We start from the raw sequence: 41,949 nt of genomic DNA on the forward strand, positions 1-41,949 counted from the left end.
AAGCTTGGCTCCAGACGGCGATGGCGGCTGGCCGCGCGCCGGCCATCATCTAATGCGCGAGCGGGGCGATGAAAAGGCAGGAGCGCGATTCGTCGCGCTCCGCGCTGACGGCGCCGTGCCGCTATTCCGCCGCCTGACGGCGGACGCCGCGCACCGCTTCGGAAAGCTGGCTGACGAGGCGGGTGACGGCGGGGACCGTCGCCGGTGTCGCCCGGTCCTCGGCATCGAGGGTGGCGCGCAGCGCGTCGATCAGCGCCGAGCCGACCACGACGCCGTCCGCGCCGGCGGCGATGGCGGCGGCCTGCTCGGGCGTCTTCACGCCGAAGCCGACCGCGACCGGCAGCGCGGTGTGGCGCTTGATGCGCGACACCGCCTGTCCGACGAGGTTCGGATCGGGCGTCGCCGAGCCGGTGATGCCGGTGATGGAGACGTAGTAGACGAAGCCCGCCGTGTTCGCGAGCACCGCCGGCAGGCGCTTGTCGTCGGTGGTCGGCGTGGCGAGGCGGATGAAGTCGAGCCCGGCCAGCAGGGCCGGCAGGCACAGTTCGTTGTCCTCTTCCGGCGGCAGGTCGACGACGATGAGGCCGTCGACGCCGGCGCTCTTCGCGTCGACGAGGAAGCGGTCCACCCCGTAGATGTAGATCGGGTTGTAGTAGCCCATCAGGACGATCGGCGTGGCGGCGTCGCCCTCGCGGAAGGCGCGGACCATGTCCAGCGTCTTCCTCAGCGTCTGGCCGGCCTTGAGCGCGCGCAGCCCCGCCGCCTGGATCGCCGGGCCGTCGGCCATCGGGTCGGTGAAGGGCACGCCGAGCTCGATCACGTCGGCGCCCGCGGCCGGCAGGGCCTTCAGCAGCGCCAGCGAGGTCTCGAAATCGGGATCGCCGGCGGTGACGAAGGTCACCAGCGCCGCGCGCCCCTCGGTGGCGCAGGCGGCGAAGCGGGTTTCGATGCGGGTGCTCATATGCGGGTCCCCAGAATCTCGGCCACCTGCGGAATGTCCTTGTCGCCGCGGCCGGACAGGTTGACCACCATCAGGTGATCCTGCGGGAAGGTCGGCGCGAGCTCGGCGACCTTGGCCAGCGCGTGGGCCGGCTCCAGTGCCGGGATGATGCCTTCGAGCTTCGCCACCAGCTGGAAGGCTTCGAGCGCCTCCGCGTCGGTGGCGGAGATGTAGGTGGCGCGGCCGATGTCGTGCAGCCACGAATGCTCCGGCCCAATGCCGGGATAGTCGAGCCCGGCGGAGATGGAGTGCGCCTCGGCGATCTGGCCGTCGTCGTCCATCAGAAGATAGGTCCGGTTGCCGTGCAGCACGCCCGGCCGGCCGCCGGTGAGCGAGGCGGCATGCTCGCCGGTCGGTATGCCGTGGCCGGCGGCCTCGACGCCGTAGATCTTCACGCTGGGATCGTCGAGGAAGGGATGGAACAGGCCCATGGCGTTGGAGCCGCCGCCGATGCAGGCGACGAGGCTGTCCGGCAGGCGGCCCTCCGCCTCCAGCATCTGCGCGCGGGTCTCGACGCCGATCACGCTCTGGAAGTCGCGGACCATGGCCGGGTAGGGATGCGGGCCGGCGACCGTGCCGATGCAGTAGAAGGTGTCGTGCACGTTGGTCACCCAGTCGCGCAGCGCCTCGTTCATGGCGTCCTTGAGCGTCCTGGCGCCGGACTGCACCGGCACCACGGTGGCGCCGAGCATTTTCATGCGGAACACGTTGGGCGCCTGGCGGGCGACGTCGACGGCGCCCATGTAGACGACGCATTCCAGCCCGTAGCGCGCGCACAGCGTGGCGGTGGCGACGCCGTGCTGGCCGGCGCCGGTCTCGGCGATGATCCGCTTCTTGCCCATGCGGCGGGCGAGCAGGATCTGGCCGAGCACGTTGTTCACCTTGTGCGAGCCGGTGTGGTTCAGCTCCTCGCGCTTGAAATAGATCTTCGCGCCCAGCTTTTCGCCATTCTTGCCGGCCCCCGCGCCCTCGCGCAGGTGCTCCGTCAGCCGCTCGGCGAAATAGAGCGGGCTCGGCCGGCCGACATAGTGCTTCAGGCCGGCGTCCATTTCCGCCTTGTAGGCCGGGTCGGCCTTGGCCTCGTTATAGGCCGCCTCCAGATCGAGGATCAGCGGCATGAGCGTTTCGGCAACGAAACGACCGCCGAATATGCCGAAATGCCCGTTCTCGTCGGGGCCGGTGCGGAAGGAATTGGGAGCGTTCACGAGGGGCTCGTCTCTCTGGCGGATGATGTGTGCGCCGGCTTGTCGCCGGTCGAATGCTCGGACTCCGTCGCATCGGCCGCCCGCGCGGCACGCAGGAAGGCGGCGATGCGCGCGGGGTCCTTGATGCCGGGGGCGCGCTCGACCCCGGAGGATACGTCGATGCCGGGCGGGCGGACCCGCCGCACGGCCTCGCCGACATTGTCGGGATCGAGGCCGCCTGACAGCATGAAGGGGCGCGTCAGGTCAAGGCCGGCGAGGAGGTTCCAGTCGAAGGGCACGCCGTTGCCGCCGGGCAGGAGCGCGCCTTTCGGCGGCTTGGCGTCGAGCAGCAGCCGGTCGGCGACGTCGGCATAGGCGGAGAGTCGGGCGAGGTCGGCGGCGGTGGCGATGCCGATGGCCTTCATCACTGGCAGGCCGAACCGCGCGCGGACGGCGGCGACGCGCTCCGGGCTTTCCTTGCCGTGCAGCTGGAGCATGTCGGGACGAGCGGCGTCGACGATGGCTGCGAGCGTGGCGTCGTCCGCGTCGACGGTCAGGGCGACGATCTGCGCGCGCCCGCGCGCACGCGCCGCGAGCGCGGCGGCGGTGGCGGTGGCGAGATCGACATGGCGCGGGCTGGGGGTAAAGAACACCATGCCCACCATGTCGGCCCCCGCGCCGAGCGCCGCATCCAGCGTCTCGGGGGTGCTGAGCCCGCAGATTTTGATCTCAAGCGACAAGGCCGTCTCCTCGAACAGAGCCAACTAGCACGGAACGGTCCGCAGAGGCGAGTGGCGGCGCCTGCGGGGCCGCGGGCCGGGCGGGCAACCCGCGGCGGCGATCCGTGCGGCCCGGTAGGCGCTATCCCGTCACCTATTCGTGGAATGCGTGCGGCAACGGATGAATTTACCCCTTCCGTGACGACATTTCGCATGCTACTCACATTCATCTGTGAAATTATAGATTTCACGTCAGATTTACGAATATGGCATGGCGGCACCGACAGGCGCGCCGTGCCGCCACCCTGGAGAGTGTTTCATGCGCTTCTCGCGCCGCCTTTTCCTTGCTGCCGCCCTGGCGCCGTTCCTCGTCTCGGCCGCCGTGCCCGGCGCGCGCGCCGAGGAGCCGAACCAGATCCTCAACGCGTCCTACGACATCGCCCGCGAGCTGTTCGAGGCGGTGAACAAGACGTTCGAGCCGGCCGAGAAGGCCAAGATCGGCAAGGAGATCAAGGTCAACCAGAGCCACGCCGGCACGTCCAAGCAGGCGCGCTCGATCGTCGAGGGCCTCGAGGCCGACGTCGTGACCTTCAACCAGATCACCGACATCCAGTTCCTGGTCGACAAGGGCTTCGTCGCCAAGGACTGGCAGACCCGGCTGCCCAACGCCTCCTCGCCCTGGTACTCGTTCCCCGCCTTCCTCGTGCGCGAGGGCAACCCGAAGAACGTGAAGAACTGGGACGATCTCGTCCGCGATGACGTGAAGCTGGTCTTCCCGAACCCGAAGACCTCCGGCAATGCCCGCTACACCTACCTCGCCGCCTATGCCTTCGCGCTGGAGAAGTTCAACGGCGATGCGGCCAAGGCCGACGCCTTCGCCAAGAAGCTGCTCTCCAACGTCGTGGTGTTCGACACCGGCGGGCGCGGCGCCACCACCTCCTTCGTGGAGCGCGAGCAGGGTGACGTGCTGATCACCTTCGAGGCCGAGGTCATCAGCGTGAAGGACGCCTACAAGGACAAGAAATTCGAGGTCGTGGTGCCGCCGGTGAGCCTGCTCGCCGAGTTCCCCGTCGCGGTGGTCGACAAGGTGGTCGACAAGCGGGGCTCGCGCCAGATCGCCACCGACTACCTGACCTTCCTCTATTCGCCGGAAGGCCAGAAGGTCGCCGCCGAGGCCAACAACCGCGTCGTCGATCCCAAGGTCTCCGAGGAGTTCAAGGCCAAGTTCGCCCCCGTCCGCCTCGTGAAGGTCGAGGACGTGTTCGGCGGCTGGGCCAACGCCCAGAAGACCCACTTCGCCTCGGGCGGCAAGCTGGACGAACTGTTCGTCGCGCCGTGAGGCCGACGGTAGCCATCATCCCGGCCGCTCCTCTGGATCGACGTCATGCCCGGCCTTGAGCCGGGCATGCATGACTTCACCGCGCAAAGACGTGGATGGCCGGGCCAAGCCCGGCCATGACGGTCGGAACAGGCGAACCGTCGTCCGCTCTGGACATATCGGACATATTGCGCCATGGCCGGGTACCCCCGGCCATTTGCCTTTGCAGGAGCCGTCCGTTGAACCGAGTCATACCGGGCTTTCCCCTCTCGCTCGGCATCACCCTGTTCTATCTCAGCCTGATCGTGCTGCTGCCGCTCGGCGCCCTCATGTGGCAGGCGGTGGACGTCGGCTGGGAGCGCTATCTCGCCATCATGAGCGGGGTGCGCACACTGGCCGCCTTCCGCGTCACGCTGTCGACCGCCGCGCTCGCCACCCTGTTCAACGCCGTCTACGGACTGGCGCTGGCCTGGGTGCTGGTGCGCTACGAGTTTCCCGGCAAGCGGCTGCTGGACGCGCTGGTGGACGTGCCCTTCGCCCTGCCCACCGCCGTGGCCGGCCTCGCGCTGTCGGCGCTGTTCGTGAAGAACGGCTGGTTCGGCGCCCCGCTCGCCGCCATCGGCATCGATGTCGCCTACACGCCGCTCGGCATCGCCATCGCCATGGCCTTCACCTCCATCCCCTTCGTCGTGCGCACGGTGCAGCCGGTGCTGGAGGACCTCGCCACCGATGTGGAGGAGGCCGCGGCGACGCTCGGCGCCTCGGACCTGCGCATCTTCGCGCGCATCATCTTCCCGGCGATCTTCCCGGCCTTCCTGACCGGCGCGGCGATCGGCTTCGCGCGCTCGCTGGGCGAGTTCGGCGCCATCATCTTCATCGCCGGCAACCTGCCGCTTAAGACCGAGGTGGTCTCGCTGCTGACCTTCATCCGCATCGAGGAATATGACTACCCCGCCGCCGCCGCCATCGCGGCGACGCTGCTGGCGCTGGCCTTCACCATGCTGTTCATCGTCAACATGATCCAGCTCTGGCAGCAGCGGCGCATCGGGACGGGGGATTGAGCATGGCGCGCGAACCGCTTCCCCCGCCGAAAGCCCACCCGCCCCGGCGCATCCGCGTCGGCGACGGGCCGCTGGCGCGCACGCTGCTGATCGGCGGCGTGCTGCTGGTGACGCTGCTGGTGCTGGTGGCGCCGCTGGTGGCGATCTTCACCGAGGCGTTCCGGCAGGGCGCGGCGGCCTACGCTGCCGCCTTCGCCGCGCCGGACACGCGCTACGCCATCGGCCTGACCGTCTTCACCGCGCTGATCGTGGTGCCGATCAACATCGCCTTCGGCATCGCCGCGGCCTGGTGCATCGCCAAGTTCCGCTTCCCCGGCCGCAACCTGCTGGTGGCGCTGGTGGAGCTGCCCTTCTCCATCTCGCCGATCATCGCCGGCGTCGCCTATCTGTTCGTCTACGGCGCGCAGGGCCTGCTCGGGCCGTGGCTGGCCGAGCACGACATCAAGATCATGTTCGCGGTGCCGGCGATCATTCTGGCGAGCCTGTTCGTCACCGCCCCCTTCGTGGCGCGCGAACTGATCCCGCTGATGATCACGCAGGGCTCGGAGGAGGAGGAGGCGGCGGTGACGCTGGGGGCCGGTGGCTGGCGCATCCTGCGCCTCGTCACCCTGCCGAATGTGCGCTTCGCCCTGCTCTACGGCGCGGCGTTGTGCAATGCGCGGGTGATGGGCGAGTTCGGTGCGGTGTCGGTGGTCTCCGGCAACATACGCGGCCAGACCAACACGCTGCCGCTGCAGATCGAGCTGCTCTACCAGGACAACAACGCCGTCGCCGCCTTCGCGGTGGCGACCATCCTGACCGGCGTGGCGCTGGTCACCCTGATCGCCAAGGCGATCATCGAGCGGCTGGATGCGGCGCGGGTGAAGACGCAGGGCCGCCCGGGGCATTGAGAAGAATCGCAAGAGCGCGATCGCTCTGCTTCCTCTCCCCAATGGGGAGAGGAATGGTTCAAGGTCGCGTGCTCCTCAGCGCCTTCCACACCAGCTCGGCGGCGGCGAGGTCCTCGATGGCGGTGCCCACCGACTTGAAGAGGGTGATCTCCGCGTCCGAGCCGCGGCCCTTCGCCGTGCCGGCGGCGAGCTCGAACAGGTCGCCCTGAATGTCCTCCGGCGCCAACACGCCGCTGGCGAGCGGCACCACGATGTCGCCCGCCTCCTTGCCGGCGCCGGCGCGCGTGTCGACATAGACCCGCGCCCGGCGGATCGCCTCGTCGTCCGCCTCGCGCATGGAGGGGGTGAAGCCGCCGACGAGGTCGACGTGCTGGCCGGGCGCGAGATAGCGACCCTCGACCAGCGGCTGCGGCGAGAGCGTGGCGGAAGAGACGATGTCGGCGCCGGCGATGGCGTTTCCACGGTCCGCCTCGGCGCGGGCGTCGAAGCCTTCCGCGCGCAGCGTCTCGGCCAGCGCCTCGGCCTTGGCGAGGGTGCGGTTCCAGACGGTGATCTCGCGGATCGGCCGCACGCTGGCATGGGCACGCGCGAGATAGGGCGCCAGCGCCCCGGCGCCGATGATGGCGAGGCGGCTGGCATCCGCGCGCGCCAGATAGCGCGCCGCGAGAGCGGAGGCGCAGGCGGTGCGCCAGACGGTGAGGGCGCGGCCGTCCATCACCGCGAGCGGCTCGCCCGTGGCGCCGGAATTCAGGATGTAGAGGCCGGTGACGCTCTCGATGCCGCGCGCGCCGTTGCCGGGGAACACCGTGACCAGCTTGGTGCCGAGCACATCGTCCTCGGTGCCGTCGGCGGTCCAGGCGGGCATGAGCAGCAGCGTCGCCTCGCCATCCGGCCGGGGAAGGGCGTGGTGATGGCGCACCGGCACCGTGATGCGCCGGCGGAACGCCGCTTCCAGCGCGTCGATCAGGGCGGGAAAGGTGAGCAGACCGGCGATCTCGCCGGCCGAGACGAAACGCAAGTCGCTCATGTCAGGCGGCGCGCTGGTCGGAAAGGGCCGGCCGCGCAGTGGGTGCGGTCGTGGCGGCGCGCAGGGCTTCCGCCTCGGCATGGGCGTGACGCGCCTCGCGCGCGGAGTGGCGGGCGAGGCGACGGTAGCGTCCCTGGCCGAACCACATGGCCACGCCGCCGAGCACCACGCCGAGGATCATCGCGCCGGAGACCACGAGGAACAGCGGCACGTCGAGTGCCCAGCCCGCCGCTCCGGCGAACGGGTCCAGCACCAGTTCCACCGGATGGCGATTAGCCACGGCGAGCATGACGAGGCCCACCGAAACCGGCAGGACGATGAGGATCAGCAGCAGGCGACGCAGCAGCACGATCAATCCCTCGAGCGGCTCATTCCAGATCGACGCCGTCGTTCAGGCGCTCTCGCATTTCCTTGCCCGTCTTGAAATAGGGCACGGCCTTGCCGTCGACCGCCACATGCGCCCCGGTGCGCGGATTGCGGCCGGTGCGGGCTGGACGCGACTTGACCGAGAAGGCGCCGAAGCCGCGCAGCTCCACCCGGTCGCCACGCCCCAGCGCCGCGACGATCTCATCGAGAATCGCGTTCACGATGTTCTCGACATCGCGCTGATAAAGATGCGGATTGGCTTCCGCAATCCGCTGTACCAGTTCAGACTTGATCATCGACGCCCCGCCCCCCTTTTCGTTCGGCTCGTCGGAAACTGCAAAAAGGTCATATTTTGGAAGCCCTTGGCCCCGCTAGCCTCCGCGAGGGTGCCAGAGGGCCAGAAGACCGTCAAGGCGGGCCTGCGTCGCGGCCTCGCCGGCGGCGCCGATCACGAGCCTTGCCAGATCATCGAGCCCGATCAAGGACATGATCCGGATCGACAGGCCGTGCAGCCAGCCGAATTCGTCGCCCGCACGCCCGGTATGCCAATCGCGCACGGGCAGATCTTTCGACACGTCGCGCTCGCGGGCCAGCCAGTCGCGGGCGGTGCGCTCGTCGCCGATCTCGTCGACGAGGCGCAGCGGCAGCGCCTGATGGCCGGTGAAGACGCGCCCATCCGAGGCCTCCGCGAGCTTGTCGCCGGTGATCAGGCGCCGCTCGGAGACGAGGCCCTTGAACCAGTCATAGCTGTCCGCGACCAGCGAGCGCACCGCGGCGCGGGCGTCCTCGGTCGGCGGGTCGAACATGTTCGGCGCGGCCTTGAGCGGGCTCGACTTGATCTCCTCATAGGAGATGCCGACCGTCTTCATCAGCTCCGCGAAATTGGGGAACTGGAAGATCACGCCGATCGAGCCGACCAGCGCGTTGCGCGGCGCGACGATGTGGTCGGCGCCGAGCGCGGCGATATAGGCGCCCGAGGCCGCCATGCCGTCGACCACGGCGACGATGGGCTTCTTCTCGGCGAGGCGGCGCAGCCCGTCATAGAGGGCGGCCGAGCCGACCACCGTGCCACCGGGGCTGTCGATTGAGAGGATCACCGCCCGCGCGCCGGAGCGCCCGATGGATTCGAGCAGCTCCAGCCGCTCGCGCTCGTTGCGGATGATGCCGCCGATGGTGACGCGCGCCACGTGCGGCGAGGAGCGCGGCAGCAGCGCGCCGTCGCTCCACCAGGCGAAGGCGGCGAGCCCACCCACGAGCACGACCAGCAGGGCGAGGACGCGCCAGAAGGCGAGCTTGCGCCGCAGCCGGCGGCGCGCAAGCACCTCGTCGACGTCCAGAGCGCTGGCGGCCATTCCGATCTCCCGTTTCGCAACAAGGGGTAGCCGCCGGGGGCGACAGGCGCAAGGGAGGCGAGGTTGTGGGCGGGAATGGAAGGGGTGGCGTGGCTAGCCGCCGTGTCTTTCCAGGAAGTCCTCGACCGACAGGGCGCGGAAGTCCTCCAGCGCGGTCCGCAGGCGCGCATGGTCCCAGTCCCACCAGCCGAGCGCCCGCAGGCGTTCGCCGATGGCGGGCGCGAATCGCGGCCTTATCGGGCGCGCCGGCACCCCGGCGACGATCGTGTAGGCCGGCACGTCCTTCGTCACCACGGTGCCGGCCGCCACCACCGCCCCGTCGCCGATGCTCCGGCCGGGCAGCACGATGGCGCCGTGGCCGATCCACACGTCGTGGCCGATGGTGACGCCATGCGAGCGGCGCCAGGCGAAGAACGCCGTCTCGTCCTGCGCGTCGTCGAAATAGGCGGAGGCGCGGTAGGTGAAGTGCGACTGGCTGGCGCGCTCCATCGGGTGGTTGCCCGGGTTGATGCGGGTCATCGCGGCGATGGAGGTGAACTTGCCGATGCGCGCATAGGCGATGTCGGAATCGTTGACCACGTAGGAATAGTCGCCGAGCTCGACCTCATGGAGCCTCGTGCGCGCCCCGACCTCGGTGTAGCGCCCGAGCGTCGCCTCTGTCACCTCGGCGGTGGGATCGACGGTCGGGGTGGGGCCGAGCCTCGTCATCGCTCAGCTCCCGAAGGGGAAGCGGGCGACGAGCCGGAACGGCCCGGCCTCCTGCCGGTAGAGCGCGATCTCGCGCACGATGAGCGGGCCGTCGGCGCCGCTCATGGCGAAATGCTCGGCGAGTTCGGCTTCGGCGAGCGTGCGCTCGTCATCGTCGAGCGAGCCCGTGAGCGTCATGTGGAAGCGGAAGTCTTCCAGCACATAGGGATAGCCCCAGCGCGCCAGATAGTCCTGCTGGCGCGGCGTGAGCGGCGCGCGCAGGCGCTTCTCCCGCTCGGTCTCGCTCATCGGCGCGCGGAAATCGTCGAAGGCGGCGACCGCGCCGGCCGCCAGCCGGTCCAGCGCCGCGCTCGGTACGGCGAGGCGCAGGGCGAGGAAACGGCCGATGGTGTTGAGCGTCACCCCGGCGCAGGCGAATCCCGCCCGGTCCTTGGCGAAGCGGGCACACACCGCGCGCAGCTCCGTCTCGGTGCGGCCGGCGGCGAGGCGGAAGGGGGCCTTCAGCGTGCCGTGGAAGCCATAGCGGCGCGGCTCGGCGGTGATCTCGTGCCAGCGCGTGGCGTCGAAGCGCTTGAGTTCGGGAAGCGGGGGAGCCTCGCCCGTCTCCGCGTCATAGCCGAGGACAGCGGAGCCGAAACGCCAGAGCGGGCTCTGCGCGGGCGGCGCGAAATAGATCGCGTAGCGGGGCTCGGCCGGCTTCGTGGCCGCCGCAGTGGCGGTGCCCGGGGACATGGCGGCGGACATCAGAAGACGCGCCGGCCGGCGAGGAGCACCTCGCCCACCACCGGCGTGTCCTCGGCGAGGCGGAAGGAGACGAGGTCGGCGCGCAGCCCCTCGGCCAGCCGGCCGCGATCGTCGAGGCCGGCGAGCCGGGCCGGGGCGGCAGTGACCAGGGCGAGCGCCGCGGGGATGGAGAGGCCCGCCGTGCGGGTCAGGGCGAGGGCGGCCTGCAGCAGGCTCGCCGGCACATAGTCCGAGGCGAGCGCGTCGAGCAGCCCTTCTGCCGCGAGGTCCCGCATGGACACGCCGCCCGAATGCGAGCCGCCGCGCACCACGTTGGGGGCGCCGCCGATGGTGGCGAGGTTCGATTGCCTCGCCGCGCGGGCGGCTTCGAGGGTGGTGGGGAACTCGGAGATGGTGCAGCCGGCCTCCACCGCCTCGCGCACATGGTCGGGCGTCGTGTCGTCGTGGCTCGCCAGCACGATGCCGGAGGAGGAGAACAGCGCGACCATCTTGTCGTAATTGCCGGCCACGGCGCCCCTGGCGCGTTCGATGCGGTCGGCGACCTCGGCGTCGATGTCCGCCCCGCCCTTGCCGATGCCGGTGAGATAGACCTTCAGGTGCTCGACATTGCGCCACTGGCGTGTGCCGGGCGTGTGGTCCATCAGCGAGGCGAGGGCGAGGTTCGGGCGGCCCAGCGCCGCGTCTACCAGTTCCGGCAGGGTCCGGTCGGTCAGCTCGCAGCGCAGGTGGATACGGTGGTCGACGCGGAACAGGCCGCGCGTCGTGCCTTCTTCCACCGCGTCGAGCATCACCTCGTAGAGCGCGCGGCGATCCGCCTTGGCCTGGTCGAAGCCGCCGGCGCAGATGGCGTCGTAGACGGTGGTGACGCCCGAGGCGGCCATCTGCCCGTCATGCGCCAGCGCGGCGGCGCGCGCGTCCGGCCAGATGACCTTGGGACGTGGAATGAAATGACCTTCCAGCGCGTCGGTGTGCAGGTCGATCAGGCCGGGCGCGAGATAGGCGCCCTCGCAATCGACCGCGCCAGGAGCGTGCGAGCGCCCCTCGTCGATGGCGCGGATCCGGCCGCTCTCGTGAACGAGCGTGCCGTCGATCACGCGGTCTTCGAGGATGAGCCGGGCATTGGTGAGAATCGCTTCCATGGCCGCGCGTCTCGCATGTTGATGTGACCTTTCCGTGAAGGCCGTCCGTGACGTTCGGGCCCCTGCGTCACACGCGGCGCCGATCTGCCGTCACACGCCGCGTGCACCGCCGTCCGAGCGCGGGTCGTGTGCGCCTTCCAGCCCCGCGCGGCCCGGATGCAGGATCACCGCGCCCGCATGGCCCATCATGTCGGAGAACGGTTCGGCGAGGATCTCGACATCGTGCCCGGCGCCGGCGAGCTGTTCGGCTAGGCCACCGTCGAAGGCGCCTTCCACGCGCAGGTTCACCGTGTCCGAGCCCCAGGTCCGCCCCAGCACCCAGCGCGGCCGGGCAATCGCCTCGCCGAGTGGCACGCCGAACATGGCGTAGCGGCTCATCACCGCCGCGTTGGTCTGCGGCTGGCCCTCGCCGCCCATGGTGCCGAAGGCGATGAAGCGCCCGTCGGGCAGCAGCGCCATGCCGGGGTTGAGCGTGTGGAACGGGCGGCGGCCGGGTTGCAGCGGGTTCCTGGCGCGCGGGTCGAGTGAGAAGGAGGTGCCGCGATTCTGCATCAGCACGCCCGTCGACGGCAGCACCAGCCCCGAGCCGAACTCCCAGTAGATCGACTGGATGTAGGAGACGCAGACGCCGTTTTTGTCGGCCGCGCCGAGCCAGACCGTGTCGCCGCGCGCCGCCTTGTGCGGCCAGGGCAGAGCGCGGCGCGGATCGATGGCCGCGGCCTCGCGGGCGAGGGCGGCCGGGGTGAGGAAGGCGGCGGGATCGTGGGTGAGATGGTCGAAATCCGTCACCACGCGGTCACGCACCAGAAAGGCGCGCTTGGTCGCCTCGATCAGCCCGTGAATGTGGGCGAAGCCTTCCGGCTGCGCCACGCCGAGCCGGTCGAAGAGAGAGAGGATCATCAGCGTCGCCAGGCCCTGGGTGGGCGGCGGCGAGGACCACAGCTCCATATTGGCGAGCTTCACCCGCAGGGGATCGCGCGTCACCGCGCGGTAGGATTCGAGATCGGCGCGCGTCACCGGGCTGCCGGCCCGCTCCAGGTCGGCGGCGATCTCGCGGCCGACATCGCCGCGATAGAAATCCTCGAGGCCGGCGCCGGCCAGATGCTCCAGCGTATCGGCGAGGCGCTCGTTGCGCTTCACCGTGCCGACAGCCGGCGCCGTGCCGTCGGGTTCCAGGAAGATGTCCCGGAAGCCGGGCACGTCCGCCAGCTCCGCGCGCTTCTCCACGGTCAGGCGATGCTGCGAGCCGGACACCGGGACGCCCGCCCTGGCATGGCCGATGGCGGGCTCCAGCAGCCGGCGGACCGGCATCCTGCCGCCGAAGGCACGGGCGGCCTCGTGCGCCAGCATCCAGCCGCCGACCTGTCCCGGCAGGGTGAGCGCGGCGAGCGGGCCGCGCGCGGGAATCACGTCGAAGCCCCGGTCGCGGTAGAAGGGAACGGTCGCCTTTGCGCCGGCGAAGCCCGCCGCCTCGATGTAGCTGACGCGCCCGGCCGGGTCGCGGATGAGCCAGAAGCCGTCGCCGCCCATATGCGTCATGTGCGGGTAGACCACGGCGATGGCCGCCGCCGCCGCGAGCGCCGCCTCGACCGCGTTGCCGCCTTCCTCCAGCACGGCGCGCCCGGCTTCGGTCGCCAGCCAATGGGGGGTTGCGACCATGCCGGAGCCGGCACGCGCGCTCTCATGAACGAAACCGTGAACCACCGTCGAACTCCGCCTGACGCCGGGCAACTTGACCCGCGCGGCCGGGCATAGCAGTTTGCGCCCCGCCAAATAAGACGGAAGAAAGAGATGACCACGGGCCGACGCATTCGCTGGGACCATGTCAGCACGGTGGTGAGCGCCGCCATCCTGCTGGGCGCCGAGCTCATTGGCGCCGGCCTCGCCGCCGGCTGGGCCATCGCCGCCCTGTTCGACGCGAACTGGGTGTGGGAGCTGATCTTCGAGGGCGCCTTCGGCCTGCTCGCCGTCTACGGCATCTATCGCTTCGTGGTGAAGGCGAAGTCGGTCGAGCCTTTCGTCGAGGGCTGAGCGCGCCGAATCGGCGCCGCCGCCGGCGCTTTCGTTGCCGTCATCATGGCCGGGCTCGCCCGGCCATTTTCACGTGGCGGGCGGATCACCCGAATTTCAACGCCGGTGCCGCTCCGGCGGGCCGTGGCCATGCAAACCGAAGCGTGGCAGGGCCTCTTAGTCGGCTTGACTTTCGCAGGCCGGAAATGCCGCATTTTCGCGCCCGCCGATTTTGCGGGCGCATACGAAAAATCCCGCAAAAGCCGCTTGCATATGACGGCGGAAATCCATACATCGCGTCTCGCCCAATTTCGCACGTGCCTGTGGTCGCGTGCCGATCGGCGGAAGTCCGGACAAGAGGCCGGAAAATCGCCAAGAAGATCGGTAGCCGGAGGCGAAACCGGCGCACTCCGCTCTCAGCGGGGAACGTGACTTGAAGCAACGACGTAGCGGGCTTTTTTGGTCTCGGTCGGCCCTCCAAAGGTCGGCGACACTGAAGAGGCACTACTTCTTGCCGGGCGTGCGGTAGGGGTCTCCCTCACCAAGCGAAGGCATCGAACGGACGCGGCGCTCTCCACATGCGCTCGGCGAACGATTTCGTGCCACGGCTCCATTCCATCCGGCCAATCGGCAACAACCGTGCGGTCGGCGAACGGATGCGCATTCTCGCCACGGGCGCGGCACACTGCTGCCGCGGGCGGGTGTTCGCATCTCCATGGGTCGAAGCTTTCGGGTCGATGGGGGATATGCCATGACCGACCGTATCCGCGAATTCCTGCGCAATCGACGTGAGGATGGTCCCTGCGTCGTGGTCGATCTCGACGTCGTGCGCGCCAATTATGCCGCCTTTGCCCGGGCGCTGCCGGACACCCGCGTCTTCTACGCGGTGAAGGCCAACCCGGACGCGGCGATCCTCAATGCGCTGGCCGAGATGGGCTCGTGCTTCGATTGCGCCTCGGTCGCCGAGATCATGATGGTGCTCGCCACCGGCGCGGGCGCCGAGCGCATCTCCTTCGGCAACACCATCAAGAAGGAGCGCGATGTGGCGCGCGCCTTCGAGCTGGGCGTGCGCCTGTTCGCCGTCGACAGCGCGGAAGAGGTCGAGAAGATCGCCCGCGTCGCCGCCGGCGCGAAGGTGTTCTGCCGCATCCTGTGCGACGGCGCCGGCGCCGAATGGCCGCTCTCGCGCAAGTTCGGCTGCGAGCCGGAAATGGCGGTCGACGTGCTTGAGCACGCGTACCGGCTGGGCCTGGAGCCGCACGGCGTCTCCTTCCATGTCGGCTCGCAGCAGAAGAACGTCGAGGCCTGGGATTCGGCGCTGGCTTCCGCGTCGGCGATCTTCCGCGCCTGCGCGGAGCGCGGCTTCACCCTGTCGCTGGTCAATCTGGGCGGCGGCTTCCCGGCGAAGTACCTGCAGGACGTGCCGGCCGCCGAGGCCTATGGCGAGGCGATCTTCCGCGCCCTGTCCCGTCACTTCGGCAACGCGATCCCGCAGACCATCATCGAGCCGGGCCGCGGCATGGTCGGCGCGGCCGGCCTGATCGAGGCCGAGGTCGTGCTGATCTCGAAGAAGTCCGAGGACGATCCGGTGCGCTGGGTCTATCTCGACATCGGCAAGTTCGGCGGCCTCGCCGAGACGATGGACGAGGCGATCCGCTACCCCATCCGCACGCCGCGCGACGGCGACGCGGTGGAGCCCTGCGTGCTGGCCGGCCCGACCTGCGATTCGGCCGACGTGCTCTACGAGAAGACCCCGGTCCTGCTGCCGGTGTCGCTCGCCATCGGCGACAAGGTGCTCATCGAAGCGACCGGCGCCTACACCACCACCTATTCGGCGGTGGCGTTCAACGGCTTCGACCCGCTCCGGTCCTATGTGATCTGAGCGAGCCGGACTCCGGCTTTCCGCCCGACAGACTGAACCGACGTTCCCTGTTCCTCTTTTTCCCGGCCGCGCCGGGTTTTTGAGGCTGCCAATGCTTGCCACCACCGCCCCCGTCATCTCGCTCGAGACCGACGCCGACATCGCCCAGCGCGAGGCTCTGCTCGACCTCGCCTTCGGCCGCGCCGCGCGCCTCGCCAAGACGTCCGAACGTCTGCGCGAGGGCCGCCGGCCGGCCGACGGGCTCGCCTTCGCCGCGCACGGCCCGGACGGGCGCGTGGTCGCGACCCTGCGCCTGTGGCACGTCGCGGCCGGTCCCGGCCGCCCGGCGCTGCTGCTCGGGCCGCTGGCGGTCCACCCCTGGTTCCGCGATCGCGGGCTCGGCGGCGCGATGATGACGACGGCGATCTGCGAGGCGACCCGGCTCGGCCACGGTGCCATCCTGCTCGTCGGCGACGCGCCCTATTACGCCCGCTTCGGCTTCGACGCCGCGCTGACCGAGGGACTGTGGCTGCCCGGCTCCTTCGACCGCAGCCGCTTCCTCGGGCTGGAGCTGGTTTCCGGTGCGCTTGCGGGCGCGCGCGGCCTCGTCAGCCCGACCGGCGCGCCGGTCGACCTGCCGAGCCTCGGCGAACTGGTGGCGCAGGCGGAGCCGGAGATGAAGCGCTCGGCGTGAGCGGGGCCATATCGCCGGCACCTGTCTGCTAGAACAACGTCATGGCCGGGCTTGACCCGGCCACCCATGTCTTTGGCGGTCGTTGAAGGCGTGGACGCCCGGGTTAGGCCCGGGCGTGACGTTCGCCTGTCGGGGGAGCGAGCCTCAGCCCACGCTCAATTCCACCGGTATATTGCCCCGCGTCGCCTTGGAGTAGGGGCACATCTGGTGCGCCGCCTCCAGTACCTCCTTGGTCTCCTGCGCGGTGAGCGCCGGCGCCTTGAGCGAGATCTTCGCGGCGAGGCTGTAGCCGCTGTCGCCCTTTACCAGCGAGACCGCGACGGTGACGGCGGCGCCGGTGACGTCGATCTTCTTCTGATGGGCGACCGCCTCGACGGCGGAGCCGAAGCACGCGGCGTAGCCGGTGGCGAACAGATGCTCCGGCGTCGTCTTGCCGGCGTCGAGCACGCCGTTCTTCGGCATGCCGAGATCGACGGAGACCGAGCCGTCGCTGGTCTGCGAGTGGCCGTTGCGGCCGCCGACCGCGGTGGCGGTGCCGGTGAAGAGGACGGTATCGGTCATGACATTCTCCTGGGAAGGATGGGGGGCTCCTAACATGGTGCGGCGGTCGCAGCGGGCAACCGGCGGAGCGGCCAGCGGTTGCGCAAGCGCATGCCGTTGTTCATGTTCCCGTTTCGTTTCTTTTCCCTTGCCCCGGATCGCCGCAGGGCTTACCTCTCGCTTCGACCCGCCCGGTGCTGCCGGGCCTTCTCCCGTTCAGGAGCGCGCCCATGCCGATCGCGATCCTTGAGGAACGCGCCGTCGTCCGCATCGCCGGTGCCGACGCGGCGCATTTCCTCGACAATCTGCTCACCTCCCGTACGCCCGCGCCAGGCGCAGCGCGCTACGCCGCGCTGCTCTCGCCGCAAGGCAAGATCGTCGCCGACATGATCGTGCTGGCGACCGAAGGCGGCTTCCGCCTGGACACGCCGCGCGCCGTCGTCGCCGATCTCCTCAAGCGGCTGCAGCTCTACCGGCTGCGGGCGAAGGTGGAGATCGGCGTGCTCGACGATCTCGCCGTCGCGGTGGCCTGGGGTGGAGCGAGACCGCTGGTCGACACGCTCGCCTATGACGATCCGCGCCTGCCGGCGCTGGGCCGGCGCTTCCTGCTGCCGGCCGCCGAGGCGGCGCAGATCAACATGGTGCCGGAAGCGCAATGGCACGCCCACCGCATCGCCCTCGGCGTGCCGGAAGGCGGGCAGGATTTCCTCTATGGCGACGCCTTCCCGCACGAGGCGGACATGGACCAGCTCGGCGGCATCGATTTCGACAAGGGCTGCTATGTCGGCCAGGAGATCGTCAGCCGCATGCAGCACCGTGGCACGGCGCGCACGCGCATCATCCCCTTCGTCCTGTGCGGCCCGGCGCCGGCGGAAGGCACGCCGGTCACCGCCGGCGGCAAGAGCATCGGCCGCATCGGTTCCGGCGTGAACGGGCGCGCCCTCGCGCTCGTCCGTCTCGACCGGCTGGAGGACGCCCGCGCCGGCGGGCATGTGGTCGAGGCGGACGGCGCCGCCCTGGTGCCGGAGCGCCCCGGCTGGGCGCGCTTCCCCATTCCCGGCACGGAGAGCGTGGCGTGAAGGAGAAGCGGGCGCGATGAAGGTGCACGAGCACGCCGACGGCATCACGCGCTGCGCGTGGTGCGGCACCGACCCGCTCTATGTCGCCTATCACGACACCGAGTGGGGCGTGCCCGAACATGACGACCGGGCGCTGTTCGAGAAGCTCATCCTCGACGGCTTCCAGGCCGGGCTCGCCTGGATCACCATCCTGCGCAAGCGCGAGGGATTCCGCGCCGCCTTCGACGGCTTCCGGCCGGAGATCGTTGCTCGTTACGGACCCGAAAAGATCGAGGCGCTGATGCAGGACGCCGGCATCGTGCGCAACCGCGCCAAGATCGAATCGACCGTGCGGTCGGCGCAGGTCTGGCTCGACATCATGGAGCGCGGGCCCGGCTTCTCGAAGCTGCTCTGGGACATCAACGGCCCGGTGCTGGACAATCGACGCCAGCCGGGGGAGCCGGCTCCCGTCACCTCGCCGGTGGCGGTGGCGATGTCGAAGGAGTTGAAGTCGCGCGGCTTCAACTTTGTCGGGCCGACCATCGTCTACGCGTTCATGCAGGCCGTGGGCATGGTGGACGACCACGCCGTCACCTGCCACCGCCACGGCAAGAGGTCATGAGGGCATCGTCATGACCTTCCGAGCCCGGCCGGAGCGCGCCTGGCAGCGGATGCTGTCCGGGCGGCGGCTCGACCTCATCAACCCCTCGCCGCTCGACGTCGAGATCGAGGACATCGCCCATGGCCTTGCGCGCGTCGCGCGCTGGAACGGCCAGACCGAGGGGGCGCACATCTTCTCGGTCGCCCAGCATTCCGTGCTGGTGGAGCTGATCGGCCGCCGGCAGGCCGCTGCGCGCGGCGTCGACCTCGATCGGCGCTGGCGGCTCGCTTTGCTGCTGCACGACGCGCCGGAATATGTGGTCGGCGACATGATCAGCCCGTTCAAGGCGGTGATTGGCGGCGACTACAAGGCGGTGGAGGCGCGCCTGCTGGCGGCGGTGAGCCTGCGCTTCGGCCTGCCGGCCGACTGGTCCGCGAGCCTCGTCAAGCTGGTCAAGGCGGCCGACCGCGCCAGCGCCTTTCTGGAGGCGACGCGCCTCGCCGGTTTCGAGCTTGCCGAGGCGAAGCGCTTCTTCGGCGCGCCGTTCCCGCTCGACATGGCGGCGGAGCGTGAATATCTCACGCCGTGGAGCGCCGCCGAGGCGAAGGCGCGGTTCCTCGCCCGCTTCCGGGAACTGACCGTCGAGCCGTCGTCGGCCCCCGTCGCGGCGTCTGCCGCCGGAGAAACGCAATGATCCATGTCTGTCCGCTTTCCCGTCTCTCGGAGACCGTCGAGCGCACCGGGGCGGCCCATGTGCTGAGCGTGATCAACCTCGGCACGCCGGTCGAGCTGCCGGCGCGCGTGGTGCGCGACAATCATCTCTTCGTCGGTTTCAACGACATCGTGGCCCCGCAGGAGGGGCTGATCCATCCGGCGGCCGAGCATGTGGAGGCGATCCTCGGCTTTGCCCGCCGCTGGCCGCGCTCGGCGCCGCTGGTGGTGCATTGCTTCGCCGGAATCAGCCGGTCGACCGCCTCGGCCTACATCGCCGCCTGCGCGCTCAACCCGGGGCGGGACGAGGGCGAGATCGCCCGGGCGCTGCGCGCCGCTTCGCCCATCGCCACGCCGAATGCCCTGCTGGTGGCGCTGGCCGACGAGGCGCTCGGCCGGCAGGGGCGCATGAGCGCCGCCGTCGCCGCCATCGGTCGCGGCCGCGAGGCGATGGAGAACGAACCCTTCGAGCTCGTGCTGGAATAGGGCGGATAGCCCGCCGGCTTGCGCCGGGCGCCCGCCGGACCGCCATCGCTTTCGTTGGATCGGAGAGTGCATCCCGGATGGCCGGCAGCCATCCGGGAGAGAAGCCGTCGTTGCGTCGAGCTCAGGCCACCGGGGTGGCGCGGGCCGGCAGCACGACCACGCGGGTGCCCACCGGGGCACGGCGGTAGAGGTCGATGATGTCCTGGTTGATGAAGCGCACGCAGCCGGACGACACCTGCGTACCGATGGTCCACGGCTCGGTGGTGCCGTGCAGGCGGTAGAGCGTGTCCTGCCCGTTCTTGTAGAGATAGAGCGCGCGCGGCCCCAGCGGGTTGGTCTCGCCGCCGGCCATGCCGCCGGCATAGGGACCGTAGCGCTCCGGCTCGCGGGCGATCATGTTCGGGGTCGGCGTCCAGCGCGGCCAGGATGCCTTGCGGCCGATGACGCCCTCGCCGCGGAAATTGAAGCCCTCTTCCTTGCCGACGCCGACGCCGTAGCGCAGCGCCCGGCCGTTCGCCATCACCAGATAGGCGAAGCGCTCGTTCGGATCGACCACGATGGTGCCCGGCTGGTAGCGGGTCTGGTACGCCACCTCCTGCCGCAGGAAGCGCGGATCGATCTTGCTGACGTCGACCGCCGGCACCGGGAACGGCTCGTCGGTGATCGCACCGTACATGCTCAGATATTGCGGATCGATCGCCGCCGGGAGGATGCGGGTGTTCTGGGTCGAGGAGCAGCCGGCGAGGGCGACGGGAGCGGCGAGCAGGAAGAGGCGACGATTGAGGGGCATGGAGCGTACGCACTGGTGAGAAGGGACAGTGACCCTCCCCTATAGGATTTCCGCGACGAATTTGGGTTCGCACGGCTTCACGGAGACGTTAGCCGGCATATTCGCTCCCGGATGTTGCAGATTCGCCTCACTCGCGGGCCACCCCGGCTTCCGGCCGGCACGGTGCCGCAGCGGCACGGTTGACGGCTGGTGCTTCTTCCATCAGCTTTCCTGATACTCATCCTGAAAATAATTCGTTTCTCCCCGCCGGGTTGGGGCGGCTAATTTCACCTCCCGCTCCCGGTAATTCGACGCAGTTCGTGAGGCTCCATGACCGCCGCCAACGATACGCCCCGCCCCAGCCTCGCGGCGCGCGCTCCTTTGCTGGTCGTGCTGTGCGGCTGCATGATCGCCATGCTCAGCTTCGGGCCGCGCGCCTCCTCCGGCATCTTCCTGCTGCCGATGACCAGCGAGTTCGGCTGGGGGCGCGACACGTTCGGTCTCGCCATCGCCATCCAGAACCTGCTCTGGGGCGTGGGCACGCCCTTCGCCGGAGCGATCGCCGACCGCTTCGGCGTGACACGGGTGCTGTGGGCCGGGGCGGTGCTCTATGCCGCCGGGCTGATGCTCATGGCCTATTCCGCGACGCCGGGCCTGCTGCACCTGTCGGCCGGCGTGATGGTCGGCTTCGGCCTGTCGGGCTGCTCGTTCAACATCGTGCTCGCCGCCTTCGGCAAGATGCTGCCGGAGCGCTGGCGGCCGCTTTCCTTCGGCGCCGGCACAGCGGCTGGTTCCTTCGGCCAGTTCCTGTTCCCGCCGCTGGCCGCCGGGCTGAACACCACCATCGGCTGGCAGGAGACACTCATTGTCTTCGGCTTCGCCATGCTGCTGATCATGCCGTTTTCGATCGCGCTCGCCAGCGCGCCTCCTGCGCCGAAGACGCAGGAGCGCCAGCAGTCGATCGGCGAGGCGCTCAGCGAGGCCTTGCGTCACCGCAGCTACGTGTTGCTGGTGCTCGGCTTCTTCACCTGTGGCTTCCAGCTCGCCTTCGTCACCACGCATCTGCCGGCCTATCTGATCGACCGCGGGCTTTCCATCCAGGTCGGCGGTTGGACGCTGGCGGCGATCGGCCTCGCCAACATGGTGGGCTCGCTGGGCTCGGGCTGGCTGTCCAGCCGCATGCCGCGACGTTACCTGCTGGCGGCGATCTACTTCGCGCGCGGCATCGCCATCGCCGTCTTCGTGCTGCTGCCGGCCTCGCCGGTCACCGCACTGGGCTTCGGCGTGGTGCTCGGCCTGCTGTGGCTCTCCACCGTGCCGCCGACCTCCGGGCTGGTGATGCTGATGTTCGGCACGCGCTACCTCGCCATGCTGTACGGCTTCGCCTTCTTCAGCCACCAGGTCGGCGGCTTCCTCGGCGTGTGGCTCGGCGGCCTGTTCTACGAGCAGATGGGCTCCTACGATTTCGTCTGGTGGCTGTCGGTGGCACTCAGCTTCGCTTCCGCCGTGATCAACCTGCCGATCGTGGAGCGGCCCGTCGCGCGCGAGCCTCAGCCGGCGGGCGCGTGACGCCGCCGCGGCGTTTGCACGACATTAACCATCGTCCTTCACCATAGGTGGCGTAGTGCCGGAAGCGTTGCCCCGGCGCCACAGTATGCGCCTCGTGTGTCCCGGTGAGAGGGGCTGATTCGCTGCGTTGCCTTGACAAGGCAGGGCTTTCGCAGCGCATCGTAGCCCCATCCCGAGCGATGGAACCTTCCATGCGTAACCGTTCCGCCCTTCTGGCCGCGTTTCTCGTCGCCCCCGTCCTGGCGCCGGCGCTGGCGTCGGCCGATACGCTGACGCCGCAGCAGGCGCAGCGTTTCGTGATGGGACGCACCTTCTCCTACACCTGCTACGAAGGTACGGCGGGCGCCGGCCGCATCATGCCGGACGGCTCGGTCGCCGGCACGATCCAGATGCGCGGCAAGGGCAATGCCCGCTATGTCACCCTGCCGGCCGGCACCATTCAGGTCCGCAACGAGTCAGTGTGCGCCAAGCTGAAGGGCATGGCGTTCCAGCCCTGCTTCGAGCTGGAGAAGACCAGCGCGGTCAGCTTCCGCGGGAATCTCGCCGGTGCGAACCGCCTGTGGTGCGAGTTCAAGCGCGGGGGCAGCGGGCGCACCCGCCTTGCCGAGCGGGCTTCCGGCAAGCGCACCGCCGGCCGCGCGCCGACCGCCGAGGTCGAGCGCAAGACCGCCGAGGCCGACGCGCCGCGCTAAAAGCCGGGGCTTCCGGGCTTTCACCGACGCGACATGCAAAAGACGGGTCCCTCACGGGAGCCCGCCTTTCTCATTGATCGAAGGACCGAGATCCTTGCGCGGCGGCGGTCAGCCGCCGCCGCCCGGCTTCTGGGGATCCTGGGTCTTGTCCACTGCCGCCTTCTGCGGCTCGGCGGCGGCCGGCGCCACTTCGGTCTTCTTCACTTCGTCCTTCTGCGCCTTGACGCGCTCCGCCTCGTCGAGGCCGACGGCGATCTTGCGCTCGATGTCGGCGAGTTCGTCCGGCTCCGGCTTGAGATCGCGCGCGTGGTTCCACTTGAAGCGGGCTTCGAGCTTGCGGCCGACCTTCCAGTAGGCGTCGCCGAGGTGGTCGTTGATCACCGCCTCGTTCGGCTTGAGCTCCACCGCGCGCTCCAGCTCGCGCACCGCCTCGTCGTAATGGCCGGTGCGGTAATAGGCCCAGCCGAGGCTGTCGATGAAGAAGCCGTCGTCGGGACGCAGCGCCACCGCCTTGCGGATCATCTCGGTGCCCTGGTCCAGGTTCACGCCCTGGTCGATCCAGCTGTAGCCGAGATAGTTCAGCACGTGCGGCTGGTCGGGCTTGAGCTCCAGCGCCTTCTTGAGATCGGCTTCCGACTTCTCCCACTGCTTGGTGCGCTCGAAGGCGGTGCCGCGGAAGTAGTAGAGCATCCAGTTATTGCCGGTCGGCGCCTGCAGCTGGTCGATGGCCTTGGTGTAGACCTCGGCCGCCTCGGGAAATTTCTCGTTCGAGCGCAGCACGTCGCCGAGCGCCATCAGCGCCCGCATGTCCTTGGGATTGGCCGCCACCACCTTGTCCAGGGCGGCGCGCGCGTCGTCGAACTTGCCGGCGGCGTCGAGATTGAGGGCGCGCTGCACCTCGGCATTGACCTTGAAGGGCGAGCTGGCCGGTACCTGCTGGTAGAGCGCGATGGCGTCCTCGTGCCGCTTCATCGATTCGAAGAGGTCGGCGAGGGTGATGTCGATCAGCGGATGCGACGGATCGAGCCAGCGGCCGAGCTGGAGATAGACGAGGGCGAGATCCTCGCCGCCCTGACGGCCCAGCGCCGAACCGAGGCCGTACAGAACCTCCGCGGCGCCGGCGGCCGGCGTGGTGATGAGCGCCGGCAGGGTGCGTCCCGCCTCGAGCTGCTCCAGCGAGCGGGCGACCAGCGGGTCGTTCGGCACCAGCTTGTCGAAGGCCTCGTAGGTCTCGATGGCGAGCTTCTTGTTGCCGTTGCGCGAGGCCCAGCGGCCATAGGCGTCGACCACGCGCAGGGTGCGCGGATCGACCTTCAGCGCGGCCTCGAGACGCTGGCCGGCTTCCTTCTTGACGCCGGCGGCGTCGAGGATCAGGCCGGCATGCAGGTCCTTGAAGGCGGCATACCATTCCGGGCCCTGCAGCGCGTCGATGGCGGCGACGCCGGCGCGGGCATTGCCGGAGCCGAACTGGCTCCACGCGCCCAGCAGCGTCGAGTTGAGCTCGGCGATGGCGCCCTGGCCGGCGCGGCGCAGATTGCTGCGGGCGGTAACGTACTGCTTGGTCTTGATCGCGCGCACGCCCAGCACGAGACGCGCCAGCGTGTGCTCGGGATCGATGCGGACGATGCGCTGGGCGAGGTCGACGGCCTCGTCGATCGAGCCTTCGGCGAGCTGGGTGAGGAAGGCGCGTTCCAGCAACTCGCCATTGCGCGGGAAGATGCGCACGAGCTCACGATAATAGGCGGAGGCGGCGGCCGTATCGCGCTCGGAAATGGCTAGGCGGGCGGCGAGATAATTGCCGGCCGGGGCCGAACGGGCGATGAAATCCGCCGGGGGCGCATCCGCGAGCGCCGGCGAGCCAGCGCCGAGCGACGTGGCGCCCAGGGCGGCAAGCGCGGCGAGGATGGCCGCTCCCGGCCGCAGCGACAAACGTCGGAACGTCAAGTGTGAACCTCCTGCGGCAAGCCGCACAGCGTCATGGCGCGCGGCTGCGGCCCCTCTTTGGCAGATTGGTCCTTTTTAGCCGCGCCTGCAATAACGAGAGGCTAATGCGGACCGGGCCCCGCAGGGCCCGGAATCACATTTTCAGACCCGTCGGCCAAGAATAAGGCCGACAAGCGCGGCGCCGGCCGCAATCGCCAGCACGGTGGAGACATCGGGCTCAGCCTTGCCGGACGGGGCCGGCCCGGGCGCCGCGGCGGCGGGTGCGGCGGCGGGCGAAGCCGGCGGCGGCGCGGCCGAGAGTCCCAGTCCCGCGCCATAGGAAGGACGCGCCGGCGGCCGGCGCGTGCGCAGCAGCGCGACGAGCACGAAGATCAGTCCCACGATCAGCATGAAGCCGGCGACGATGAGGGCGGCGGTGGCCGGATCGTAGCGTTCCGCCAGCAGGACGAAGCCCGCGACCAGGAAGGCGAAGAACGCGGCGACGAGCAGGACGCCGCCGATCACGAAGAGGGCCGCCGTGATGGCGGTCCGGCGCACGGCGACCCGCGCGGCCTGGCGCACTTCCGCGCCGGCGATGGCCAGCAGGAGGCGGAGCATCAACGGCTCCGCGACAGCAGGCCGAAGAGGAAGCCGACGCCCAGAGCGGTGAGCACCGCGCCATAGGGGTTGCGCTCGATGACGGCGCCGACATCGCCGGTGATCGCCTGCGCCCGCTCCTTGGCATCCTCATAGGCGGTGAGGCCCTCATCGACCAATCCGGCGGCGGCGGCTTCGGCGCGGGCCTTGCCGGCGCGCACGCGGCTGGCGACCGCATCGGCGGCGGCCTCGCCCTCGGTCCGGGCGATGGCCGCGAGCGTCTCGGTGAGCTTCGCGACGTCGGACCTCAGCGTGGCGAGGTCGGCGGACAGCTTGGCGAAGTCTTCCTGCGCGTTCGGTTGGGCCATGACGGTCTCCTGAATGCCGGTCGTGATGATTACGAGCGTCAACGCGGACGTCGTTACCCGGTTCCGCATCATCCTAGGCGGTAATCAGAGGCGCCGGAACTCGTAATATCCCGGGCGCCGCCCCTCGCGCAGCGCTTTCGCCTCGTAACGGGTGCCCGGCCAGCCTTCCCATGGCAGGCGCCAGTCGTCGGCGCGCGCCGCCGTCCACTCGAAGCGCGGATCGGCGAGGAAATGGCGCAGCGTCCAGCCGGCATAGTGCTCGATGTCGGTGGCGAAGCGGAAATGCCCGCCGGGCCGCAGCAGCCGGGCGATGCGGTCGATGTTGTCGGCCCGCACGAAGCGCCGCTTCCAGTGGCGGCGCTTGGGCCACGGATCGGGATAGAGCAGGTCGATCCGGTCCAGCGAGGCGTCCGGCAGCCGGTCGAGCAGCGGCACCACGTCGTCGCCGTGCAGGCGCACATTGGCGAGGCCGAGCTCGGCGACGGCGGTGGTGGCCTTGGCGATGCCGTTCAGGAACGCCTCGGCGCCGATATAGCCGATATCGGGATGACGCCGGGCTTCCGAGACGAGGTGTTCGCCGCCGCCGAAGCCGATCTCCAGCCGCACCGCCCGCACGTCGTGCGGGAACAGCGCGGCGAGTGGCCGCTCGGCGACATGTTCGGGATCGATGGCGAGCTGGGGCAGGTCCTGCGCCAGATGGGCGGCCTGCGCCGTGCGCAGCTTCTTGCCCTTGCGGCGGCCGTAGAAGGCGGCCTCGCGCGGGCCGGGCGCCGGCGTCTCGCCTCCGGGGGCATCCTTGTCGGTGGTCATGCGGCTACTCGAAAAGCGAACGGGGCGGACCGATGTCCGCCCCGCTTAATGCTGCCGGCGCGGGCGCGCAACGCCCCGTGCGCAACGGCGAGGAATCAGCCGACCGCCGCCTTGATGGCGTCGGCGAGGTCGGTGCGCTCCCAGGAGAAGCCGCCATCGGCTTCCGGCGCGCGGCCGAAATGGCCGTAGGCCGAGGTGCGCGCATAGATCGGCTTGTTGAGGCCGAGATGCTCGCGGATGCCGCGCGGACGCAGGTTCATCACCTCGCGCAGCGCCTTCTCCAGCTTGGCTTCCTCGACCTGCCCGGTGCCGTGCAGATCGACATAGATCGCCAGCGGGTCGGACACGCCGATGGCATAGGCGAGCTGAATGGTGGCCCGGTCGGCGAGGCCGGCGGCGACCACGTTCTTGGCGAGGTAGCGCGCGGCATAGGCAGCCGAGCGGTCGACCTTGGTCGGATCCTTGCCGGAGAAGGCACCGCCGCCATGCGGGGCCGCGCCGCCATAGGTGTCGACGATGATCTTGCGGCCGGTGAGGCCGCAGTCGCCATCCGGGCCGCCGATGACGAACTTGCCGGTCGGGTTGACGTGCCAGATGGTGGAGGGTGTGACCCAGCCTTCCGGCAGCGCCTTGCGGATATAGGGCTCGACGATGTTGCGCACGTCGTGCGACGACAGGTCGGCATCGAGGTGCTGCGTGGACAGCACGATCTGCGTCACCTCGACCGGCTTGCCACTGTCGTAGCGCACCGTCACCTGGCTCTTGGCGTCCGGGCCGAGCACGGTGCTCTCGCCGGAGTGGCGGGCGTCGGCCAGCAGCTTGAGGATCTTGTGCGCGTAGTAGATCGGCGCGGGCATCAGCTCGGGCGTCTCGCGGCAGGCATAGCCGAACATGATGCCCTGGTCGCCGGCACCTTCATCCTTGTTGCCCGCCGAATCGACGCCCTGGGCGATGTCGGCCGACTGAGCGTGCAGCAGCACCTCGATGTCGGCATTCTCCCAGTGGAAGCCTTCCTGCTCGTAGCCGATGTCCTTGATCGCGAGCCGGGCGATATGAGTGATGAAGTCCTTGGTGATCTGCGCCGGGCCGCGCGTCTCACCGGCGATCACCACGCGGTTGGTGGTGGCCAGCGTCTCGGCGGCGACACGCAGGTGGCTGGGATCCCAGCCGAATTCCGGGCCATATTTGAAGAAGGCGTCGACGATCTCGTCGGAGATACGGTCGCAGACCTTGTCCGGATGGCCTTCGGAAACGGATTCGCTGGTGAACAGATAGGCTTGGCGGGACACGCGTCGGCTCCTCGATATCTCGGCCGGCGCACAGGACGGCGTCAGGCGCCGCATCTTTCGCAAGCGCGGTCGGGCGGGTCAAGGATAGAACAGCGGAATCGTTCGGAAAAAAGAACGCTCCGGCGGGGCCGTGCCTTGCGTGTCGCGTCGGAACCGGTCGCGGAAGACGGCCTTCATCTCGTTGAGTCGAAACGCCTTCCGCCTTAGTTCGCCGGAGCCTCCTCCGCGAGCGCCTCGACGAGATCGACGATGCGGCGGCGGACCTTGCTGTCGGAGATCTTCAGAAAGGCGCGGGTGAGCGCCAGCCCTTCGGTGGTGGCCAGGAAATCCGAGACATAGGCGGGGGAGGCATCTTCCGCGAAACCGGTGGCGGTACCGCTCACATTGGGAGCGCCCTCGAAGAAGAACGCCACCGGAACCCCGAGCACGTTGGAAATATTCTGGAGTCGACTGGCGCCGATGCGGTTCGTGCCCTTCTCGTATTTCTGGATCTGTTGAAAAGTAATGCCGAGGTTTTCGCCCAGTTTCTCCTGACTCATGCCAATCATCATACGCCGCATGCGCACCCGGCTACCCACATGCTTATCGATTGGATTAGGAGATTTCTTGGTCATCGGCTTCCCCGACTGCAAACAAAAAAATACCTCCCTCCCCCGATCTGGCGGAGAGAAGCAATGCCCAGGCCCGGGCGCCAGTCTAGGCAAAGCTGATTGGACCGTCGATCAATCTAGGCTTGTATATCTCGCTGGCGCAGCATGAGCACCAGCAATAGGCCGGTTAGCAGTGAGATGAGCGGTATCCAACTGCTATAAGTAGCATAAATTGTCGCGGGAAGGGCTTGGGGAAGGGCCCCGTCGAGGACGCCGCGTACACCCAGAGGTAGTAATCCGGTGATTCGCCCGACCGGGTCGATGATGGCGGAAATGCCATTGTTCGTAACCCGGATCAGCGGAAGACCTTGCTCGATTGCCCGGAGCTGCGCTTGTTCGAAATGCTGGTAGGGGCCGGGGGTAATGCCGAACCAGGCGTCGTTCGAGGCGTTGAGCAGGAAGCCCGGCCGCTGCCCCGGCGCAGCCGCCGGCGGCATCACCTCGTCGGGAAAGATAGCCTCGTAGCAGATGAGCGGAACCGACGCCGGCAGGCCGGGAATGGCCAGCAGTTCGCGCTCGCGCGCCGCCGCGAAGCCGCCGCGCACCCGAGTCAGCTGCTGCAGGCCGATCGATTCGAGCGTTTCCTGAAACGGCAGATATTCGCCGAAAGGAACGAGATGCATCTTGTCGGCGTGGGCGAGCACGGCGCCATTGGTATCGATCACCCGCAGGCTGTTGAACACGTCCGGACGCTCGCGGCCCGGCACCGGCTCGAAGCGCGCGGCGCCGGTGACGAGCGTGGTACCCTCGGGCAGCATCGCCGCGATGCGCTCGACCGCCTCGGGCTCGCGCTCGAGAAAGAAGGGAAAGGCCGATTCCGGCCAGAAAAGGTGCGTCACGCCCTGAAGTCCGCCGGCGCTCTCGCTGGTGGAGACATAGAGGTCCATCACCGTGCGGCGGGCGTCGTAGCGGAATTTCTGGTCCTGCGGCAGGTCTGGCTGCATGAGCCGCAGCCGGACGTCCGGCACGGTATCCACCTCGGTGGTGGCAAGGCGCCATTGGCCGCCGGCCCAGACGAGGCCGAGCACCGCGACCGACAGGGCCAGCGGCGCATAGCGGTCACGGGGAGAGGCCTGCGGGCGGAAGCGGGCGTCGAACAGGGCCGCGGGGCTCGCCAGGGCGGCAAGGGCGAGAAGGCAAAGCCCCATCATCCCAACGGTGGAGGCGGCTTGGGCGAAGCGCAGATCGGTAGCAAGCGCGTAGCCGAAATTGTTCCAGGGGAAGCCGGTGAGCAGAATCCCGCGCAGCCACTCGGCGGCGGTGAGGGCCACCGCGAAGGCGAGGACGCGCCCCGGCCCCGGCATCCAGAGGAGACGGGCGAGCGCGCAGCCGAGCCCCGTATAGAGCGCAAGATAAGCCGGCAGGCCGATTACCGCGAACGGCATCAGCCACAGGAAGGCGTCGGCCTGCACGAGAAACGCCTCGCCGATCCACCACAGGCCGGCGACGAAGTAGCCGAGACCGAACAGCCAGCCGGCGAGAAAGGCGGCGCGCAGGGCGCGTCCCAGCGGCTGATCGACCGTAGCATCGATCAGGAAGACGAGTAGCGGAAGGGTGAGCGCGAGGACCGGCCACAGCCCGAAGGGTGGCATGGCGAGCGCCGAGCCCGCCCCGGCCAGCAGCGCGACGAGGGCGCGCCACCGGGCCGGCACGGCGCGCAGCCGCTCCAGCGCCATGGACCCGCCTCCCGCCGAGGCATCGGGCGGGCAGCCCTCAGGCGGCATCGGAGCTCCGCGTGCTGGCGGGCCGGGCGCCGTTCTGCGGCTGCTCGGCCGGCGGCGGCAGGCTGCCGCGCGCGGGAGGCTCCGCCGCGTCGCGCTCGTCGGCGTCCTTCCCGGAGCCGGCCGCGTCGCGCCCGCCGGTCGAGATGCGCAGCCGCTTCACGCGGCGCGGATCGGCATCGAGCACCTCGATCTCGAAATTGTCGGGGCCGAGCACGATCTCGCCGCGCACCGGCACGCGGCCGGCGAGGGTGACCAGCAGGCCGCCGAGCGTGTCGACTTCCTCCGCCTCCTCGCCGAGGGCGAAGGCCGGATCGATCATCTCGGCGACGTCCTCGAGGCTGGCGCGGGCATCGGCGATGAAGCTGCCGTCCGGCTGGCGGATGATGGCCGGGGTCTCGTCCTCGTCGTGCTCGTCCTCGATGTCGCCGACGATCTCCTCGACCAGATCCTCCATCGAGACGATGCCGTCCGTGCCGCCATATTCGTCGACCACCAGGGCGAGGTGGATGCGGCTCGCCTGCATGCTCGCCAGCAGCTCGATGGAGGGCATCGAGGGCGGCACGAACAGGAGGCGGCGGATCAGCTTGGCGGCGCTGAGCGGGGTGCCGAGATCGATGGCCTTGAGATTGAAGGCCGGCAGCGACTTGCCGCCCTGTCCGCCGGTGGCGGGGGCGCTCTCAGCCGGCGTCCCGGCGCCGCCATCCGCGGCGCGCGTCCCGGCAGGACCGGCGGCCCGCGCGGCGCCGGGGCGCGGGGTCATGGCGCGCTGGGTGAGATAGGTGACGAGATCGCGGATGTGGACCATGCCGACGGGATCGTCGAGCGTGTCGTCATAGACGACGAGGCGCGAATGGCCGGCATCGGCGAAGACGGTGAGCAGCTCGCCGAGCGAAATGTCCTTCTGCACGGCGATGATGTCCGCGCGGGGGACCATCAGGTCGCCGATGCGCAGCTCGCGCAGTTCGAGGATGCTCTTGAGCATCGTCCGCTCGGTAGCGGTCAGGTCGGTTCCGGCCTCGACGCTGCTGGAGGACAGCACCTCGGCGAGGTCGCTGCGCAGGGAGCCGGAAGAGCGCCAGCCGCCGAGCAGGTGGCGCAGACGGTCGAGTATGCCGGCGCGGGGCTCCGAGGAGCGGGCGTCGGCCGTGCTTCGCTGCCCGGCGCTCGCCGGGCTGCTACTCGACGAGCTGCTACTCGAGGAGTTGCTACTTGGGCCCTCGCTGCTCGACTTGGGGGAGGAGGGGCTGGAAACGGGGTCGGACATTGATCTCAGTCGGGTTGATGAACGGGTTCGGTTTCGGAATAGGGGTCTGGCACGCCCAGACCGGCAAGGACGCGACGCTCCATCGCCTCCATCTCCTCGGCCTCATCCGCGACCTCGTGGTCGTAGCCGAGCAGATGCAGGGTACCATGGACGGCGAGATGCGCGAGATGGTCGGCGAAGGATTTGCCCTCCGCCTCGGCCTCGCGCCGGAGCGTCTCGAAGGCGATGGCGATGTCCCCGAGATGGGGATCGCCGCCGGCGCGCGCCATCTCCGGGGTCGGAAAGGACAGCACGTTGGTCGCGGTGTCCTTGCCGCGCCAGTCGCGGTTCAGCGTGCGGATGCTCGCGTCGTCGGTGAGCTTCACCGCGATCTCGGCGCCGTCGATGTCGAGCTCGTACTCGCTCGACGCACCCTCGACGGCGGCGACGACCGCCCGGGCGACGAGGTCGGCCGCGCCGGGGAGGACCGACCAGGCGTCGGTCTCGACCAGCACGTCGACCTCGATGGGACTGCCGTCGCTCATCGCGGCGGCGCCCCGGGCTCGCCGGAACGGGCGGAGGCCGCCTTCGCGTCATAGGCGGCGACGATGCGGCCGACCAGCTCGTGGCGCACCACGTCGGCGGCGTGGAAATGGCAGACCTCGACGCCCTCGACATTGCCGAGGAGCGAGACGGCCTCGGCAAGGCCCGACGTCTGGCCGGGCGGCAGGTCGATCTGGCTCGGGTCGCCGGTGATGATCATGTGCGAGTTCTCGCCCAGGCGGGTGAGGAACATCTTCATCTGCATCGAGGTGGTGTTCTGCGCCTCGTCGAGGATGACGCAGGCGTTGGCCAGCGTGCGCCCGCGCATGAAGGCGAGCGGCGCGATCTCGATCTCGCCGGAGGTCATGGCCCGTTCCACGAAGTTGCGGTCCATCAGGTCGTGCAGCGCGTCGTAGATGGGGCGCAGATAGGGATCGACCTTCTCCTTCATGTCGCCGGGCAGGAAACCGAGGCGCTCGCCCGCTTCCACCGCCGGGCGGGAGAGGATGAGCCGGTCCACCACGCGCCGCTCCAGCAGGTGCACGGCATAGGCGACCGCCAGCCAGGTCTTGCCGGTGCCGGCGGGCCCGACGCCGAACACCAGCGTCTGGCGCTTCAAGGCGCGGATATAGGCGTCCTGCGCGGCGGTGCGGGCGCGCACCGGGCGGCGGCGGAGCTGGATCTCGTCGAAGCTCTGCTTCTTGGTCGCCGGATCGAACTCGAACAGGAAGCCCTGCGCGGCGGCCTCGCGCAGCACGCCCTCGACATCGCCCGGAATGAGCTCGCCGCCCTTCTTCAGCCGGGCGTAGAGCGTCTCCAGCACATGGCGCGCCTGCTCGCAGGCCTCGCGCGGGCCTTCCAGCGTGACATGGTTGCCGCGCTGCTCGGCCACGATCTCGAGCCGGCGCTCGATCAAGGCGAGGTTCTGGCCGTAATGGCCGAAGAGCAGGCTGGCGAGGCGGTTGTCGTCGAAGGCGAGCACGATCTGGCTCGTCGCGTCCTCGGGCGACTCGATCCAGCGGGGGGATGTCTGCGTCGATCCGGCGGGCGTGCCCGCACGGGCGGCAACCAAGGCACGTTCCGTATCCGATCCAGATCGACGCACGCTCACGCCTCCAGCTTCTCGCTCTGCCCGATGAAACGCGTTTCCCCGATCGGGCGCCCGGCGAAGAACTCGCCGCCGAGTATGTCACCCGAAAGACTCTTGGTGCTGACCTCGCGAACCTCAACCCGCGCGAGGGTGCCGATCGCCTCGCGCGGCGCCTCGACGACCACCGACTGCAGATAGGGCGAACGGCCGATGAGCTGGCCCGGGAAGCGTCCGGGCTTTTCAAGAAGGATGTCGAAACGCCGGCCGCGGCAGGCTTCGTCGAACGCCGCCTTCTGCCGGTCGAGCAGGGCCTGGAGCGCGTAGATGCGCGCGGACTTCACATCCTCGGGAAGCTGCCCCTCCATGCCGGCGGCCGGCGTGCCGGGGCGCGGCGAGTACTTGAACGAGAAGGCCGAGGCGAAGCCGACTCGTCCGACGAGATCCATGGTGTCGGCGAAGTCCTCGTCGCTCTCCCCGGGGAAGCCGACGATGAAGTCGGAGGAGAAGGCGATGTCGGGACGCGCCTCGCGCACGCGGGCGACGATCTCGAAGAACAGCTCGCGGTCGTGCTTGCGGTTCATCGCCGCGAGGATGCGGTTCGAGCCGGACTGCACCGGCAGGTGCAGATAGGGCATGAGCGCGGGCATGTCGCGATGGGCGGCGATCAGCTCCTCGTCCATGTCGCGCGGGTGGCTGGTGGTGTAGCGCACGCGGGCGATGCCGGGCACCTCGGCGACCCGGCGCACCAGCTCGGCGAGGTTGGCCGGGCGGCCGGCGGCATCGAGGCCGTGATAGGCGTTGACGTTCTGGCCGATCAGCGTGATCTCGCGCACCCCGCCGTCGGCGAGGCGGATCACCTCGTCGAGGATCTTGGCCAGCGGGCGCGACACCTCGGCGCCGCGCGTATAGGGCACGACGCAGAAGGTGCAGAACTTGTCGCAGCCTTCCTGCACGGTGACGAAGGCGGTGGGGCCGCGCTTGCCGATGGCCTCGCGCGTCGGCGGGGCGAGGAAGTCGAACTTGTCCTCGACCGGGAACTCGGTCTCCACCAGCTTGGCGCGCGCCCCGGCCTTGCCGCTGCGCCGGGCCTCGGCCTCGGCGAGGAGTTCGGGCAGCTTGTGGTAGCTCTGCGGGCCGACCACGAGATCGACCGCGCGGGCGCGCTTGATGATCTCCGCACCTTCCGCCTGCGCCACGCAGCCGGCGACCGCCACCATCTGCTGGCGGCCGGCCTCCTCCTGCGCCTTGCGCAGCCGGCCGAGCTCCGAATAGACCTTCTCGGCGGCCTTCTCGCGGATGTGGCAGGTGTTGAGGATGACGAGATCGGCGTCGTCCGGGCTGTCGGTCTCGACATAGCCCTCCCTGGCCAGCGTGTCCGTCATGCGCTGGGCGTCATAGACGTTCATCTGGCAGCCGAAGGAGCGGACGTAAAGCTTGCGCTGTTCACTCATTGCGTGTCGATCGACCCGTGCCGTCCGGCGCTGAGGCGCGGAACGGCGCATTCCGTTGGAAACCCGAAGGTGCGGCGGGCACACCCTCGCCGGGCGTCCTCGTCAATCGCCGCTCGCTCCCAGCTCGATATCGCGCAGGTCGAGATCGTGTACGTCTCCACGGATGACACCCAGACCCCTTGTGTAGCGGGATTCCCGGAAAAAGGGAATGCGCCGGCAAGGGCCGGGACCGCATGAAGGCGTGATCTTCCGCCGGAATTTCGAGGCGGATCGCCTCAGGCGGAACGGCCGGTCAGCGCGCCCGCCAGCATGACGCGCGCCGCGCGCTCGGCCCGCAGCGTCGCCGCCTTGCGGTCGCCGGCCGGCAGCGGCTCGCCGAAATGCAGCTCGACGTCGACCGCGCCGCGCCGGAGCACCTCCATCAGATGGGGGGCGAGATCCATGTCGCCGTACCAGGCGAGCCTCGGCCGGCGGGCCCGCCCGAGCGAGACGCCGCCCTGCCCGACATAGGCGATGGCGAGCGGCTGGATGGTGGCGCCGGCGCCTTCCGCCCCCATCCCCTGCCGGGCGGCGCCGATCAGCGCCGAGCGGAAGGGCAGCACGCGGTTGCCGTCGCTCGACGTGCCCTCGGCGAACAGCACCACCGGGTCGCCGCCGCCCATGCGCTCGGCCATCTCGCCGGCGACCCTGGCCGTCGCGCTGCGCGCGGAGCGGTCGACGAAGACGGTGCGCTGGAGCTTCGCCAGCAGGCCGATGCCGGGCCAGCCGGCGACCTCGCTCTTGGCCACGAAGCACAGCGGCAGGCGCGAGCCGAGCACCGGGATGTCCAGCCAGGACACATGGTTGGAGACGATGAGCAGCGGCCGCGCCGGGGAGGGCGCGCCGACCACCCTCACCCGCACGCCGACGAGCGCCAGCACGATGCGGTGGTAGAGCACGGGAAGGCTGCGCCGGGTCGGCAGCTTCAGCGCCACCGAGAGCCACTGGAGGGGAATCCCGACGAGCGTGACCAGCAGGACCGGCACGATCACCAGCCACGCCCGCACGGTTCAGTCCTTCTGGGATTTCGGCTTGTCGAGCGGCACGCCGTAGAGCTCCAGCCGGTGGCCGACCAGCCGGTAGCCGAGCTTGCGGGCGATCTCTTCCTGCAGCTGCTCGATCTCCTCGGAGCGGAACTCCACCACCAGGCCGGTGCGCAGGTCGATGAGGTGGTCGTGGTGCTCGTCCGGCACCGGCTCGTAGCGGGAGCGGCCATCGCGGAAATCGTGGCGCTCGATGATGCCGGCGTCCTCGAACAGCTTCACCGTGCGGTAGACGGTGGAGATGGAGATGCGGTCGTCCACCGCCGAGGCGCGCCGGTGCAGCTCCTCGACGTCGGGATGATCCTGCGCGTCGGCGATGATGCGGGCGATCACGCGCCGCTGGTCGGTCATGCGCAGGCCCAGCGTGACGCAGGCTTCCTCGATCGCGGTGAGCTTGTCGTTCATCCCTAGGCCCGTCTCGACTCTTCCACGCCTTATGGCGCAGCGGCCCGTGCGAGGGCAATGGTTTCCGTCAGGCGATATCCCGACGCATGGTCAGCGCGGCGACCGGCTCGCCGGCCGCGCCGCGATAATAACCCGCGCGGCGCCCGATTTCACGAAAGCCGGTACGGGCATAGAGGCGCAGCGCCGGAGCGTTGCCCTCCTCCACCTCCAGGAACACGATCTGGAAGCCTTCCGCCGCCAGCGTGCCGAAGGCCGCCTCCACCAGACGGCGGGCGATGCCCTCGCCGCGCCGTCCGGGCTCGACGGCGACGGACAGGATCTCGATCTCCGGCGAGACGCCGCTGAGCAGGATGAAGCCGACCGGCGCGCCGCAGGGACCGTCCGTTCCCACCAGCGCGCGGCTCAGCCGGTTGGCGAGCAGCCGCTCGAACTCGGCGGCGTCCCAGCCGATGCGGAAGCTCTGGCCGTGCAGGCGGGCGAGCGCCTCCGCGTCCGCCGGCCGGGCCGGGCGCAGCGCGACCTCGCGCGACCCGAAGGCGCGGCGGCCGAGCCGGGTCAGCAGGCCGGTCATCGCCGGGCGATCCGGGCGGCGGTCTGCGGCTTGGCGTCGGCCTCGCGCAGATAGAGCGGGCGGGGTTCGGAGCGGGCGGGATCGGCGACGCTGGCGAGGCGGGCGAGCCAGACGGGATCGGGCGTCGAGGTGCCGAACACCGCTACCGGCGGGAGGGCGCCGGAAGGCCAGGCCTCGGCGATGAGCTGGGCGCCGGAACCGACGAGGCGCACCGGCCCGTTGGCGACCGAGCGCACGGCATCCTTCACCGCCATGGCGCGCGGGCTGACCAGCACGCGGCCCGACGGGCCGATCACCTGCAGATAGACATTGCCGTGGCGGGCATCGATGGCGGCGGCCACCGGGACGCTGTCGTCCTCCGCCAGCAGGGGGGCGGCGAGCACGGCGAGGGTGGGAAGGCCGATCACCGGCTTGCCGGTGGCGAGGCCGAAGCCGCGCGCCGCCGCGATGCCCACGCGCAGCCCGGTGAAGCTGCCCGGGCCGACGGTGACGGCGAAGGCGTCGAGATCGGCGATCTCCAGCCCGGCCTCGTCGAGCACCTTCTCGACGATCGGGATCAGCGCCTCGGCATGGCCGCGGGCCATGGGTTCGCGCACGACGGCGCGCGTCGTGTCGGTATCGGTGTCGTGAAGCGCCGCCGAACAGGCCTCAAGCGCAGTGTCGATGGCGAGAATCAGCATGGTACGCCCCGGTCCGCGCGCTCACCATGCGCATGCGCGCGGTAGAAGGAAAGAGCACGGCCGGGCGGCGCCGCGAAGCCGCCCGGCCGGTTCGACGATCAGAGCCGCAGAATCGGCCGGCAATCAGACCGGGCGCACTTCCACCACATCGGGCACGAAATGGCGCAGCAGGTTCTCGATGCCGTTCTTCAGCGTCGCGGTGGAGGACGGGCAGCCCGAGCAGGAGCCCTTCATGGCGAGGAAGACCACGCCGTCCTTGTAGCCGCGGAAGGTGATGTCGCCGCCGTCATTGGCCACGGCCGGGCGCACGCGGGTGTCGATCAGCTCGCGGATCGTGTCGACCACGCCGGCATCCTTCTCCTCGAAGAAGGCGTCGTCGGCGGTGTGCTCATGGTCTTCCGGCAGGATCGGCTGGCCGGAGACGAAATGCTCCATGATGGCGCCGAGGATGGCGGGCTTGAGATGCGCCCACTCGCCCTTTTCCTTGGTGACGGTCACGAAGTCCGAGCCGAAGAACACGCCGGTGACGCCGGGCACCTCGAAGAGGCGGACGGCGAGCGGCGAGCGCGCGGCCTCGCCGGCGTCTCGTGCCTCGAAGGTGCCATGGCCGAGCACGGTGCGGCCGGGCAGGAACTTGAGGGTAGCGGGGTTCGGGGTGGCTTCGGTCTGGATGAACATGGGTCTCTCCTTGCCAACCGGGTTCAAGGCCACGGCGACGGGGGAATTTAGAATTTAGATAGTCTCTCGCGCGCCTGAGGGGAAGGGTGGTTCATGAGGCCGCCAGCCCCTGTCACGCCGTCATCCCCGGGGCTTGGCCCGGGGATCCACGTCTTCTCCTTCCGCCAGGCCGGCTCCCAAGTCGGTTTGCAAGTCGTGGATGGCCGGGCCAAGCCCGGCCACGATGAGCCTCTGAACGGGAGGGTTCGGAAATGAATCGGCTTCTCACGCGAACCGGTGCCCGCTTCGCTCGAAAATGCTCTAGAGCCAGTCCAGCGCCGGGCCCACCGGGACGATCCGGTTCGGGTTGAGCGCCTTGATCGAATAATAGCCGCGCTTGATGTGGTCGACGTTCACCGTCCCGCGCACGCCCGGCAGGGCGAGGAAACGGACGAGATAGGCGGACAGGGCGGGATAGTCGGCGAGGCGGCGCAGATTGCACTTGAAGAGGCCGTTATAGGCCGCGTCGAAGCGCACCAGCGTGACGAAGAGCCGGATGTCGGCCTCCGTCACCGCCTCGCCCAGCAGGAACGGACCGCCGGCGGCAAGCCGCGCCTCCAGCTCGTCCAGCATGCCGAAGACATCCGCGAAGGCTTCCTCATAGGCGAGCTGGGTGGTGGCGAAGCCGGCGCGGTAGACGCCGTTGTTGAGCCGCGGATAGATCGCCGCGTTCAGCGCGTCGATCGCCTCGCGCAGGGCTTCCGGGTAGAGATCGACGGCGTTCCGGGCGAGGGCGCCGAAGCCCGCGTTGAACATGCGCAATATGTCGGCGGACTCGTTGTTGACGATGGTGCCGCGCTCCCTGTCCCACAGCACCGGCACGGTGGCGCGGCCGGTGAAGTGGGGTTCGGCGCGGGTGTAGATCTCGTGCAGGTAGGTGGCGCCGTTCAGCGTGTCGCGGTTCGCGCCGGGATAGTCGCCGAAGCGCCAGCCCTCGTCGGACAGGGCGGGTTCGACGACCGAGATGGAGACCGCGTCATCGAGCCCCTTGAGCTTGCGGGCGATGAGCGTGCGCGAGGCCCATGGGCAGATCAGCGCGACATAGAGGTGGTAGCGCCCGGCCTCGGCCCTGAAGCCGCCTTCGCCGGTCGGGCCGGGGGAGCCGTCGACCGTCACCCAGCTGCGGAAGCTGGAGACCTGCCGCACGAAGCCGCCCTTGGCGTCGGTGGCCTGCACCGGCTGCCAGTTCTCGACCCACTTGCCGTCCACGAGCATGCGTCTCTCCTCAGGCCAGCGCGTCGATCTCGGTATCCGAGAGCGAGCCGGGCACGATGGTCACGGGGATGGACAGGCCCGCCCAGGTGCCCTTGGCCAGCGAGCTGATGAGCGGCCCCGGCCCCTCATTGCCGGTGCCGGCGGCAAGCACCAGGATGGCGATGTCCTCGTCCGCCTCGATCAGCTTCAGGATCTCGTCGGCGATGGTGCCTTCGCGGATGAGGCGCTCGGGCTCGATGCCGGCGATGCCCTTGGCGCGGGAGGCGAGCAGGTCCTGCCGCGCCTGCGCCTTGTCCGTCGCCTCGGCGCGCATCAGCTCGGCGACGCCGAGCCACTGGCTCTGCACGTCGGCGAGTTCCAGCACGCTCAGCATGACCACGTCGCCACCCGTGCGGGCGGCACGGCGCGCGGCGTAGTAGAGCGCGCGGTCGCATTCCGGCGTGTCGTCGGCCACGACGAGGAACTTGCGGCGGTGGCCGGGTTCATGGCTCTGGCGCCTGCGCGGCATGATGGCTCCCGGAATCGCAGCATGACCTGCCTTCTAGCACAGCCGCGCCGCGACGGCCGGCTGCGCCCGCCTTCTTCCCTACCGATATCACGAATGCGGGAAGCCTTTTTCACGAAAGAAATTCGAATTAATTTACTCCTGATCGGCCAAGCTTCCCCTGTTCCGCGCCTGACCGGCATGGACCGACCGGCATGGAGCAGGAGGAGTTCGAGAGGATCGCGACAGCGAATGGCGGCGGGCGTTCTCCCGGCTTCCAAGCCCGGGCAGGAGCGCGCCGCCGGGAGGAAGCCATGGTTCAGTCGATTTCCGAACCGTCGAGCCCTATCCAGGACGTCTTCGCGCATGAGGTGGTGCGCTCCGGGCTCGACCGCGTGCTGCGTACCATACGCCGCTATCTCGGCATGGACGTCGCCTTCATTTCGCATTTCCGCATCCATGACCGGGTGTTCGAGCATGTCGACGCCGACGGCCCGGCGCCGATCGCGCCCCGGTGAGTGAAGACATTTGATCTTGCAGAGCCCGGATCACGCCGGATGAACCCGGACGGGGCCGGACAAAGTACCGTGGACGTTGGCTTCCGGTGACCTCGGCGGAGCGGGCGGGCGCGGTGGGCGATTTTGCAGAGCCGTACCAAATCGGCGCGGCGGGACACATGGTCTTGCAGAAAGAGCCCCCGTCGCGCCCCAGCTCTTAGCCATCGCTAAAACACCTCTTAAACGGCCCGGCCGCGCCTGTCGCCGGGCATGCGACGTTATAGACCAAAGACGGCGGCGCCGGGCAGTTGAACGCTGGAAGGTCCGCAGATACCACTAAACAACCGCAGCGTGCTTACCGATACAATAAACACCATCACGAGCTTCAGGCCCGGTCTTTCCTAGCATCAGCTTGAGGCGGGGCGAGCAATTCCTTCCGTAGTTGCACCGCCATCAGCTTGACCATTGCCATGCGTTCGGCTGGGTCCGAGGACGCCGCCGCGATCTCCTCGTATTTCTCGGCGCTCAAACGACCGAGATCAACCGGGGAAAGCGAAATAGCCAGTTCTCGGTAGAGCCGGGCGATGGCATCAACCACTCGTCCCATCAGTTCGCCGTCGATCGCTGTGCCGCGCCGCAGAGAATGGAAATCGTGGTCGGGGGCGGCCGCGTCGTCGAGGTACATGTTGCCGGCGCCGGTGAGAATCCAGCCCGGACTAAAGCCCGCGCGCGCATATTTCAGCAGTGTCTCGCCGCTAGGGACGTTCCCGCTCGTCTCGATCTTCTTGATGGTGGCCAATCCAATGTCTGCTTTTAGAGCCCACTCAGCTTGAGAAAGAGACTGCGATTCGCGGATTACCCTGAGCCGCCCTCCAATTGACCCCTCAGCCAAGACCACCTCCCGGCGCCTTGGCATTGCGCACGTTACGGTGCCGCCAAGGCAAAGAGACCGAAAACGCAAACGAAACCAATAGGATGTCCGCGAGCGCAGCGCTTCGGATGCCAAGGTCGGTCTTGGCATGTTTTTGGAGCTTGCACGGACTCTTTTTATAGTCCATCTTCATCCCGAACCGTACTAAGTGCCTTCCGAAAAACCCGGCCTGAGCCGCCGGGCTTTCCAAGGATCGATAATGGCCATCCGCGAAGCAAACGGCCGGTGGACTGTAACCGTTCTCCCCAACGGTGACTGGCACCCCGAAGAGATCAAGGCCGCCGTGCGCATGCGGGGTTCCAGCTTCGAGAAGCTGTCCCGCGACAACAGGTTATCCGAGGGGGCCTGCCGTGTCGCCGCCCGCCGCCCTCATTTTGAAGGCGAGAGGGCCATCGCCGCCTTTCTCGACCTCTCCCCCCGAAAAATCTGGCCGAGCCGCTACCGCAAGAACGGCTCGCGCATACCCGGACACCGCAACCGTCGTGACGTTAGGAGCGGCGAAGCGGCTTGTCAGCGTCTAATCGAGAGAGCCGCCTAGACATGCGCGACGTGCAGTCCATCCCCCTCGCCGACATCATCGTCACCGACCGCCTGCGGGCGATCGACGAGGACCGCGCCCTTCTCCTCGCCGCGAACATGAAGGAAGAGGGGCTCAACGTACCGATCGAGGTGCGTCCCGCACCGAAGAAGCCCGGCAAGTTCGTCCTCGTGACGGGCGGTCACCGGCATACCGGCGCGACGCTCCTCGGCTGGACCGAGATCGACGCCGTCGTGCTCGACCTCAATCCCGACAGGGCGCGCCTGCGCGAGATCGACGAGAACCTCTACCGCGCCGATCTGTCCGAACTCGATCGGGCGGTGTTCCTCGCGGAGAAGAAGCGCCTCTACGAGAAGCTGAACCCGCAGACGAAGCACGGTGGCGACCGGCGCTCGGATCAAGCCGCCATTTTTGGCGACTTGGTGCCGCGCTTCAGCGAGGAAGCGTGCGAGCGGCTCGGCATGTCGGAGCGCTCGCTCCAGCGGACCCTTGCGCGCGCCGCCCTGCCGCCCGACGTGCGCGCCCGCATCGCGGGCACGCCGATGGCGAACAAGGGCTCGGACCTCGACGCCCTGCTGAAGCTGGCACCGGAGCAGCGAATGCCGGCTCTCGACCTGCTGTTCGGTCAGGCCGACGACGCCC

At 69.2% G+C, this 41,949-nt stretch carries 47 protein-coding genes; 15 read left to right on the forward strand and 32 right to left on the reverse strand.

Annotated elements, in window-relative coordinates:
* Positions 1 to 121: 121 nt before the first annotated feature.
* The 3 genes from trpA to STARVERO_RS19670 are packed head-to-tail and all read right to left on the reverse strand — an operon-like array spanning position 122 to position 2,924.
* Positions 122 to 961 carry a tryptophan synthase subunit alpha gene (trpA, locus tag STARVERO_RS19660; RefSeq protein WP_159600967.1) on the reverse strand — a complete coding sequence of 280 codons (840 nt, stop codon included), beginning with the start codon at positions 959 to 961 and terminating at the stop codon, positions 122 to 124.
* A complete protein-coding gene (gene trpB / locus STARVERO_RS19665) occupies positions 958 to 2,205 on the reverse strand; it encodes a tryptophan synthase subunit beta (RefSeq protein ID WP_159600969.1) in 1,248 nt (415 codons plus the stop codon). The genes trpA and trpB overlap by 4 nt, the downstream gene beginning before the upstream one ends.
* Positions 2,202 to 2,924: a phosphoribosylanthranilate isomerase gene (locus tag STARVERO_RS19670; RefSeq protein WP_159600971.1), complete on the reverse strand. Its 723-nt coding sequence runs from the start codon at positions 2,922 to 2,924 to the stop codon at positions 2,202 to 2,204. Before STARVERO_RS19670 ends, trpB begins: the two co-directional genes overlap by 4 nt.
* 298 nt (positions 2,925 to 3,222) lie before the next feature.
* On the opposite strand from STARVERO_RS19670, the gene cysP reads away from it, so the two are divergent.
* From cysP to cysW, 3 genes are all read left to right on the forward strand, one after another.
* The gene (cysP, locus tag STARVERO_RS19675) at positions 3,223 to 4,242 is read left to right on the forward strand and encodes a thiosulfate ABC transporter substrate-binding protein CysP (RefSeq protein ID WP_159600973.1); all 1,020 of its coding nucleotides are present in this window, start codon (positions 3,223 to 3,225) and stop codon (positions 4,240 to 4,242) included.
* A 218-nt stretch (positions 4,243 to 4,460) separates the two neighbouring features.
* Entirely contained in the window at positions 4,461 to 5,282 is an 822-nt protein-coding gene (cysT, locus tag STARVERO_RS19680; RefSeq protein ID WP_159600975.1) for a sulfate ABC transporter permease subunit CysT, read from the forward strand.
* A gap of 2 nt (positions 5,283 to 5,284) precedes the next feature.
* Positions 5,285 to 6,172: a sulfate ABC transporter permease subunit CysW gene (gene cysW / locus STARVERO_RS19685; protein ID WP_159600977.1), complete on the forward strand. Its 888-nt coding sequence runs from the start codon at positions 5,285 to 5,287 to the stop codon at positions 6,170 to 6,172.
* A 58-nt stretch (positions 6,173 to 6,230) separates the two neighbouring features.
* Here the strand turns inward: cysW and lhpI are convergent, their stop codons facing one another.
* The 8 genes from lhpI to STARVERO_RS19725 all read right to left on the reverse strand — a co-directional run bounded on the left by lhpI (position 6,231) and on the right by STARVERO_RS19725 (position 13,212).
* Positions 6,231 to 7,199, reverse strand: a complete 969-nt coding sequence (gene lhpI / locus STARVERO_RS19690; protein ID WP_159600979.1) for a bifunctional Delta(1)-pyrroline-2-carboxylate/Delta(1)-piperideine-2-carboxylate reductase — start codon at positions 7,197 to 7,199, stop codon at positions 6,231 to 6,233.
* A gap of 1 nt (position 7,200) precedes the next feature.
* Positions 7,201 to 7,548 carry a LapA family protein gene (locus STARVERO_RS19695; RefSeq protein WP_244616833.1) on the reverse strand — a complete coding sequence of 116 codons (348 nt, stop codon included), beginning with the start codon at positions 7,546 to 7,548 and terminating at the stop codon, positions 7,201 to 7,203.
* A gap of 19 nt (positions 7,549 to 7,567) precedes the next feature.
* The gene (gene ihfB / locus STARVERO_RS19700; protein ID WP_144341473.1) at positions 7,568 to 7,861 is read right to left on the reverse strand and encodes an integration host factor subunit beta; all 294 of its coding nucleotides are present in this window, start codon (positions 7,859 to 7,861) and stop codon (positions 7,568 to 7,570) included.
* Between the two features lie 75 nt (positions 7,862 to 7,936).
* The gene (gene sppA / locus STARVERO_RS19705) at positions 7,937 to 8,917 is read right to left on the reverse strand and encodes a signal peptide peptidase SppA (protein WP_159600981.1); all 981 of its coding nucleotides are present in this window, start codon (positions 8,915 to 8,917) and stop codon (positions 7,937 to 7,939) included.
* Between the two features lie 93 nt (positions 8,918 to 9,010).
* Positions 9,011 to 9,625 (reverse strand): DapH/DapD/GlmU-related protein, encoded by a 615-nt coding sequence (locus tag STARVERO_RS19710; RefSeq protein WP_159600983.1) that lies wholly within the window; start codon positions 9,623 to 9,625, stop codon positions 9,011 to 9,013.
* 3 nt (positions 9,626 to 9,628) lie between these two features.
* Positions 9,629 to 10,357 (reverse strand): DUF1045 domain-containing protein, encoded by a 729-nt coding sequence (locus STARVERO_RS19715; RefSeq protein WP_244616834.1) that lies wholly within the window; start codon positions 10,355 to 10,357, stop codon positions 9,629 to 9,631.
* 11 nt (positions 10,358 to 10,368) lie between these two features.
* Positions 10,369 to 11,508: an alpha-D-ribose 1-methylphosphonate 5-triphosphate diphosphatase gene (locus tag STARVERO_RS19720; protein WP_159600985.1), complete on the reverse strand. Its 1,140-nt coding sequence runs from the start codon at positions 11,506 to 11,508 to the stop codon at positions 10,369 to 10,371.
* 90 nt (positions 11,509 to 11,598) lie between these two features.
* Positions 11,599 to 13,212 carry a gamma-glutamyltransferase family protein gene (locus STARVERO_RS19725; RefSeq protein WP_159600987.1) on the reverse strand — a complete coding sequence of 538 codons (1,614 nt, stop codon included), beginning with the start codon at positions 13,210 to 13,212 and terminating at the stop codon, positions 11,599 to 11,601.
* An 87-nt stretch (positions 13,213 to 13,299) separates the two neighbouring features.
* Here STARVERO_RS19725 and STARVERO_RS19730 point away from each other — a divergent pair, with 87 nt between their 5' ends.
* The 3 genes from STARVERO_RS19730 to STARVERO_RS19740 all read left to right on the forward strand — a co-directional run bounded on the left by STARVERO_RS19730 (position 13,300) and on the right by STARVERO_RS19740 (position 16,073).
* Positions 13,300 to 13,539, forward strand: coding sequence for a hypothetical protein (locus STARVERO_RS19730; RefSeq protein WP_144341479.1), 240 nt, complete (start codon positions 13,300 to 13,302; stop codon positions 13,537 to 13,539).
* Positions 13,540 to 14,269: 730 nt separating this feature from the next.
* Positions 14,270 to 15,400, forward strand: a complete 1,131-nt coding sequence (locus tag STARVERO_RS19735) for a type III PLP-dependent enzyme (RefSeq protein ID WP_159600989.1) — start codon at positions 14,270 to 14,272, stop codon at positions 15,398 to 15,400.
* Positions 15,401 to 15,491: 91 nt separating this feature from the next.
* The gene (locus tag STARVERO_RS19740; protein WP_159600991.1) at positions 15,492 to 16,073 is read left to right on the forward strand and encodes a GNAT family N-acetyltransferase; all 582 of its coding nucleotides are present in this window, start codon (positions 15,492 to 15,494) and stop codon (positions 16,071 to 16,073) included.
* Between the two features lie 144 nt (positions 16,074 to 16,217).
* Here the strand turns inward: STARVERO_RS19740 and STARVERO_RS19745 are convergent, their stop codons facing one another.
* Positions 16,218 to 16,634 (reverse strand): Ohr family peroxiredoxin, encoded by a 417-nt coding sequence (locus STARVERO_RS19745; RefSeq protein WP_159600993.1) that lies wholly within the window; start codon positions 16,632 to 16,634, stop codon positions 16,218 to 16,220.
* Between the two features lie 209 nt (positions 16,635 to 16,843).
* Between STARVERO_RS19745 and ygfZ the strand changes: the two genes are divergently transcribed.
* Genes ygfZ through STARVERO_RS19765 form a run of 4 tightly spaced genes read left to right on the forward strand, consistent with a single transcriptional unit; the run spans position 16,844 to position 19,469 of the window.
* A complete protein-coding gene (gene ygfZ, locus STARVERO_RS19750; RefSeq protein ID WP_159600995.1) occupies positions 16,844 to 17,692 on the forward strand; it encodes a CAF17-like 4Fe-4S cluster assembly/insertion protein YgfZ in 849 nt (282 codons plus the stop codon).
* A gap of 16 nt (positions 17,693 to 17,708) precedes the next feature.
* Complete coding sequence (locus STARVERO_RS19755; RefSeq protein WP_159600997.1) at positions 17,709 to 18,293, forward strand: DNA-3-methyladenine glycosylase I; 585 nt, start codon at positions 17,709 to 17,711, stop codon at positions 18,291 to 18,293.
* 10 nt (positions 18,294 to 18,303) lie between these two features.
* Positions 18,304 to 18,966: a YfbR-like 5'-deoxynucleotidase gene (locus tag STARVERO_RS19760; RefSeq protein ID WP_159600999.1), complete on the forward strand. Its 663-nt coding sequence runs from the start codon at positions 18,304 to 18,306 to the stop codon at positions 18,964 to 18,966.
* A complete protein-coding gene (locus STARVERO_RS19765) occupies positions 18,963 to 19,469 on the forward strand; it encodes a tyrosine phosphatase family protein (RefSeq protein ID WP_159601002.1) in 507 nt (168 codons plus the stop codon). Before STARVERO_RS19760 ends, STARVERO_RS19765 begins: the two co-directional genes overlap by 4 nt.
* A gap of 121 nt (positions 19,470 to 19,590) precedes the next feature.
* Here STARVERO_RS19765 and STARVERO_RS19770 read toward each other — a convergent pair whose 3' ends face one another.
* Positions 19,591 to 20,259, reverse strand: coding sequence for a L,D-transpeptidase (locus STARVERO_RS19770; RefSeq protein WP_144341487.1), 669 nt, complete (start codon positions 20,257 to 20,259; stop codon positions 19,591 to 19,593).
* 309 nt (positions 20,260 to 20,568) lie between these two features.
* Here STARVERO_RS19770 and STARVERO_RS19775 point away from each other — a divergent pair, with 309 nt between their 5' ends.
* Positions 20,569 to 21,807 (forward strand): MFS transporter, encoded by a 1,239-nt coding sequence (locus STARVERO_RS19775; protein ID WP_159601004.1) that lies wholly within the window; start codon positions 20,569 to 20,571, stop codon positions 21,805 to 21,807.
* Positions 21,808 to 21,998: 191 nt separating this feature from the next.
* A complete protein-coding gene (locus STARVERO_RS19780; RefSeq protein ID WP_244616835.1) occupies positions 21,999 to 22,499 on the forward strand; it encodes a hypothetical protein in 501 nt (166 codons plus the stop codon).
* 108 nt (positions 22,500 to 22,607) lie between these two features.
* On the opposite strand, the gene STARVERO_RS19785 is transcribed toward STARVERO_RS19780, so the two are convergent.
* The 18 genes from STARVERO_RS19785 to STARVERO_RS19870 form a co-directional block, all read right to left on the reverse strand.
* Positions 22,608 to 24,428: a tetratricopeptide repeat protein gene (locus STARVERO_RS19785; protein WP_422802177.1), complete on the reverse strand. Its 1,821-nt coding sequence runs from the start codon at positions 24,426 to 24,428 to the stop codon at positions 22,608 to 22,610.
* A 156-nt stretch (positions 24,429 to 24,584) separates the two neighbouring features.
* Positions 24,585 to 25,040 (reverse strand): phage holin family protein, encoded by a 456-nt coding sequence (locus STARVERO_RS19790; RefSeq protein ID WP_159601008.1) that lies wholly within the window; start codon positions 25,038 to 25,040, stop codon positions 24,585 to 24,587.
* Positions 25,040 to 25,387, reverse strand: a complete 348-nt coding sequence (locus STARVERO_RS19795) for a hypothetical protein (protein ID WP_144341491.1) — start codon at positions 25,385 to 25,387, stop codon at positions 25,040 to 25,042. The genes STARVERO_RS19790 and STARVERO_RS19795 overlap by 1 nt, the downstream gene beginning before the upstream one ends.
* An 84-nt stretch (positions 25,388 to 25,471) precedes the next feature.
* On the reverse strand, positions 25,472 to 26,197 hold the full coding sequence (gene trmB, locus STARVERO_RS19800) for a tRNA (guanosine(46)-N7)-methyltransferase TrmB (protein WP_159601010.1): 726 nt from the start codon (positions 26,195 to 26,197) through the stop codon (positions 25,472 to 25,474).
* 95 nt (positions 26,198 to 26,292) lie between these two features.
* Complete coding sequence (gene metK / locus STARVERO_RS19805; RefSeq protein WP_144341493.1) at positions 26,293 to 27,486, reverse strand: methionine adenosyltransferase; 1,194 nt, start codon at positions 27,484 to 27,486, stop codon at positions 26,293 to 26,295.
* Positions 27,487 to 27,689: 203 nt separating this feature from the next.
* Positions 27,690 to 28,100, reverse strand: coding sequence for a helix-turn-helix domain-containing protein (locus STARVERO_RS19810; protein ID WP_144341494.1), 411 nt, complete (start codon positions 28,098 to 28,100; stop codon positions 27,690 to 27,692).
* A gap of 113 nt (positions 28,101 to 28,213) precedes the next feature.
* On the reverse strand, positions 28,214 to 29,860 hold the full coding sequence (lnt, locus tag STARVERO_RS19815) for an apolipoprotein N-acyltransferase (protein WP_422802158.1): 1,647 nt from the start codon (positions 29,858 to 29,860) through the stop codon (positions 28,214 to 28,216).
* Positions 29,850 to 31,124 carry a hemolysin family protein gene (locus STARVERO_RS19820; protein WP_159601012.1) on the reverse strand — a complete coding sequence of 425 codons (1,275 nt, stop codon included), beginning with the start codon at positions 31,122 to 31,124 and terminating at the stop codon, positions 29,850 to 29,852. Before STARVERO_RS19820 ends, lnt begins: the two co-directional genes overlap by 11 nt.
* A 5-nt stretch (positions 31,125 to 31,129) precedes the next feature.
* Positions 31,130 to 31,648 (reverse strand): rRNA maturation RNase YbeY, encoded by a 519-nt coding sequence (gene ybeY, locus STARVERO_RS19825; protein WP_159601014.1) that lies wholly within the window; start codon positions 31,646 to 31,648, stop codon positions 31,130 to 31,132.
* Positions 31,645 to 32,661, reverse strand: coding sequence for a PhoH family protein (locus STARVERO_RS19830; protein WP_159601930.1), 1,017 nt, complete (start codon positions 32,659 to 32,661; stop codon positions 31,645 to 31,647). The genes ybeY and STARVERO_RS19830 overlap by 4 nt, the downstream gene beginning before the upstream one ends.
* 92 nt (positions 32,662 to 32,753) lie before the next feature.
* Entirely contained in the window at positions 32,754 to 34,187 is a 1,434-nt protein-coding gene (gene miaB / locus STARVERO_RS19835; RefSeq protein WP_159601016.1) for a tRNA (N6-isopentenyl adenosine(37)-C2)-methylthiotransferase MiaB, read from the reverse strand.
* A gap of 275 nt (positions 34,188 to 34,462) precedes the next feature.
* The gene (olsA, locus tag STARVERO_RS19840; RefSeq protein ID WP_159601018.1) at positions 34,463 to 35,233 is read right to left on the reverse strand and encodes a lyso-ornithine lipid O-acyltransferase; all 771 of its coding nucleotides are present in this window, start codon (positions 35,231 to 35,233) and stop codon (positions 34,463 to 34,465) included.
* A gap of 3 nt (positions 35,234 to 35,236) precedes the next feature.
* On the reverse strand, positions 35,237 to 35,674 hold the full coding sequence (locus STARVERO_RS19845; protein ID WP_144341500.1) for a Fur family transcriptional regulator: 438 nt from the start codon (positions 35,672 to 35,674) through the stop codon (positions 35,237 to 35,239).
* A 67-nt stretch (positions 35,675 to 35,741) separates the two neighbouring features.
* Positions 35,742 to 36,245, reverse strand: a complete 504-nt coding sequence (locus STARVERO_RS19850; RefSeq protein ID WP_159601020.1) for a GNAT family N-acetyltransferase — start codon at positions 36,243 to 36,245, stop codon at positions 35,742 to 35,744.
* Positions 36,242 to 36,925, reverse strand: a complete 684-nt coding sequence (gene tsaB / locus STARVERO_RS19855; protein WP_159601022.1) for a tRNA (adenosine(37)-N6)-threonylcarbamoyltransferase complex dimerization subunit type 1 TsaB — start codon at positions 36,923 to 36,925, stop codon at positions 36,242 to 36,244. The genes STARVERO_RS19850 and tsaB overlap by 4 nt, the downstream gene beginning before the upstream one ends.
* A gap of 123 nt (positions 36,926 to 37,048) precedes the next feature.
* Positions 37,049 to 37,603, reverse strand: a complete 555-nt coding sequence (locus STARVERO_RS19860) for a NifU family protein (protein ID WP_144341503.1) — start codon at positions 37,601 to 37,603, stop codon at positions 37,049 to 37,051.
* 300 nt (positions 37,604 to 37,903) lie between these two features.
* Positions 37,904 to 38,857 carry a glutathione S-transferase family protein gene (locus STARVERO_RS19865; protein WP_159601024.1) on the reverse strand — a complete coding sequence of 318 codons (954 nt, stop codon included), beginning with the start codon at positions 38,855 to 38,857 and terminating at the stop codon, positions 37,904 to 37,906.
* 10 nt (positions 38,858 to 38,867) lie between these two features.
* The gene (locus STARVERO_RS19870; RefSeq protein ID WP_144341505.1) at positions 38,868 to 39,365 is read right to left on the reverse strand and encodes a universal stress protein; all 498 of its coding nucleotides are present in this window, start codon (positions 39,363 to 39,365) and stop codon (positions 38,868 to 38,870) included.
* 290 nt (positions 39,366 to 39,655) lie between these two features.
* Between STARVERO_RS19870 and STARVERO_RS19875 the strand changes: the two genes are divergently transcribed.
* Positions 39,656 to 39,859, forward strand: a complete 204-nt coding sequence (locus STARVERO_RS19875) for a hypothetical protein (RefSeq protein ID WP_200837870.1) — start codon at positions 39,656 to 39,658, stop codon at positions 39,857 to 39,859.
* 364 nt (positions 39,860 to 40,223) lie between these two features.
* Here the strand turns inward: STARVERO_RS19875 and STARVERO_RS19880 are convergent, their stop codons facing one another.
* The gene (locus STARVERO_RS19880; RefSeq protein WP_308678249.1) at positions 40,224 to 40,859 is read right to left on the reverse strand and encodes a helix-turn-helix domain-containing protein; all 636 of its coding nucleotides are present in this window, start codon (positions 40,857 to 40,859) and stop codon (positions 40,224 to 40,226) included.
* A gap of 109 nt (positions 40,860 to 40,968) precedes the next feature.
* On the opposite strand from STARVERO_RS19880, the gene STARVERO_RS19885 reads away from it, so the two are divergent.
* Positions 40,969 to 41,307: a helix-turn-helix domain-containing protein gene (locus STARVERO_RS19885; protein WP_159601028.1), complete on the forward strand. Its 339-nt coding sequence runs from the start codon at positions 40,969 to 40,971 to the stop codon at positions 41,305 to 41,307.
* Between the two features lie 2 nt (positions 41,308 to 41,309).
* Positions 41,310 to 41,949, forward strand: a 640-nt coding sequence (locus STARVERO_RS19890; RefSeq protein WP_159601030.1) for a ParB N-terminal domain-containing protein, incomplete at its 3' end; no start/stop codon positions are given.

The organism is Starkeya nomas (assembly GCF_902703545.1).
Taxonomy (GTDB): Bacteria; Pseudomonadota; Alphaproteobacteria; order Rhizobiales; family Xanthobacteraceae; genus Ancylobacter; species Ancylobacter moscoviensis.

Coding starts and splice junctions, on each gene's coding strand:
- trpA (WP_159600967.1), bottom strand. CDS start 961: ATGAGCACCCGCATCGAAACCCGCTTCGCCGCCTGCGCCACCGAGGGG.
- cysP (WP_159600973.1), top strand. CDS start 3,223: ATGCGCTTCTCGCGCCGCCTTTTCCTTGCTGCCGCCCTGGCGCCGTTC.
- cysW (WP_159600977.1), top strand. CDS start 5,285: ATGGCGCGCGAACCGCTTCCCCCGCCGAAAGCCCACCCGCCCCGGCGC.
- lhpI (WP_159600979.1), bottom strand. CDS start 7,199: ATGAGCGACTTGCGTTTCGTCTCGGCCGGCGAGATCGCCGGTCTGCTC.
- ihfB (WP_144341473.1), bottom strand. CDS start 7,861: ATGATCAAGTCTGAACTGGTACAGCGGATTGCGGAAGCCAATCCGCAT.
- sppA (WP_159600981.1), bottom strand. CDS start 8,917: ATGGCCGCCAGCGCTCTGGACGTCGACGAGGTGCTTGCGCGCCGCCGG.
- STARVERO_RS19710 (WP_159600983.1), bottom strand. CDS start 9,625: ATGACGAGGCTCGGCCCCACCCCGACCGTCGATCCCACCGCCGAGGTG.
- STARVERO_RS19715 (WP_244616834.1), bottom strand. CDS start 10,357: ATGTCCCCGGGCACCGCCACTGCGGCGGCCACGAAGCCGGCCGAGCCC.
- STARVERO_RS19720 (WP_159600985.1), bottom strand. CDS start 11,508: ATGGAAGCGATTCTCACCAATGCCCGGCTCATCCTCGAAGACCGCGTG.
- STARVERO_RS19730 (WP_144341479.1), top strand. CDS start 13,300: ATGACCACGGGCCGACGCATTCGCTGGGACCATGTCAGCACGGTGGTG.
- STARVERO_RS19735 (WP_159600989.1), top strand. CDS start 14,270: ATGACCGACCGTATCCGCGAATTCCTGCGCAATCGACGTGAGGATGGT.
- STARVERO_RS19740 (WP_159600991.1), top strand. CDS start 15,492: ATGCTTGCCACCACCGCCCCCGTCATCTCGCTCGAGACCGACGCCGAC.
- STARVERO_RS19745 (WP_159600993.1), bottom strand. CDS start 16,634: ATGACCGATACCGTCCTCTTCACCGGCACCGCCACCGCGGTCGGCGGC.
- ygfZ (WP_159600995.1), top strand. CDS start 16,844: ATGCCGATCGCGATCCTTGAGGAACGCGCCGTCGTCCGCATCGCCGGT.
- STARVERO_RS19755 (WP_159600997.1), top strand. CDS start 17,709: ATGAAGGTGCACGAGCACGCCGACGGCATCACGCGCTGCGCGTGGTGC.
- STARVERO_RS19760 (WP_159600999.1), top strand. CDS start 18,304: ATGACCTTCCGAGCCCGGCCGGAGCGCGCCTGGCAGCGGATGCTGTCC.
- STARVERO_RS19765 (WP_159601002.1), top strand. CDS start 18,963: ATGATCCATGTCTGTCCGCTTTCCCGTCTCTCGGAGACCGTCGAGCGC.
- STARVERO_RS19770 (WP_144341487.1), bottom strand. CDS start 20,259: ATGCCCCTCAATCGTCGCCTCTTCCTGCTCGCCGCTCCCGTCGCCCTC.
- STARVERO_RS19775 (WP_159601004.1), top strand. CDS start 20,569: ATGACCGCCGCCAACGATACGCCCCGCCCCAGCCTCGCGGCGCGCGCT.
- STARVERO_RS19780 (WP_244616835.1), top strand. CDS start 21,999: ATGCGTAACCGTTCCGCCCTTCTGGCCGCGTTTCTCGTCGCCCCCGTC.
- STARVERO_RS19790 (WP_159601008.1), bottom strand. CDS start 25,040: ATGCTCCGCCTCCTGCTGGCCATCGCCGGCGCGGAAGTGCGCCAGGCC.
- STARVERO_RS19795 (WP_144341491.1), bottom strand. CDS start 25,387: ATGGCCCAACCGAACGCGCAGGAAGACTTCGCCAAGCTGTCCGCCGAC.
- trmB (WP_159601010.1), bottom strand. CDS start 26,197: ATGACCACCGACAAGGATGCCCCCGGAGGCGAGACGCCGGCGCCCGGC.
- STARVERO_RS19810 (WP_144341494.1), bottom strand. CDS start 28,100: ATGACCAAGAAATCTCCTAATCCAATCGATAAGCATGTGGGTAGCCGG.
- lnt (WP_422802158.1), bottom strand. CDS start 29,860: ATGCCGCCTGAGGGCTGCCCGCCCGATGCCTCGGCGGGAGGCGGGTCC.
- STARVERO_RS19820 (WP_159601012.1), bottom strand. CDS start 31,124: ATGTCCGACCCCGTTTCCAGCCCCTCCTCCCCCAAGTCGAGCAGCGAG.
- ybeY (WP_159601014.1), bottom strand. CDS start 31,648: ATGAGCGACGGCAGTCCCATCGAGGTCGACGTGCTGGTCGAGACCGAC.
- miaB (WP_159601016.1), bottom strand. CDS start 34,187: ATGAGTGAACAGCGCAAGCTTTACGTCCGCTCCTTCGGCTGCCAGATG.
- STARVERO_RS19845 (WP_144341500.1), bottom strand. CDS start 35,674: ATGAACGACAAGCTCACCGCGATCGAGGAAGCCTGCGTCACGCTGGGC.
- STARVERO_RS19850 (WP_159601020.1), bottom strand. CDS start 36,245: ATGACCGGCCTGCTGACCCGGCTCGGCCGCCGCGCCTTCGGGTCGCGC.
- tsaB (WP_159601022.1), bottom strand. CDS start 36,925: ATGCTGATTCTCGCCATCGACACTGCGCTTGAGGCCTGTTCGGCGGCG.
- STARVERO_RS19860 (WP_144341503.1), bottom strand. CDS start 37,603: ATGTTCATCCAGACCGAAGCCACCCCGAACCCCGCTACCCTCAAGTTC.
- STARVERO_RS19865 (WP_159601024.1), bottom strand. CDS start 38,857: ATGCTCGTGGACGGCAAGTGGGTCGAGAACTGGCAGCCGGTGCAGGCC.
- STARVERO_RS19870 (WP_144341505.1), bottom strand. CDS start 39,365: ATGCCGCGCAGGCGCCAGAGCCATGAACCCGGCCACCGCCGCAAGTTC.
- STARVERO_RS19875 (WP_200837870.1), top strand. CDS start 39,656: ATGGTTCAGTCGATTTCCGAACCGTCGAGCCCTATCCAGGACGTCTTC.
- STARVERO_RS19880 (WP_308678249.1), bottom strand. CDS start 40,859: ATGCCAAGACCGACCTTGGCATCCGAAGCGCTGCGCTCGCGGACATCC.
- STARVERO_RS19885 (WP_159601028.1), top strand. CDS start 40,969: ATGGCCATCCGCGAAGCAAACGGCCGGTGGACTGTAACCGTTCTCCCC.